60 protein-coding genes, 1 tRNA gene and 1 pseudogene (1 of these 62 running past the window's edge) are annotated in these 54,252 nt (G+C 69.9%); 27 read left to right on the top strand and 35 right to left on the bottom strand.

Going from position 1 to position 54,252, the window contains the following annotated elements; genetic code table 11:
• The 3 genes in view from ACFFR3_RS36645 to ACFFR3_RS36635 are tightly spaced (at most 28 nt apart) and all read right to left on the bottom strand, a layout consistent with a single transcriptional unit that may run on beyond the window.
• A protein-coding gene (locus tag ACFFR3_RS36645; protein WP_379484625.1) for a heavy metal translocating P-type ATPase crosses the window boundary here: on the bottom strand, positions 1-2,187 show its 5' portion. 39 nt of this gene lie to the left of the window's left edge; the window shows 2,187 of its 2,226 coding nt (coding positions 1-2,187); the start codon lies at positions 2,185-2,187; its stop codon lies off the left edge, out of view.
• A gap of 28 nt (positions 2,188-2,215) precedes the next feature.
• The gene (locus ACFFR3_RS36640; protein ID WP_379484624.1) at positions 2,216-3,232 is read right to left on the bottom strand and encodes a DUF8832 domain-containing protein; all 1,017 of its coding nucleotides are present in this window, start codon (positions 3,230-3,232) and stop codon (positions 2,216-2,218) included.
• Positions 3,229-3,441 (bottom strand): heavy-metal-associated domain-containing protein, encoded by a 213-nt coding sequence (locus ACFFR3_RS36635; RefSeq protein ID WP_345393238.1) that lies wholly within the window; start codon positions 3,439-3,441, stop codon positions 3,229-3,231. The genes ACFFR3_RS36640 and ACFFR3_RS36635 overlap by 4 nt, the downstream gene beginning before the upstream one ends.
• 495 nt (positions 3,442-3,936) lie before the next feature.
• Between ACFFR3_RS36635 and ACFFR3_RS36630 the strand changes: the two genes are divergently transcribed.
• The 3 genes from ACFFR3_RS36630 to ACFFR3_RS36620 all read left to right on the top strand — a co-directional run bounded on the left by ACFFR3_RS36630 (position 3,937) and on the right by ACFFR3_RS36620 (position 4,892).
• Positions 3,937-4,056, top strand: a complete 120-nt coding sequence (locus tag ACFFR3_RS36630; protein ID WP_020542320.1) for a DLW-39 family protein — start codon at positions 3,937-3,939, stop codon at positions 4,054-4,056.
• A gap of 15 nt (positions 4,057-4,071) precedes the next feature.
• On the top strand, positions 4,072-4,800 hold the full coding sequence (locus tag ACFFR3_RS36625) for an HAD-IA family hydrolase (RefSeq protein WP_345393242.1): 729 nt from the start codon (positions 4,072-4,074) through the stop codon (positions 4,798-4,800).
• A 16-nt stretch (positions 4,801-4,816) separates the two neighbouring features.
• Positions 4,817-4,892 (top strand) — tRNA-Ala (locus tag ACFFR3_RS36620).
• 56 nt (positions 4,893-4,948) lie between these two features.
• On the opposite strand, the gene ACFFR3_RS36615 is transcribed toward ACFFR3_RS36620, so the two are convergent.
• The 5 genes from ACFFR3_RS36615 to ACFFR3_RS36595 all read right to left on the bottom strand — a co-directional run bounded on the left by ACFFR3_RS36615 (position 4,949) and on the right by ACFFR3_RS36595 (position 7,940).
• On the bottom strand, positions 4,949-5,452 hold the full coding sequence (locus ACFFR3_RS36615; protein ID WP_364368940.1) for a tyrosine-type recombinase/integrase: 504 nt from the start codon (positions 5,450-5,452) through the stop codon (positions 4,949-4,951).
• 236 nt (positions 5,453-5,688) lie between these two features.
• Positions 5,689-6,342 (bottom strand): hypothetical protein, encoded by a 654-nt coding sequence (locus ACFFR3_RS36610; RefSeq protein ID WP_345393248.1) that lies wholly within the window; start codon positions 6,340-6,342, stop codon positions 5,689-5,691.
• 123 nt (positions 6,343-6,465) lie between these two features.
• On the bottom strand, positions 6,466-6,930 hold the full coding sequence (locus ACFFR3_RS36605; RefSeq protein ID WP_345393251.1) for a hypothetical protein: 465 nt from the start codon (positions 6,928-6,930) through the stop codon (positions 6,466-6,468).
• Positions 6,931-7,212: 282 nt separating this feature from the next.
• The gene (locus ACFFR3_RS36600; protein WP_364368636.1) at positions 7,213-7,623 is read right to left on the bottom strand and encodes a type II toxin-antitoxin system VapC family toxin; all 411 of its coding nucleotides are present in this window, start codon (positions 7,621-7,623) and stop codon (positions 7,213-7,215) included.
• A gap of 2 nt (positions 7,624-7,625) precedes the next feature.
• A complete protein-coding gene (locus ACFFR3_RS36595; RefSeq protein WP_364368633.1) occupies positions 7,626-7,940 on the bottom strand; it encodes a type II toxin-antitoxin system Phd/YefM family antitoxin in 315 nt (104 codons plus the stop codon).
• An 814-nt stretch (positions 7,941-8,754) separates the two neighbouring features.
• On the opposite strand from ACFFR3_RS36595, the gene ACFFR3_RS36590 reads away from it, so the two are divergent.
• Positions 8,755-10,260, top strand: coding sequence for an ATP-binding protein (locus ACFFR3_RS36590; RefSeq protein WP_379484623.1), 1,506 nt, complete (start codon positions 8,755-8,757; stop codon positions 10,258-10,260).
• Positions 10,261-10,807: 547 nt separating this feature from the next.
• On the opposite strand, the gene ACFFR3_RS36585 is transcribed toward ACFFR3_RS36590, so the two are convergent.
• Complete coding sequence (locus ACFFR3_RS36585; RefSeq protein WP_345393262.1) at positions 10,808-11,335, bottom strand: hypothetical protein; 528 nt, start codon at positions 11,333-11,335, stop codon at positions 10,808-10,810.
• Between ACFFR3_RS36585 and ACFFR3_RS36580 the strand changes: the two genes are divergently transcribed.
• Positions 11,334-12,296 carry a hypothetical protein gene (locus tag ACFFR3_RS36580; protein WP_345393265.1) on the top strand — a complete coding sequence of 321 codons (963 nt, stop codon included), beginning with the start codon at positions 11,334-11,336 and terminating at the stop codon, positions 12,294-12,296. The genes ACFFR3_RS36585 and ACFFR3_RS36580 overlap by 2 nt on opposite strands.
• A gap of 33 nt (positions 12,297-12,329) precedes the next feature.
• Here ACFFR3_RS36580 and ACFFR3_RS36575 read toward each other — a convergent pair whose 3' ends face one another.
• Positions 12,330-12,524 carry a hypothetical protein gene (locus ACFFR3_RS36575; protein ID WP_345393268.1) on the bottom strand — a complete coding sequence of 65 codons (195 nt, stop codon included), beginning with the start codon at positions 12,522-12,524 and terminating at the stop codon, positions 12,330-12,332.
• A 404-nt stretch (positions 12,525-12,928) separates the two neighbouring features.
• On the opposite strand from ACFFR3_RS36575, the gene ACFFR3_RS36570 reads away from it, so the two are divergent.
• From ACFFR3_RS36570 to ACFFR3_RS36540, 7 genes are all read left to right on the top strand, one after another.
• A complete protein-coding gene (locus tag ACFFR3_RS36570; RefSeq protein ID WP_364368625.1) occupies positions 12,929-13,156 on the top strand; it encodes a hypothetical protein in 228 nt (75 codons plus the stop codon).
• Between the two features lie 659 nt (positions 13,157-13,815).
• Positions 13,816-14,202 carry a peptidase inhibitor family I36 protein gene (locus tag ACFFR3_RS36565; RefSeq protein WP_345393274.1) on the top strand — a complete coding sequence of 129 codons (387 nt, stop codon included), beginning with the start codon at positions 13,816-13,818 and terminating at the stop codon, positions 14,200-14,202.
• A 13-nt stretch (positions 14,203-14,215) separates the two neighbouring features.
• Positions 14,216-14,341, top strand: a complete 126-nt coding sequence (locus tag ACFFR3_RS36560) for a hypothetical protein (RefSeq protein ID WP_379484622.1) — start codon at positions 14,216-14,218, stop codon at positions 14,339-14,341.
• A gap of 79 nt (positions 14,342-14,420) precedes the next feature.
• On the top strand, positions 14,421-14,804 hold the full coding sequence (locus ACFFR3_RS36555) for a hypothetical protein (protein ID WP_345393280.1): 384 nt from the start codon (positions 14,421-14,423) through the stop codon (positions 14,802-14,804).
• A 200-nt stretch (positions 14,805-15,004) separates the two neighbouring features.
• Positions 15,005-15,166, top strand: a complete 162-nt coding sequence (locus tag ACFFR3_RS36550; RefSeq protein WP_345393283.1) for a hypothetical protein — start codon at positions 15,005-15,007, stop codon at positions 15,164-15,166.
• A 98-nt stretch (positions 15,167-15,264) separates the two neighbouring features.
• On the top strand, positions 15,265-15,900 hold the full coding sequence (locus tag ACFFR3_RS36545; RefSeq protein ID WP_345393286.1) for an SRPBCC domain-containing protein: 636 nt from the start codon (positions 15,265-15,267) through the stop codon (positions 15,898-15,900).
• A gap of 65 nt (positions 15,901-15,965) precedes the next feature.
• Positions 15,966-16,466, top strand: coding sequence for an SRPBCC family protein (locus ACFFR3_RS36540; RefSeq protein ID WP_379484621.1), 501 nt, complete (start codon positions 15,966-15,968; stop codon positions 16,464-16,466).
• A 160-nt stretch (positions 16,467-16,626) separates the two neighbouring features.
• Here the strand turns inward: ACFFR3_RS36540 and ACFFR3_RS36535 are convergent, their stop codons facing one another.
• A complete protein-coding gene (locus ACFFR3_RS36535; RefSeq protein ID WP_345393295.1) occupies positions 16,627-17,433 on the bottom strand; it encodes an SDR family NAD(P)-dependent oxidoreductase in 807 nt (268 codons plus the stop codon).
• 108 nt (positions 17,434-17,541) lie between these two features.
• Between ACFFR3_RS36535 and ACFFR3_RS36530 the strand changes: the two genes are divergently transcribed.
• From ACFFR3_RS36530 to ACFFR3_RS36520, 3 genes are all read left to right on the top strand, one after another.
• The gene (locus ACFFR3_RS36530; RefSeq protein ID WP_345393298.1) at positions 17,542-18,441 is read left to right on the top strand and encodes a LysR family transcriptional regulator; all 900 of its coding nucleotides are present in this window, start codon (positions 17,542-17,544) and stop codon (positions 18,439-18,441) included.
• Between the two features lie 228 nt (positions 18,442-18,669).
• Complete coding sequence (locus ACFFR3_RS36525) at positions 18,670-19,095, top strand: MarR family transcriptional regulator (protein ID WP_345393302.1); 426 nt, start codon at positions 18,670-18,672, stop codon at positions 19,093-19,095.
• Between the two features lie 102 nt (positions 19,096-19,197).
• A complete protein-coding gene (locus ACFFR3_RS36520; protein ID WP_379484620.1) occupies positions 19,198-19,902 on the top strand; it encodes a VOC family protein in 705 nt (234 codons plus the stop codon).
• Positions 19,903-19,976: 74 nt separating this feature from the next.
• On the opposite strand, the gene ACFFR3_RS36515 is transcribed toward ACFFR3_RS36520, so the two are convergent.
• From ACFFR3_RS36515 to ACFFR3_RS36495, 5 genes are all read right to left on the bottom strand, one after another.
• Positions 19,977-20,402, bottom strand: coding sequence for a hypothetical protein (locus ACFFR3_RS36515; RefSeq protein ID WP_379484619.1), 426 nt, complete (start codon positions 20,400-20,402; stop codon positions 19,977-19,979).
• A 187-nt stretch (positions 20,403-20,589) separates the two neighbouring features.
• Positions 20,590-21,009 carry a hypothetical protein gene (locus ACFFR3_RS36510; RefSeq protein WP_345393308.1) on the bottom strand — a complete coding sequence of 140 codons (420 nt, stop codon included), beginning with the start codon at positions 21,007-21,009 and terminating at the stop codon, positions 20,590-20,592.
• A gap of 125 nt (positions 21,010-21,134) precedes the next feature.
• Positions 21,135-21,521: a hypothetical protein gene (locus ACFFR3_RS36505; protein WP_379484618.1), complete on the bottom strand. Its 387-nt coding sequence runs from the start codon at positions 21,519-21,521 to the stop codon at positions 21,135-21,137.
• A 336-nt stretch (positions 21,522-21,857) separates the two neighbouring features.
• Complete coding sequence (locus tag ACFFR3_RS36500) at positions 21,858-22,064, bottom strand: hypothetical protein (RefSeq protein ID WP_345393316.1); 207 nt, start codon at positions 22,062-22,064, stop codon at positions 21,858-21,860.
• A gap of 60 nt (positions 22,065-22,124) precedes the next feature.
• A complete protein-coding gene (locus tag ACFFR3_RS36495) occupies positions 22,125-22,508 on the bottom strand; it encodes a nuclear transport factor 2 family protein (protein ID WP_345393319.1) in 384 nt (127 codons plus the stop codon).
• Positions 22,509-22,756: 248 nt separating this feature from the next.
• On the opposite strand from ACFFR3_RS36495, the gene ACFFR3_RS36490 reads away from it, so the two are divergent.
• A complete protein-coding gene (locus ACFFR3_RS36490; protein ID WP_379484617.1) occupies positions 22,757-23,152 on the top strand; it encodes a hypothetical protein in 396 nt (131 codons plus the stop codon).
• A 4-nt stretch (positions 23,153-23,156) separates the two neighbouring features.
• Here the strand turns inward: ACFFR3_RS36490 and ACFFR3_RS36485 are convergent, their stop codons facing one another.
• Both ACFFR3_RS36485 and lgt read right to left on the bottom strand, forming a co-directional pair.
• Positions 23,157-23,798 carry a class I SAM-dependent DNA methyltransferase gene (locus tag ACFFR3_RS36485; RefSeq protein ID WP_345393322.1) on the bottom strand — a complete coding sequence of 214 codons (642 nt, stop codon included), beginning with the start codon at positions 23,796-23,798 and terminating at the stop codon, positions 23,157-23,159.
• Between the two features lie 19 nt (positions 23,799-23,817).
• Positions 23,818-24,657 carry a prolipoprotein diacylglyceryl transferase gene (lgt, locus tag ACFFR3_RS36480; RefSeq protein WP_379484616.1) on the bottom strand — a complete coding sequence of 280 codons (840 nt, stop codon included), beginning with the start codon at positions 24,655-24,657 and terminating at the stop codon, positions 23,818-23,820.
• Between the two features lie 486 nt (positions 24,658-25,143).
• Here lgt and ACFFR3_RS36475 point away from each other — a divergent pair, with 486 nt between their 5' ends.
• Together ACFFR3_RS36475 and ACFFR3_RS36470 are read left to right on the top strand one after the other, a co-directional pair.
• The gene (locus ACFFR3_RS36475; RefSeq protein ID WP_345393328.1) at positions 25,144-26,586 is read left to right on the top strand and encodes an MDR family MFS transporter; all 1,443 of its coding nucleotides are present in this window, start codon (positions 25,144-25,146) and stop codon (positions 26,584-26,586) included.
• A gap of 143 nt (positions 26,587-26,729) precedes the next feature.
• Positions 26,730-29,864, top strand: coding sequence for an AfsR/SARP family transcriptional regulator (locus tag ACFFR3_RS36470; protein WP_379484615.1), 3,135 nt, complete (start codon positions 26,730-26,732; stop codon positions 29,862-29,864).
• Here the strand turns inward: ACFFR3_RS36470 and ACFFR3_RS36465 are convergent.
• The 4 genes from ACFFR3_RS36465 to ACFFR3_RS36450 all read right to left on the bottom strand — a co-directional run bounded on the left by ACFFR3_RS36465 (position 29,851) and on the right by ACFFR3_RS36450 (position 33,788).
• On the bottom strand, positions 29,851-30,876 hold the full coding sequence (locus ACFFR3_RS36465) for a hypothetical protein (protein ID WP_345393335.1): 1,026 nt from the start codon (positions 30,874-30,876) through the stop codon (positions 29,851-29,853). The genes ACFFR3_RS36470 and ACFFR3_RS36465 overlap by 14 nt on opposite strands.
• Positions 30,873-32,252, bottom strand: a complete 1,380-nt coding sequence (locus tag ACFFR3_RS36460) for a phenylacetate--CoA ligase family protein (RefSeq protein WP_379484614.1) — start codon at positions 32,250-32,252, stop codon at positions 30,873-30,875. The genes ACFFR3_RS36465 and ACFFR3_RS36460 overlap by 4 nt, the downstream gene beginning before the upstream one ends.
• 466 nt (positions 32,253-32,718) lie before the next feature.
• Entirely contained in the window at positions 32,719-33,102 is a 384-nt protein-coding gene (locus ACFFR3_RS36455) for a TIGR03618 family F420-dependent PPOX class oxidoreductase (RefSeq protein ID WP_345393344.1), read from the bottom strand.
• An 80-nt stretch (positions 33,103-33,182) separates the two neighbouring features.
• On the bottom strand, positions 33,183-33,788 hold the full coding sequence (locus ACFFR3_RS36450; RefSeq protein WP_345393347.1) for a CGNR zinc finger domain-containing protein: 606 nt from the start codon (positions 33,786-33,788) through the stop codon (positions 33,183-33,185).
• 63 nt (positions 33,789-33,851) lie between these two features.
• Between ACFFR3_RS36450 and ACFFR3_RS36445 the strand changes: the two genes are divergently transcribed.
• Positions 33,852-34,688, top strand: a complete 837-nt coding sequence (locus tag ACFFR3_RS36445) for an SCO6745 family protein (protein ID WP_417629303.1) — start codon at positions 33,852-33,854, stop codon at positions 34,686-34,688.
• Between the two features lie 64 nt (positions 34,689-34,752).
• On the opposite strand, the gene katG is transcribed toward ACFFR3_RS36445, so the two are convergent.
• The 3 genes from katG to ACFFR3_RS36430 form a co-directional block, all read right to left on the bottom strand.
• Positions 34,753-36,981 carry a catalase/peroxidase HPI gene (gene katG, locus ACFFR3_RS36440; protein ID WP_379484612.1) on the bottom strand — a complete coding sequence of 743 codons (2,229 nt, stop codon included), beginning with the start codon at positions 36,979-36,981 and terminating at the stop codon, positions 34,753-34,755.
• 34 nt (positions 36,982-37,015) lie between these two features.
• Positions 37,016-37,456 carry a Fur family transcriptional regulator gene (locus ACFFR3_RS36435; protein ID WP_345393356.1) on the bottom strand — a complete coding sequence of 147 codons (441 nt, stop codon included), beginning with the start codon at positions 37,454-37,456 and terminating at the stop codon, positions 37,016-37,018.
• 93 nt (positions 37,457-37,549) lie between these two features.
• Positions 37,550-38,128: a TetR/AcrR family transcriptional regulator gene (locus ACFFR3_RS36430; protein ID WP_379484611.1), complete on the bottom strand. Its 579-nt coding sequence runs from the start codon at positions 38,126-38,128 to the stop codon at positions 37,550-37,552.
• A gap of 137 nt (positions 38,129-38,265) precedes the next feature.
• Here ACFFR3_RS36430 and ACFFR3_RS36425 point away from each other — a divergent pair, with 137 nt between their 5' ends.
• Entirely contained in the window at positions 38,266-39,036 is a 771-nt protein-coding gene (locus tag ACFFR3_RS36425; RefSeq protein WP_379484610.1) for an SGNH/GDSL hydrolase family protein, read from the top strand.
• 76 nt (positions 39,037-39,112) lie between these two features.
• Positions 39,113-39,559, top strand: coding sequence for a protein-tyrosine phosphatase family protein (locus ACFFR3_RS36420; protein WP_345393365.1), 447 nt, complete (start codon positions 39,113-39,115; stop codon positions 39,557-39,559).
• A 47-nt stretch (positions 39,560-39,606) separates the two neighbouring features.
• Here ACFFR3_RS36420 and ACFFR3_RS36415 read toward each other — a convergent pair whose 3' ends face one another.
• The 5 genes from ACFFR3_RS36415 to ACFFR3_RS36395 form a co-directional block, all read right to left on the bottom strand.
• Complete coding sequence (locus ACFFR3_RS36415; protein ID WP_345393368.1) at positions 39,607-39,873, bottom strand: hypothetical protein; 267 nt, start codon at positions 39,871-39,873, stop codon at positions 39,607-39,609.
• On the bottom strand, positions 39,874-40,206 hold the full coding sequence (locus ACFFR3_RS36410) for an ArsR/SmtB family transcription factor (RefSeq protein ID WP_345393371.1): 333 nt from the start codon (positions 40,204-40,206) through the stop codon (positions 39,874-39,876).
• Complete coding sequence (locus ACFFR3_RS36405; RefSeq protein ID WP_364368557.1) at positions 40,181-41,557, bottom strand: hypothetical protein; 1,377 nt, start codon at positions 41,555-41,557, stop codon at positions 40,181-40,183. The genes ACFFR3_RS36410 and ACFFR3_RS36405 overlap by 26 nt, the downstream gene beginning before the upstream one ends.
• A 69-nt stretch (positions 41,558-41,626) precedes the next feature.
• Entirely contained in the window at positions 41,627-42,868 is a 1,242-nt protein-coding gene (locus ACFFR3_RS36400; protein ID WP_345393380.1) for a hypothetical protein, read from the bottom strand.
• Entirely contained in the window at positions 42,865-43,959 is a 1,095-nt protein-coding gene (locus ACFFR3_RS36395; protein WP_345393383.1) for a TOMM precursor leader peptide-binding protein, read from the bottom strand. The genes ACFFR3_RS36400 and ACFFR3_RS36395 overlap by 4 nt, the downstream gene beginning before the upstream one ends.
• Before the next feature lie 387 nt (positions 43,960-44,346).
• Here ACFFR3_RS36395 and ACFFR3_RS36390 point away from each other — a divergent pair, with 387 nt between their 5' ends.
• From ACFFR3_RS36390 to ACFFR3_RS36375, 4 genes are read left to right on the top strand one after another with little or no spacing between them, the layout of a single operon-like run.
• Entirely contained in the window at positions 44,347-46,152 is a 1,806-nt protein-coding gene (locus ACFFR3_RS36390; protein ID WP_364368551.1) for a flavin-containing monooxygenase, read from the top strand.
• A gap of 47 nt (positions 46,153-46,199) precedes the next feature.
• A complete protein-coding gene (locus ACFFR3_RS36385) occupies positions 46,200-47,363 on the top strand; it encodes a sensor histidine kinase (protein WP_379484609.1) in 1,164 nt (387 codons plus the stop codon).
• A 16-nt stretch (positions 47,364-47,379) separates the two neighbouring features.
• The gene (locus tag ACFFR3_RS36380; protein WP_345393392.1) at positions 47,380-48,021 is read left to right on the top strand and encodes a response regulator; all 642 of its coding nucleotides are present in this window, start codon (positions 47,380-47,382) and stop codon (positions 48,019-48,021) included.
• 46 nt (positions 48,022-48,067) lie between these two features.
• On the top strand, positions 48,068-48,877 hold the full coding sequence (locus tag ACFFR3_RS36375; protein ID WP_345393395.1) for an MBL fold metallo-hydrolase: 810 nt from the start codon (positions 48,068-48,070) through the stop codon (positions 48,875-48,877).
• Here ACFFR3_RS36375 and ACFFR3_RS36370 read toward each other — a convergent pair.
• Positions 48,826-50,181, bottom strand: a complete 1,356-nt coding sequence (locus ACFFR3_RS36370) for a sensor histidine kinase (protein WP_345393398.1) — start codon at positions 50,179-50,181, stop codon at positions 48,826-48,828. The two genes, ACFFR3_RS36375 and ACFFR3_RS36370, sit on opposite strands and share 52 nt — an antisense overlap.
• Positions 50,178-50,849 carry a response regulator transcription factor gene (locus tag ACFFR3_RS36365; protein WP_345393401.1) on the bottom strand — a complete coding sequence of 224 codons (672 nt, stop codon included), beginning with the start codon at positions 50,847-50,849 and terminating at the stop codon, positions 50,178-50,180. The genes ACFFR3_RS36370 and ACFFR3_RS36365 overlap by 4 nt, the downstream gene beginning before the upstream one ends.
• 125 nt (positions 50,850-50,974) lie before the next feature.
• Here ACFFR3_RS36365 and ACFFR3_RS36360 point away from each other — a divergent pair, with 125 nt between their 5' ends.
• The gene (locus tag ACFFR3_RS36360) at positions 50,975-51,364 is read left to right on the top strand and encodes a hypothetical protein (protein WP_345393404.1); all 390 of its coding nucleotides are present in this window, start codon (positions 50,975-50,977) and stop codon (positions 51,362-51,364) included.
• 93 nt (positions 51,365-51,457) lie between these two features.
• Here ACFFR3_RS36360 and ACFFR3_RS36355 read toward each other — a convergent pair.
• The 3 genes and pseudogenes from ACFFR3_RS36355 to ACFFR3_RS36345 all read right to left on the bottom strand — a co-directional run.
• A pseudogene (locus ACFFR3_RS36355) lies at positions 51,458-51,798 on the bottom strand (RNA-guided endonuclease InsQ/TnpB family protein); the annotation flags it as partial.
• Between the two features lie 5 nt (positions 51,799-51,803).
• Complete coding sequence (locus ACFFR3_RS36350) at positions 51,804-52,880, bottom strand: Rv3169 family protein (protein WP_364368540.1); 1,077 nt, start codon at positions 52,878-52,880, stop codon at positions 51,804-51,806.
• Between the two features lie 102 nt (positions 52,881-52,982).
• The gene (locus tag ACFFR3_RS36345; RefSeq protein WP_345393413.1) at positions 52,983-53,477 is read right to left on the bottom strand and encodes a YtxH domain-containing protein; all 495 of its coding nucleotides are present in this window, start codon (positions 53,475-53,477) and stop codon (positions 52,983-52,985) included.
• Positions 53,478-53,635: 158 nt separating this feature from the next.
• Between ACFFR3_RS36345 and ACFFR3_RS36340 the strand changes: the two genes are divergently transcribed.
• A complete protein-coding gene (locus tag ACFFR3_RS36340; RefSeq protein ID WP_345393416.1) occupies positions 53,636-54,172 on the top strand; it encodes a peptidylprolyl isomerase in 537 nt (178 codons plus the stop codon).
• Positions 54,173-54,252: the final 80 nt, after the last annotated feature.

The raw sequence follows: 54,252 nt of genomic DNA, 5'->3' as shown, positions 1-54,252 counted from the left end.
GAAGACGCTGGAGAACGCCATGGCCGCACCCGCGATCATCGGGTTGAGCAGGCCCAGCGCGGCCAGCGGCAGGGCGGCCACGTTGTAGGCGAAGGCCCAGAACAGGTTGCCCTTGATCGTTGCTAGCGTCCGCCTGGCCAGCCTGATGGCGTCGGGCGCCACCCGCAGGTCGCCGCGTACGAGCGTCAGGTCACCGGCCTCGATCGCGGCGTCCGTGCCCGTGCCCATGGCCAGCCCCAGGTCGGCCTGGGCCAGCGCGGCGGCGTCGTTGACGCCGTCGCCCGCCATCGCCACGACCTTGCCCTCGGACTGCAGCCGCTTGACCACGTCCACCTTGCCCGCGGGCAGCACGCCGGCGATGACCTCGTCGATGCCCACCTCGTCCGCGACCGTGCGCGCCACGGCCTCGTTGTCGCCGGTCAGCAGCACCGGGGTCAGCCCCAGCGCCTTGAGCTGGGCGATGGCCTCCTTGCTCGTCGGCTTGATCACGTCGGCCACGACCAGCACAGCGCGGGCCTTGCCGTCCCAGCCGACCGCCACCGCCGTACGGCCCTTGGCCTGCTCGTCCTCCATGGCCTCGACCAGGCTCTCCGGCAGGTGCTGCGACCACTCCTCCAGCAGCCGCGGCCGGCCCACCAGCACGGCGTGCCCGTCCACGACACCCTGGACGCCGAGGCCCTCGACGTTCGTGAAGTCCTCGACCGTCGCCGTGGAGGCGGCCTCGCGGGCGATGGCCCGCGCGATCGGGTGCTCGGAGGCGTGCTCAAGCGCTCCCGCCAGCCGCAGGACTTCGTCGCGGTTCTCGCCCTCGGCCAGGTGGACCGCGGTCAGCGTCATCTTGCCCTCGGTGACCGTGCCGGTCTTGTCGAGGACGATCGTGTCAATCCCGCGCGTCGACTCCAGCACCTCGGGGCCCTTGATCAGGATGCCCAGCTGGGCGCCGCGGCCCGTACCGACCAGCAGCGCCGTCGGCGTGGCCAGCCCCAGCGCGCAGGGGCAGGCGATGATCAGCACCGCCACCGCCGCCGTGAACGCCGCCGCCGCGCCCTCACCCGTGCCCAGCCAGTAGCCGAGCGTGCCGACCGCGAGCGCGATCACCACCGGGACGAAGACGCCCGAGATGCGGTCGGCCAGCCGCTGCACCTGCGCCTTGCCGGTCTGCGCCTCCTCCACCAGCTTGGCCATCTGCGCGAGCTGCGTGTCCGCGCCCACCCGCGTGGCCCTGACGACCAGCCGGCCGCCCGCGTTGACCGTCGCCCCCGTCACCGGGTCGCCCGGCCTGACCTCGACCGGCACCGACTCGCCCGTCAGCATCGAGGCGTCCACGGCCGAGGTGCCCTCCTCGACCACGCCGTCCGTCGCGATCTTCTCCCCCGGCCTGACCACGAACGTGTCGCCGGCCTTCAGCTGCTCGACCGGCACGCGACGCCCGTCCACCAGCTCGACGTCCTTGGCACCCAGCTCCATCAACGCCCGCAGCGCGGCGCCCGCCCGCCGCTTCGAGCGCGCCTCGAAGAAGCGACCGGCCAGGATGAACGCGGTCACCGCCGCCGCCGTCTCCAGGTAGATGTTGCCCGAGCCGTCCGTACGGCCGATCGTCAGCTCGAACGGGTGCGTCATGCCGGGCACGCCCGCCGTGCCGAAGAACAGCGCCCACACCGACCAGCCCAGCGCCGCCAGCGTGCCGAGAGAGACCAGCGTGTCCATGGTGGCCGCGCCGTGGCGCAGGTTCGTCCAGGCGGCCTTGTGGAACGGCCAGCCCGCGTACACCACCACCGGCGCCGCCAGCGTCAGCGACAACCACTGCCAGTACTGGAACTGCAGCGCCGGGACCATCGCCATCGCGACCACCGGGACCGAGAGCACGATCGCCGTGACCAGCCGGTCGCGGAGCGGGTCGCGCTCCTTCTTCCCGGGCTTCTCCTCCTGCACCGGGCTGGGCGGGGGCGGCAGCTCGGCCGTGTAGCCCGCCTTCTCCACCTCGGCGATCAGCAGCTGCGGGTCCACGCCGGTGGGAAAGGTGACCTTCGCCTTCTCCGTCGCGTAGTTGACCGTCGCCGTCACGCCGTCCAGCTTGTTGAGCTTGCGCTCGATGCGGTTGGCGCAGGACGCGCACGTCATGCCACCGATCGTGAGCTCGACGGCCTTGCCTTCGGTGAGGGAAGAGCCTTCGGTGAGGGAAGACATCGTCGTCACCTCTCCTTCCTCGCGTCCGTCAGTGCGTGTGGTCGGCTGCGTGGGCGTCCGGGTCGGCCTGTGCCGTGAAGCTCGCCGTACGGACCTCGCCCTTGTGCTTGAAGTCCAGGAACAGACGGTAGTCGCCCCGGCTGGGAGCTTCGGCGTAGAACGTGATGCCGGGGCCCGCCGTGTCGCTCTCCTCCGGGTGCACGTGCAGGTAGGCGAGGTCGCCCGCGCGCAGCGCCACCAGATGACCGTACGCGCCCAGGTAGGGCTCCAGGTCGTCGACCGGCTTGCCGTCCTTGCTGACCGTCAGCGTGAGCTTGGTCGTCTTGCCCGGCGCCAAGTTGCCGTCCAGGCTGACCGTGTAGCCGTCGACCTCCGCCGTACGGCTCACCTCAGGCAGTGGGTCGGGGCGGTAGTCGCCGCCGGCCATCAGGTCCGCGCCCAGCGTCAGCTTCTCGCCGCCCGTGGGGACGAAGTCGGCGAACGCGCGGTACGGGCCCGGCTTCGGGGCCTTGAGGCGTACCGACCAGGTGCCGTCGGGGAACAGCTCGGGGTGGAGGTGCTGGAAGCTCGTCAGGTCGCGGGAGGCGACGATGAAGTGCAGCTTCTTGTCGTGCTCCACCTCATAGTCCTTGACGGGGGAGCCGTCGGGGCCGATGACCGTGAACGTGAAGTCCTCGGCGGACTCGGTGGAGACGGAGTCGATGAGGTTGAGTGTGTAGCCGTCCTGCGACACTTGGAGCCCCCCGGGGGTATCGGTGGCCGTCTGCTGCTGGGGGGTGGTGTGATCGTCGGCGTGCTCTTGCTCTTGCTCTTGGGCCGGCTGCTCGTCGCTTAACTGCTCAGGTCCGGTGGCCTTGTCGGACGCGTGCCCATGACCGGCGCTTTCGCCGCTCGTCCGGCCTTGGCCCGCGCTTCTTTGATCGTCGGCCGTTTTCGCGGCGGCCGACGTGGGGTCGGGGGCCGTCAGCTTGCCCGCGCCCAGGGCGCCGCCGAAGACGACGGCCAGCCCCAGCGCGTACGAGCCCAGCTTGGCTGCGGTGTTCATGAGCGATCGACCAGCTCGTAGCCGGCGTCCTTCACGGCGGAGGCGATCAGGTCACGCCCGACGGGCTCGTCGCTGGTGACCGTCAGCAGGCCCGTGGCCAGGTCGACCTCGACGCCGGCCACGCCCGGGACCTCGCCGACCTCCTCCTTGACGGAGCTCACGCAGTGGCCGCAGGTCATGCCGTTGACGGTGTAGGTGGCGGTGCTCATGGCGTGGTCTCCTTCGTATCGCATCGTGCTCTTCTTCGAGTCTAACACCGTACCCCCCTAGGGTATGCCCGAGAGGGCATTCGGGACGTGTTAGTGCGTCTCGGCCTGAAGGTAATGTACCCCCTGGGGGTATGTCAACTCTCCACTGGGCCGCGCACCTGGGCCGCCGATTTGGCATGATCGAGCTGTTGCCCGTTTGGGGGACGAACAGGGATGACTCCGGGGGATGAACAGGGATGACGACGACAGACGGGACGTATGGAGTGACGCTCCAGCGCCCCCGGTCACCGTCCCCGGCTACGCCCTCGGCGGATATGCCGTACACAGGAGGGCGGGTATAGCGGTCCCACCAGGGATTGAACGCCCGTCCTTCGCACAATCCACCCATCTGGTCCGTGCACAACACAGGGACCGCAGCCATAGCTTGCTAGGCTGCTTGTCAACCGTTGGGTCTCACCCCGGCAGGTGAGGCCGTCGAAGAAGTGGGGTCACACCGTGAAGAAGCTGCTCGTTCTGGCGCTGATCGCCCTTGGGGGGTTGCTGATCTGGCGTAAGGTGCAGGCCGACCGCGCAGAGCTCGATCTCTGGACCGAGGCGACCGGCAGCGAGAACTAACCGACCGGCGAGGCGATGAGTGACATCGTCCCCATCAAGCTGGTGTGCCTGGACCTTGCAGGCACCACAGTCGGTGACATCGCCATGGTCGAGCGCGCCTTCGCAGAGGCGATCGCGACTCAGGGCATAGTGCCCGGGACCGGTGCGTACGCGCGAGCCATGGTTCACGTACACCGGTCCCGGGGCTGCCCGAAGATCGACGTGTTCCGCGGCATCTTCCCCGGCAACGAGGCGCAGGCCCAGGCGGCGAACCTGACATTCGAACGCTCCTACGAGGGTGCGATCGAGCGGGCGGGTCTCGAACCCATGCCCGGAGTCCTCGAGGTCCTCGACAAGCTCCGCGGCAACGGCATCAAGCTCGCCCTCATCACCGGCTTCAGCCGCACCACGCTCGGCCGCATCCTCGGCATCCTGGGCTGGCACGACAAGATCGACCTCGCCATCTCCCCGGAAGACGCCGGCGGCCGCGGCCGCCCCTGGCCCGACATGGTCCTGCACGCGGTGCTCCGGCTGGGCGTCGACGACGTCCGCCAGGTCGCGGTCCTGGGCGACTCGGAGAGCGACATGCTCTGCGCCAAGCGCGCCGGCGCCTCGATCGTCGCCGGCGTGATGACCGGCGTCCACAGCCGCGAACGCCTCCTCAAGGGCGGCGCCACCCACATCCTCGACTCCATCCAGGACTTCCCCGGGTTGGTGCTGAGCGATGACCTCGGCACGACGCAGGTGGCTTCCTCGGCCCGGTAAGCTATCTTCGTCGTAAGGGGCCTTAGCTCAGTTGGCAGAGCGCCTGCTTTGCAAGCAGGAAGTCAGGAGTTCGAATCTCCTAGGCTCCACCAGCTAAGACACCCCGTCATTGATCATGGGACGGGGTGTTCGTGCCATTAACGTGCCATTAGCTTGCGGGCACCAGCGCTCCCGCCGCCCCGTCTTCGCTGTCATCCTTCTTCGCCTTCTTCCGCTCCGCCTCCACACGGGCGCTGAGCGCGTCGGCGATCTCCTGGTCGGCGTCGCGGGTCGCGTGCTGGTAGATGAGTGCGGCCCGGTCGCTGTCGTGCCCCATCCGCGCCTTCAGGTCGGCGAGGCTCGCGCCTGACTGTGCGGCGAGGGTGTTGCCGGTGTGCCTCAGGTCGTGAAAGTGCAGCCCTTGTACGCCCATCTCCTTGAGCGCGTCAGCCCACTTGGACTCACGGCGGAAGTTGCTTCCTCGAAGGAACGCCCCGCGCTTGCCGAGATACACGAAGGCGTCTTCGGCCTGGTCAACGTACGTCGCCAGGTGCTCGTCAAGCGGCGGCGCGGCGCGCCGCCGTACCCCCGGCCCTCCGCCCGCCCGCCGTCCGGGCGTGCGGCCTGGGGGCCGGTCCCGGACTGCGGCGGGACACCGGGCCGGGCACCGCACGCCGGCCCCGCCGTACCAACCGAACGCACCGACCGGGGTTGCAGCGCCGCCGCACACATGCAGCCCTACGATCGCCACTGCATGGCTGGACCCCGTACGTGCTTGGGGGCGATCGACGATCCAGGGTTCGTTCCTCACCCTGGCTCACCGAGCAGCGTGGTTGATCAGCGTTCATCGCTCTCGCCGACGCGATGATCTGCTGGCGACGCCTCGTCTCCTGCTCTTCCTTTATGACCTCACTCTGGGATGGGGCCCGAGAACACCAGATAGGGATGTTCCACATCCAGCCACTGGCGGTCGAGCCGCACCCCTGTGGCCAGCTCGATGGCCGTCAGGAAACCTGCCCTCCAGTCCCAGTTGTCGTCTCTCCCCATGAAGTCTTCGTCTACGTAGTCGAGGAAGAACTCGCTCATCGCCGTCAGTTCAGGCCACGACGACAGGTTCGGGTGATCCTCAGGACGTCCCGGGAACAGGCCGTTGATTGAGACAAGGACTTCACCGTTCACGGTGAGGGACAGGCAGTTGACGGAGTTGACGTTCCACCAGGCGCTGTAGACCCGGGCATTCGACGCCAGCCGCCGGAGCGCTCCGCTCGAGTACCCGAGATGGTCGAGCCCGTACAAGACGACCGCTGCACCGGATCGGTCCACGACCGCGCATGGGCCCTGGCGGCGCAAGGGGAGGTTGACGAAGTGTGGCTTCACCACTTCGCTCAGCTCATAGCTGGTTCCTCCGCCCAGCCGCGCGCTCACCTCAGGCAAGGGGAGAGAGCCCAGGCTGTCGTCGGGAACCACGACCGCCCAGCAGGCCGCCACATCCAACTCTGGCTCCGCGACCAGCCGTTGATAGTGTCCGAACACCTCGTCGGTCGAGGGGCGTCGGATATCCACGTGATGGTCCTCTCGATCATTGATGAGAGTGGATGATGATCCTTGCATGAGTGCGCGACCCTCGAGCACCGCAGCGGGCCATATGCTCATGTCCAACCGGGGATCCCTCATTGTGGCGGGATCTTAGGCCCAAAACTGGATCTTGAAGAGCTCGATCCGAGCGACTGCGTTGGGGAAGCCGGGCTCTTGATCGGTTCGTAGGATCTTGGTGGCCACCTGTATGGACCAGGTGTTACCGCCTTGGCCCAGGTCGAACTCCATGTGGTGCGGATAGCCAGCCGCCCAAGCTTCGACACCGATCAGTTCGGATCTCAGTGAGAGCTGGCCAGTCCACAGCTCTTCCCAGTCATCCACAGGTGGCGGCCCGTCCCACCGCTCGAACCGGTTGTGGACCGTATGCACATACCCGTCGGAGTATGCCGTCTGGATGATCAGCCCATCGTGGCCTGCTGCGATCCTGTCGTCCGGCGGATCCATCTCCCCATCGACCGCCGAGCCCACTAACTGACCGTCGACAACGCTAGCGACGGCGAAGAGTCGGTATTCGGGTCTTACCTCGTCAGTGAGTGAGCGAAGAAGGCCGCTCATAGTCTCTTCCTTCCCCAGTGCATGCCGTCGGAGCCAAGCCGATGGCCATGATCGTCGTGCCATTAGCGTGCCATTACGGGCGGCTACCAGCGGTCAATCACGGTCACGCGCGGATCATGCTCTGCGCAGGTCGAGACTGCTGTCCTCGAAGATCAGACCGATTTGCAAGCAGGAAGTCAGGAGTTCGAATCTCCTAGGCTCCACTGCACTTCGAAGGCCACCTCCCATGATCGGGAGGTGGCCTTTCCATCTTGCAGAGCTGCCACAAGGCCCCTGCGGAATTCACTGGGGGCGAGTGACCGGAACTACCGTAATCAGGTGGTCCAGACCCTTGAAATCCTTGGGGTTGCAGGTGTAGAGGGGGAGCCGGTTCGCGATCGCCACACAGGCAATCATCAGATCTGCAGTGCGGGGGCGTGGTTTGCGTCCTGAGGCGATGACGGCCGTCCACAACTGGCCGTACTCGCGGGCTGCGGTGTCGTCGAAAGGGAGGGGATCGAATTCGGCTTCGGCGGTCTGCAGGATTTTCATTCGCTGGGCGAGTTCCTGCGGCCCTGTCGCCACCAAGACTCCGACCGAGAGCTCTGCGGTGGTGATGGCACTGATCATCATCTCATCAGGGAGCTCGTCGGCATCGATGCCGGCGCGCAGGATGAGGATGTTGGTGTCGAGCAGCCCTAGGGAGTGGGTCATCCCTAGTCCTCTGCGGATTCGCGTCTGCCGTATGCGCGATCGTAAGGATCGTAGAGATCGTCGTTGACGTGGCGGTCCATGTCCTCGCGATATTTACGGTCGTCCAGTCGTGGCATGCCACGCGACACGGCGGCGAACTCGGCACGCGAAACGGCCCGGCGCCGGCGGCGGAGCGGGACCAGATCGCCGATGTGATGGCCATTACGGGTAACGGCGTATCGCTCCCCACGTTCCAGTCCATCCATGATCTCGGCTGACCGATTGCGCAGGTCGCGCTGAGAGATCTCATGGGAGCGGTCAGACGCAGGAGTGCTCACGTCTGAAGTCTACAGTGTTGTGCCATTCAGTGCTATCTAGTAGCACGCCTGGATAATCATCAAGCCTGAAGGGGCCGTGGCGGGTGGGAGAGACCGGGCGCGAGGGCGAGATCGCTTCCCGGGTTCACCCGGAGGTCTCTGTACAGCAGAGAAGTACAGCAACCGGGCCGCACTGCGGCTCACCCTGACATCCTCCAGCACATGCCTGAGTAGGACCGAAGCCTCTCCGCTGCGTGACCGGCTCCCGTTGGCAAGCAGCACGTCGGCGCTGACCTCAGGAAGTCTTCTGAGGCCATCTTGCGGACGTGGTGGACCAGAACATTGTCAAACGCCGCGGCAAGCTCCGGGCCCTCGTCACGGTCGCCCGCTCGCTGCTGGTCATCATCTGGCATCTCCTCGCGGGAACGTGCGACCTGCCACGACCTGGGATGGGACTACCACCTCAACCGGCTGAACACCGGCAAGAAGATCCGCAACCACGTCCGCCGGCTCGAAGCTCTCGGACTCACCGTCATCTTGACCCAAGCCGCTGACCATACCGATCGCACCAACCCCGACTCGCCGTCCTACGTCGGGGTCCGCTGCCCCGCGCTGGCTCAGGTGGCTATTTTCCGGTCAGAGCGCCGGAGATGCGATGACTTTTCTCAGCGCGACGTGCCGACCGGAAGCAGTGAACCCTTTCAGGCTCCTTGGCAATCGCCCTGGTCACAGCGTAAGTGCGATGTCGATGTTCGGTCCGGTGATATGGAGTGCGACGGTTTTCGTCAAAGTAAGCTTAGACATAATCTGTCGTGGTCGGCATGTGGGAGGTCGGATGAGGAAGAGCCCGCTCGGCAAGCCGGACGACGTGGTCGACCGGGGCCGGGAGTGGAGTCTGCTGGCGGACTTTCTTACCGATCCGGATCCCGCGATGCGGCTCGGCATCGTGTCGGGGCGTCGACGGCACGGGAAGTCCTACCTTTTGCAGGCGCTGTCCGAGCAGGTCGGCGGCTTGTATGTGACGGCGGTCCGGGAGGAGGGACGGCTGCCGGCGATCCGACGGTTCAGCGATGCGGTCGCCATCCATGCTGGTCTGCGCCCGGGGAGTCTGCGTCTGACCGACTGGCGTGATGTTCTATCCAACGCGCTTGATGTGACGGCTCGTTCGCCGCATCCGCTTCTGGTGATCGATGAGTTGCCGTATCTGCTTCAGCACTCGCCTGAGATCCCAGGGCTGCTTCAGCAGCTCTACGACGAGCGCCAACGCGGTGCACGGACGGACGCCGGCCCCGGACCGCGGCTGATCCTGTGCGGTTCCGCGATGAGCGTTATGCACGAACTGCTCTCGGGTACCAAGCCGCTGCGCGGCCGTGCCGTGGTCGATCTGCGTCTAGGGGCCTTCGACTACCGAGACAGCCGGGCTTTCTGGCAGATCGAGGACCTGTTGACCGCACTGAAGGTCCACGCGGTTCTCGGCGGGGCTCCCGGGTACCGGCCGGTGGCGGCCCGGCCGCACCCGGACGACGGCTTCGACATCTGGCTCACCCGCACCCTGCTTGACCCGGGCCGGGCAGTTTACTCGCGGACCGAGACCGAGTACCTGCTGCGTGAGGATCCGCGGATCACGCAGCACACCCTGTACTACGACATCCTCACCGCGATCGCCCAGGGTGCCACCACTCCCAGCAAGATCGGCGCGGCCCTCGAACGCCCGCGCAACGCCGTCGCCCACCCGCTGGGCGTCCTGGAGTCCACCGGCTACGTCCGGCGCGAGCAGGACGTCCTGCGCGTCCGGCACCCGGTCATCACGCTCGCTGACCCAGTCATCCGCTTCAACCAGCTGATCACCATGCCACAGGCCACCGCAGTGGAGCAGGGATTCGCCGAGCAGGTGTGGCAGCAGGCCTCCCCGACCTTCAACTCCAAGATCCTCGGTCCGCACTTCGAAGATCTCGCCCGTGACTTCACCCGCCGCTACGCCCACATTCTGCTTCCCGGCGGGCTCCTGGGTCCGGTCGGCACCACCGAGGTCGCCGACCCCGCAGCCCGTACGAAGCACGAGATCGATGTCATCGCCCTGGCTGCGGGCGAGCGCCCGCAGGCCCCACGGGCGAGGATTGCGCTCCTGGGTGAGGCCAAGGCAACCGTCGCCCGCCAGGGGACCGGCGACCTGGAGCGCCTGGAGCGAATCCGCGGCCTCCTCACCGATCAGGGGTACGACACCACGGGTACCACACTGGCCCTGTACTCCCTGCACGGCTTCTACCCCGACCTGACCGAGCAGGCCGCCCGCCGCGACGACCTTCTTCTGGTCGACCTGCCTACCCTCTACGGGAGCTGATGGGGGTCACCAAGGGCCGTCCGGGGGGGGCTATGTACAGCAACGCCGTCTCACATGAGCACATGTCATCAGCCTGCGCCTGCCGCCTGACCAGGTCAGGGGCCTTTCTACAGGGTGACCGTTTCCCGTTTGCAAGCAGGAAGTCAGGAGTTCGAATCTCCTAGGCTCCACCATCCAAGGCTTCGGGTAGGTGTGCCATCGCGCGCCCACCCGTTGCCAGACGTCATGGTTGCCTTCTGGGACCCCGCCCCGAGCGGTCCTCGCTCCGCTCGGGCTGCCTTGCTGGTGCGCGCCTCCGGCACGCAAGGTCATCGCGATTGGGCGCTTCGCGCACGGGGCTCAGCCGCTGCTTCCAGTCGAGCCAAGGCTCGATCCCTTGTCGGCCTTCGCTCCGCTCAGACGTCCTTCTTGAAAGGTGCAGGCTGCGCCTACGCCCTGGGTGGGCCGGTCGCAATGCGCGGAGCGGTGCGGTTCGGCTCTTGCGTGAGCTCATTGCTCGGAACCAGGGGTACAGAGGTCTCGCGCTGTCGTAGGTCTTGTCGCGTGGTCAGCGGCCACGGCTGTGGTCGGACCTGTGCGGCGCGCCGACGCATCTCCGGTCCGCCGCCCGTCCACCGTCCGGGCATTGGGCCGGGGGCCGGTCCCGGACAGCGGCGGGTACAGGCGATCGGGAAAGCGAGAGTGTGACCAGGGTGGCGTCGTCGTGGGTCTTGCCGCGCGGCCATCGGGATCCTGCGGGGTCGCTGTGTTCGGCTGCGCGTACACGGCTGATCAGGGCTTCCGGTCCTTCTCGGTCGAGCAGGTCGAGGGTCTGCCGCCAGGTGGCGAGGTGGAAGCGATCGACGAGACGGGATGCCCCGTCGCTGAGGAGGACCGCCGTGCGTACGGACTCCTGCGGGACGGTCCCGGTGAGGGCCTGGTCGGCGGCGAGGGGGTCGGTGGCGGCCACCCAGAAGCCGCCGTCGCGGTTGCGGTGGGCGCGCAGGGTCTCGACGTACTTGTGGTGGGCCTGCTGGTGTTCGGGGGTGCCGGAGTCGAGGGCGAGTAGCGCTCCATCCCGAGATGTGGTTGACATGAGCGCATCGCGAGCGATAGATGCATCGCTGGTGTCGTCGAAAATCTCCGTGCCTGCCTTATGCGCTCTGGCGATCCTGATGCCGTTGGCACCCGCGGTCATGGTGCCCAAGCCCGCGAACGTCGTCGTCGGTGCGGTCGTGGCCGCGCTGCTGGTGGTGCCCGTCGTGGTGCTGCGCCGCAGGCGGTGGGTGCTGCGGCTGGGCGCTGCGCTGTTGGCTCTGCTCGCCGTGGCCGCCGCTCTGCCGCCGTTCACCGGGTTCGGTGGGCCGAGCGAGGAGGAGATCCAGCAATATCTCACGACCCAGGCCGCTGTCGGCGGACCGGTCGACTTCAGGTCCGGTACCTATGGCGGCGCATTGCGGTTCCTGCCCTGGGACGCCAACGACCTGCTGCTCCTCGCCGTGGCCTGCTTCGCCACGGCCGTTCTGGTGACGGTGCTCGGCCGCGTCGTCCATCAGAAGGGACGGCGTGAGCTTCTTCCGCTGCGCTGGCGGTGGCCGTTGGTCTTGTGGGGCGCCGCCCTGGTGCTGGTGAGCATTCCGCAAGCGATGGTGTGGAGCTCACTCACCGATGGGTCAGCCGAGCACTCGATCATGATGATGGACGGCAGCTGCTTCGGCAGTATGGAGGAGATCTTGCTAGGGCCCGCGGCAGCCGTTCTGATTCTGATCCCGCAGCCGATCGTGCTGGGGCTGGGCCTCGGGCTCTGGGCGCTGCTGGCACTCACCGGGCACCGCCCGCTGGGCCGAGTGGTGGGCTGGCTGACGTTGGTGCCCCTGGTGGTTCGTGACCTGATGATGAACTGGATGCCCGTACTTGGGTGCGCACGGTCTGCGGACGAGGCGACCGATCCCGTCACGATCACATGGGTCCTGGTCACGCTCCTCCCCATCGTCCTGGTTCTGCTGGCGGTACGGGTGCGCCGAGCAGTAGTTTCGAAAGAGGAACAACCCGTATGAGGACGCGCACGCTTGCGGGCCCACTTCGAGGCGTTAGGCCGGAAAGTCGGCGTCCCAGGGGTAGGTGAACCGTTCGGGCGCTACACCCCGACCTCGGAGCAGGGCGAGGAGGTCAGCCTCGCCGGTGGCGACGATGCGGTTGATTTCGTTGCTTCCGATGTCGTAGTCCCAGCCGTCGAGGCGCTCGATGATGTATTCGCAGTGTGTCAGCCAGAATCTGCTGAACACCTCCGGTCAAGGGCGCGTGCGTCGTCGCTTTGCGATCAGCTTCGCTGATCCTTGACTCGGCGGGCCCGTCCTGGGACCGGCAGCTACAAGGAGGACGGGGGCGGACCAGGAGGTAGGCCGTCGGCACCGTCGCGTGCATGGTGGCCGGGCCATTAGCGTGCCATAAGGGCGGCGACGAGGGGTCGACCACGGTCACTCACGTCCGGCCTCAGCTCCAGGTCAACGCGTCTACGAGCCAAGATCCCTGCAGTTCCCAAGCTGACAGCGCGGGTTCGATTCCCGTCACCCGCTCCACGTGCGAAGGCCCAGGTCGGGATACTGATCCAGAGTCGCACCTTGGTCGTTTTGGAATTATGTCCATGTCCCGTCGCGAGCGTTCTAACAGGCCGCGCATACTGGTGGAGATGAAATCAACCAGCGGCGCGCCCCGTCGCCACCTGTCCACAAGTCCCTTCAAGCCCCCGCCCCCCGCCTCGCCTGTCGAGCAGTTCAGCATGAACGATCAAGTGACCCATGATCGGTATGGTCTCGGCGTCGTCATCGCTGTAGAAGACGAGATCGCTGTGTTCGTCGATTTCGGATCGCGGCAGGAACGAATCACTACACCGTTCAACAAGCTGTACAAACTCTGAGACCGCTATCACACGGGGAAAACACACAGCGCGAGCACATCAACGCCAGCGTCCAGCTCGGCCGAGCCGACGTCCACAGGACCGTGTGGAGACGTTCTTTCCTCGGCCCGGCCATACGAGCATAGGTATACCGCGAGGAAGCAGAAGCCATGCCGAACGTGCGGTGATCGTAGTGAGAGAGACCGACGGATCGGGGTTCCTCGCGGCATGCTGGAGGACGAACGTCTCCGGCCCGCATCGCCGGATGACAGTGAGCGCTGCGGCCCGATAAGGGAGGCAACCGCCATCCGGCGAAGACTTGACGTGGTGTTCCGCCACCAAGATTGACGACGTCCTGGCTGCTTATGGCATCTCATCCGAGAGCACTCAGCCGGCGCGCTTCAACGCTGATGACATCGACATGTTCATCGGGCGCCTCGGCAAGGGCGCCGTCATCATGGACAACCGCGTCGATACTGCCACCGAGGGACCCGATCTGTGGCGGGGGCGACGTCGGGTCTGACATCCGGCAACCCTGGGGAAGCGGTGGGAGCGGTGAGCGGTGCAAGGTGGGAGGAAGGAGGCTGGCTGGTAGTCGTCGTTCGGCTGAACTGTGGTGGGTTTTGGGATTTCCTGTCATGATCATGGCGAAATTTCCCCCAGCCGAAATGAGGTCGTCCATGAAGAGAACGACGGTGCGCAGGGTCGGAGCCGTGGCGCTGGCCCTGAGCAGCCTGATGGGAGTGGGCGCCACCGCGGCTCAGGCCGATGCTCAGCGGCTCGCCAGCTCCTGCCTGTCCAGCTTCTGCCTGTACGAGCATGACGACTACGCGGGCGCCGAGCAGGAGTTCCTCTTCACCTCCAACAACACCTGCGCCAACGTGACCTCGCTGAACAACAAGGCCAGCTCCATGAGGAACCCGTCGGCCGGCCGGATCCAGTTCTACGACAGCGCGAACTGCTCGGGTTCGTACGGCTACGCGGCCGCCCCGGGGTCGTCCGACAGCGACCTGACGAACAACGGCTTCGACAACCGGACGAGCTCCGTGAAGCGGGTCAGCCCGTAGCGTGCTCGGGCAGGTGCCCGCGGGCGTGGTCCTGCTCGTCACGGTGGCGGCCTGTTCGGGGGCGGGAGCTTCGGCGCCCGTCCCGGTGCCGGAGCACGGGGTGGAGGCGCGCGAGCTGTCCGTGCCCTTCGACCGGTAGAACCTCTCCCCGGCGGACCTCTCGGTCCTCGCCACCGCCGGGGACCTCCTCGTCCGCGACTGCATGCGGGGCGGGGAGCTTGACCTGGGAGACGTTGCCGCCAGTGGTGGAAGGCGACCCGGAACCGCCCTATCGCCGTCGTTACGGTGTCGCCGAGCCGGAGATAGCGCGTCTGTACGGGTACCACGTCGCTCCCGACCGTCCCTCCGTTGCCCGGCGAGCCGCGGCGGGTCACGCCCGCGCCGCACGCCTGTCGGACGAGGAGCGGCAGGCCGCGTACGACGAGACCGGCGGCTGTCTGCGGCAGGCGCGGGAGCGCATCGAGCAGGGAGCGCCGCAGGTCGACGCGACGCTGTTCAACAAGCTCGTTTCGCAGACCTTCGGTGAGGCGCAGCGGGATGCGAAGGTCGTCGAGGTCTTCAAGGACTGGAGTGCGTGCATGCGGGCTGAGGGGCTGCGTTAAGCCGACCCGCTCGCCGCCATCTTGCCCGCGCGATCATCGCCGGAGCCCGGTGACTACCCCGGTGCGACGCTTCCCTGCTGGAACGAGTGCGCTTCAGCCCGTTCGCATGCCGAACGCGGTGAAGGCGGTGAACGCGGTGAACGCGACATCAAGACAACAGATCTGGCTTATATAAGCGGGAGCTGATACGCTTCCGGCTCGTGCACGCGTTCGACGTCCTGGGTGATCCTCGACAGCGGCGCATTCCGGAGGTGCTCGCCGACGCCGAGCAGACCGCTGGCGCGATCACGGACGCGGTCCGGGCCGAGCTCGGGCCCTCGCAGGCCGCCGCGTCACAGCGGGTTCGTGTCGGTACGGGCTGAGGGCGCTCGCGCGGTTCTACACCGTCGACCCAGCGCGGCTGGGCCGGTTGTGGGACAACGCCTCGATGCTCTGGAAACCTCAGCGAAGGAAGCCTGACGTGAAAGACGTACTGGATGAACTGGCCGCCGCGCAGCGGGCGATGGGCAAGGGCAGCGTGCCCGCCGGTGACGCGTACACCATCGAGCTGCGGCGTCGGTACGATGCGCCGATCGACGACGTCTGGGATGCTCTGACCAACCCCGAGCGGCTGCAGCGCTGGTTGCAGCCGGTCACTGGAGACCTGCGGCTCGGCGGGACGTTCGAGCTGGACGGTGGTGAGCACGGCGAGATCCTCCGATGCGAGCCGCCGCGTCTGCTGAAGGTGTCCTGGCTCTACGGGCCCGACGCCGACGCCTGGCCCGGCACGAGCGAGGTGCAGGTGCGCCTGGCGTCGGGTTCGGCCGGCGACACCGAGTTCGAGCTGATCCACGCAGCGGTCCTGGAGGAGCCGCTCTTTCCGATCTACGGCCCCGGTGCCGGCGGCGTCGGCTGGGACCTGCGCCTCCTCGCTCTGGCCCGGCTGCTGGCCGGTGGTGAGAGCGTCGATCACGAGGCGGTCGAGAAGTCGCCCGAGTTCGTCCGGCGCAGCGCCGCGGCCTGGGGCGAGGCCCACTTGGCGGCTGGGGGCGAACCTGAGCACGTCGCGGCCGCAGTCGAGGCCACCACCCAGTTCTACGCACCCGACCCGACCTGACCTTCCCGCTGCGGCACGCCCTGCACCGCGGGCGTGAAACGGATGTCGGCCCACACCTGGAAGGAATGCGCGTCGTGAAGTACACCAACTCGATCGAGATCGCCCTGCCGCGGGAGCGGGTGGCCCAGCTGCTCGCCGACCCGGCACATGCGCCGAAATGGCTGCGGGGACTGGTGCTGCACGAGCCGTTGAACGGGGTGCACGGGCAGCTCGGCACCAAGTCGCGGGTGGTGATGCAGTCGGGGCAGCGGCAGATGGAATGCGTCGAAACGATCACTCGTCGGGAGCCGGCGGACCTCCACGAGATCCCTGAAGGGATCGTCGTTCACTTCGACCGCGAGATCGTCGGCGGGGGCATGTGGAGCGTGGTGCGCGATCGGCTGACCGAAGCCGGTCCGGAGACGACGCTGTGGGAGAGCGAGAGCGAATACCGGTTCAGCGGGCTGCTGATGCGGCTGATGGGGCTGGTCATGCCAGGCGCCTTCCACAAGCAGTCGCAACAGCACATGCAGGACTTCAAGGAGTTCGCCGAACAGGGGAAGGACGTCCGCGACGGTAAGGATTGATCTGCGCCATCAGCAACGACGACCATCGACGGATCGGCCGCTGCTCGGCGCGCGTGTGCCTCAACCGCCACGACACCTCGGGCGTCTGGGGAGTACACACGACTAACAGGATGAGCAGCACCCAAGCCAAGCGCATACCGGCCGATCCTGAGGGCGCGCCTCAGCCGAACGCGGCCTCCGTGACCGGCGCCCATTCCCGCCACTCGCGCAGCCGCTCGGCGTAGATGGCCTCGATCTCGGGGAGCGTGTTGCCGAGGACGAGCCGCCGGGGCGGCTTCTCGGCGTCGGCGAGCAGGAGGATCGCGTCCGCGGTCGCCGCCGGGTCGCCGAGCACCCATTCTTTGGCGGTCGCCTCGTGGACGGCGGCGTAGTCGGGGTGGCGGTCGGTGGTGCGCATGCTGGTGGTGCCGGCGAAGTCCGTGGCGTACGGGCCGGGCTCGACCGCGGTCACGTACACGCCGAACGCGGCGACCTCCTGGGCGAGCGCCTCTGACAGGCCCTCGACCGCCCACTTGGAGGCGTGGTAGGCGCCGATGCCGGGGTACGCGCGTACGCCGCCCTCGCTCGTGACCTGCAGGATCCGGCCGGACCGCTGGGCTCGCAGCACGGGCAGGACCGCTTGGGTGACCCAGACCGTACCGAAGAAGTTCGTCTCCATCTGGGCGCGCAGCTCGGCCTCGGTGAGCTCCTCGACCATGCCGAAGAGCCCGTAACCTGCGTTGTTGACGACGACGTCGAGCCGCCCGAACCGCTCCACGGCCCGCTCGACGGCCTCGAACACCGCCTTCCTGTCGGTGACGTCGAGGGGCAGCGGCAGGACGGCGTCGCCGAAGCGGCGTACGAGCGGGTCGAGCGCGCTGACGTCGCGGGCCGTCGCGACGACCCGGTCGCCGCGCCGCAGCGCGGCTTCCGTCCAGAGGCGGCCGAAGCCGCGCGAGGCGCCGGTGATGAACCAGATCTTGGACATGATTTCCTCCAGGTCTTCCTCCTTCCAGCATCCGGACGTACGAGTCATTCCACAAGCGAGGCTTTCGCACAGGAGACATGCGGAGTGCGCATGGCTTAGGTTGAGCGCATGGCGGAATTCACCGTTCCCGCGCTGCGGGTCGTGCACGCGGTCGTCGGCACCGGATCGTTCACGGCGGCCGCTGAGCTGCTCGGATACACGCAGTCGGCGATCTCCCGGCAGGTCGCGGCCGCGGAGTCGGCGGCGGGGACGCCGCTGTTCGTCCGCAAGGCCCGTGGGGTGGAGGCGACCCGAGCAGGCGAGGCGGTCGCGCGCCGGGCGGCCGCCGTGCTGGCCGAGCTCGACGCGCTGGGCCGCGAGCTGGCCGCGCTCGCCGACCCGCTCGCCGAGCAGGTCACGCTCGGCGCCTTCCCGACCGCGACCTGGTCGCTCATCCCCAAAGCCATGGCGGCGCTCAGCGCCGAGCACCCCGCGCTGGCCGTCGAGCTGCACGAGGCGTCCAGCCCCGCGCTCCTGCGCCAAATGCGGGCCGGCGGCGTCGACGTCGCCGTGATCGCCGTCGGTCAGGGCCTGCCCGACTACGACCTCCACGACCTGCACACCGAACGCCTGACGACCGGCGGCATGGGCATCGTCGCCGTGCCGAAGAACCACCGCCTCGCCGGACGGTCGCGCGTCTCGGTCGAGGATCTGTCCGGCGAGCCCTGGATCGTCGGTACGGGCCCGCGCGGCGACCCGCAATTCGGCGCCTGGCCGACGCTGCGGGAGCCGCGCATCGTCCACCGCATCCGCGACTGGAACGCCAGGCTCGGCTTCGTGGCCGCCGGGCTCGGCATCGCGACCGTCCCCCGGATCGCCGTCTCCGGCCTGCCCGCCGAGATCGCCGCCGTTGAGGTGGACGATCCCGCCTATTCGGGGCGCATCACCCTGACCGTGACCAGGTCAGAGCCGTCTCCAGGGCAGCGCGTCGTCGTCGCGGCCCTGCGCGCCGCGGCCGCGTCGGTATGACGCCGGGTAAGCCTCCGGCCGGTTCTCACCAGGTACTGGGTGTAGACCGACCCGCACACGGTCGCCGACGAAGTGGCAGAGCGGCCGGGGCGCGCTCGCCGGCGGCGGGTACGAAACGGCATTTGGACAACCCGCCGCCCGCTCCTCGATACTGGGTGCCCGAGCAGCCACGAAGGGGATCACTCGATGCCAGCGGACGGGCCGACCGTCGACCAAGGTGTACGAGAGATGATCCTGCTGATGCCGCGGCTCATCGCGCGAGCCAAGCGCACCCCCGTGCCCGGGCAGCTGCGGGACTTCGCGCTCACGCCGCGCCACCTGTCGCTGCTCGCCCTGCTGCTGCACGACGGCCCCGCCACGGTGAAGACGCTGGCCGGACGCCTCCAGGTCGCCTCCACGACGGTCAGCCTCATGGTGAACGACCTGAGCCGCAAGGGCATCCTGGCCCGCCACGAGGACGAACGCGACCGTCGGCGCACCATCGTCAGCATCGCCGACGAGCACCGTGAGGCGATCGAGGGCTGGCTGGCCGCGGGTGCGGACGCCTGGCGTACCGCGCTGGAGCCCTTGGAGCCCGCGCAGCGGCAGCTCGTCATCGACGCGCTGCTCACCTATGAGCGCGAGACGATGAAGCTCACCCGCCAGTCCGACTGAGCCCGGTTTCACGCCCCGTCGTTGACACCCCGCTGCCCGCAAATTAGGTTTGCAATCAAATCTGATTTGCTGATGAGTCCATCGGATGTCCGGAGGTTCAGGGTGCCTGTCTACGACCTCGACCACGTCACGCTCGGCGTACGTCACCTCTACGAGAGCGCGGAACGGCTGCGCCGCGAGACCGGGCTGCGCAGCCACGAAGGCGGCTGGCTGGAGGTCATGCCCACCGCGCACCGCGTCATCCCGCTGCCCGGCGGCGCCTTCGTCAACGTCGAGTCGGTCATCGACCACTACGCCGAGCTGCCCCCGGGATTGGGCGCGTTCCGTGACTGGTTCGAGCGGACCACCCGGCGGGGCGACCACTGGATGACGTGGAACCTGCGGGCGCGCAGCCGCGCCGACCTCCAGGACGTCGCCCGCCGGCTCGGCGGGGAGGTCATCGAGGCCCGGGGCGCCCTGCACCCCGACGGGACGTCCACGACGACGATCATGGCGCCCGGCGACGCACGGAAGACGTGGGCGCGCGGGCTGCCGAACTGGTACTACCACGAGGACATGAGCCGCCACCCCGCCCGCACGACGCCCATGACGCACGAACGTCCGCTGGCCGCGGTCGCCTGGCTGGAGCTCGGCAACGATCCGGCCGAGGTCGAGGAGCACATCGGCAAGGAGACGTTCGACGACCTGCCCCTGCGGTTCGTCTCCGGCGGGCCCGGCCTGCACGGGGTGGGCCTGCGCACCGAGGACGGCGACGAGATCGCCCTCCGCGCCCCCTCAGGAGTCTCCGGCCTCGCCGCCCTCACGTGAGGCGGCGGGCGTGTTCCTTTCGCCGCCCAGGTGAAAGGCCACATCGCCTTGATGGAGATGTGGCCTTCGGGAAATCAGGACCGGACGTGCTTCTCGTACCAGCTGTAATCGATGTACGTGCTGCCGGGGCCGGTCAGTGTGCCGTAGACCTGCCAGAAGCTGTCCGGCTCCAGCGAATAGCGGAAGATTTTGTCGCCGGGCCGGTCGTCCACGAACGCGGTCTGCTGCCCGTTGTTCCAGATCCGTACTTCGATGGTGAACGTCTCGCCGTCCGGGATGTCGAGGCAGATTTCATAGTCGTACGCGAACGAGCCACCGATGTTGTACTGGCGGCCGTCGATCGCGGGGCGTTGGAGATTGGAGGGGACGTAGCTGTTCACGACCCGGGTGTAGTCCCCGGCGGCGCAGTCGATGTCCGAGGTGGCGGCGGATGCGGGACTGGTGACGGTGAGCGTGGCGCCGAGGACCCCGGCGGCGAGCAGGGAGATGGTGCGCTTCATGCCTCTCCTCATCCGTGCAGTGAGTCTCCAACCGGGTAGTTGAAGGATGAACTGATTCTGGCGTGCGTGCACACTCCCGGACAAGGGCGGGCAAAAAATCCTGCGATCTTAAGTCAAGTGATGTGATGGTTATAAGGCCACACCCCGTGGCCGGGATGTGGCCTTGGCGGTCACCCTGCGTTCGGCATCAGGCCGGGGTGCGCTTCTCGTGCCAGGTGTAATAGAGGAAAGTGCTGCCGGGGCTGGTCAACGTGCCGTGCACCTGCCAGGCGAAGTTGGCGGGAATGGTGTAACGGAGGATTTTGTCGCCAGGTCGGTCATCGGTGAAGAAGGTCTTCAAGCCGTCGTTGAGATTCTTCAGCTTGATGGTGAACGTCTCGCCGTCGGGGATGTCGAGGCAGATCTCGTACGTGTGTGGCTGCGGCCCGTTGATGTTGTAGAGCGCGTTGTCGACCCCGGAGCGCTCGACGTTGGTGGGCACGTAGGTATTCACGACCCGGGTGTATTCGCCGGTGGTGCAGTCAACGGAGGAAGCGGACGCGGGAGTCGTGCCGGCGAGCGTGGCGCCGAGGGCGCCGGCGGCGAGAACGGAGATGGTGCGCTTCATGCCTCTCCTATCCATGGGGTGACGCTCCAACTGAGAAGTTGAAGTCTGAACTGATTCTGTCGCGATCCCCCATATATGGACAAGATCGGGCAAGGCTCCGTGCATCCCGCAGTAAGCCGTGACGCTCAGCCGGGCGCCGGGACGCGCCAGGACGAGGTGGAGAACCAGGCCTTCGCCGACGGCAGCAGGAGCAGAGTGACGATGAGTGCGGTGCAGGGCGCGCTGACGACCCAGGTGACAGTGCCGTCGATCAGGAACTCGATGACGTCGAGCACGGGGATGACGAGCTGGACGGCGACGGTGACGAGGCGTAACCGAGGCCGGCGGGTGTGCCACTTGTTGGCCAACAGGCCCGTGATCAGTGCTGGGAGGTGGATGGGGGCGTAGAGCAGGTCTTGGACGGCGCTCCGCGAGTCGGTGAACAGAGCCAGAAACAGCAGGATGAGGCTGAGCAGGGCGAGCGTCGCCTGGATCCAGATCAGGTTCCTGGCGACCTTCACGGGCATAGGCATGTCGAGAAGCCACCTTCGGGTTGGGGGGTACGGCAGAGCCCTTCCTGCACGGCTCCGCGGCTCTGATCTTTCCACCCCTTCTGCGCTGCTGGGCCCACACCCAAGAGGCGCCGCGCAGGGTCAGCAATGCGCGATGAGAGCATCGGCTTCGGGGAATTCTGGACGTACTCGTCCAGGCATACAGGGCCGCAGAGGAACCCCTGAAGACCGGCGCCGCAAACTAGGAAGGCGAGTCTTCGCTGCGGTGCTTCAGACAAACCTCCATGCCGCCATGATCTGCCAGGCCGCCCAAAAACCGGCCTTCTTTTTACTGCACCGTGCTTTTCCAGGGGAGAATCACACGTCAAAGGCCGTGAGCGCCGACCACACAATGCCTGCCTGTATGAGACCGACCAGGTCAACAGCGATGATCCAGGCGATTCCGCTCAAGCGGGTCCGGGAGACGAGATAACTCAGGGGCAGGGTCAGCACCCCTTGTGCCATGGCGAAGGCATCCGGAACGCCCCTCTTCGAGGTGAACCATCCCAAGGTACCCAGAAGCACGACAAGCGCCGCGTAACCACCCGCTATCCAACCGGCCACTGCCCCGCCCGCCTTCGGCGGTCAGTAGCGCTCTACGAGGTGGGTGCGGCCCGCTGGAGGGTCGTAGGGTTCGGGCCAGTAGTCGGTGATCTTGGTGATCAGGCCCTCGGGTGAGAGGTCGAACCAGATGCAGGCGTCCTGGTGTTCGTCGCCGACTCGGGCGTCTATCCAGGCGGCGGCGTGGAGGCCGTCGGCGAGGATGCGGCGGGGCTCCATGTGCCAGTCGCCGGGGTAGTCCATGTTGAACTGGAGGAATGCTTTCCTGCCGCGGATGCGTTCGCGGGTTTGGGGCATCTCGTACACCACGTCGTCGGCCAGCAGGGTGCTGAAGGTGTCCCAGTCGCGGCGTTCGGCGCTGTCTACATACGCGTGTGCGGCCTGGCGGCTTCTGGCGGTGTCGTCCACTCGAAGGACGTTACACAGTGGCACCGACAGCTTCGCCGGGGGATATTCGGGTGAGTTCCGGGGTGGTGCGGGCTAGCGTTTCCTGGGTGCGGCGGTGCGTCTCGTGTAAGCGGTGGGAGCCTGCTGGGGCGCCTGGGTGCCGGGCCTGTGCCGCCGTTGTCGACGAGGTCGTCGAGGCGGGGTGGCGGGCGTTCGTTGCGCGGGAGTTCGGCGGGCTCGGCCCTCAGGAGGAGCGGGACGTCGCCTCCATGGTGGTTGATGAGCCGGACAGGCATCTCTGGCGAGTCGTGGATGCCGCCTACGATCGGCTCACCTGCGGGGAGTGCGGGGGCCGGTTGAGCCGGGGGCCGGTGGGGTGTGCGGCTTGTGATCTGGCCAACGGGTTTCGGTACGTCGCCATCGAGGTCGATCGGCCCGGTGTTCCGCCGGGGAACGAGCATGGACTGCGGGTCAATGTGGCGGTGGTGCGCAGGCCGTACGGGATCTCTGAGCGTGAGCTGGTGGCGCGGCGGTTGCTGCTGCCTTTTCTGCTTGACGGGCGGCTGCCGACGATCGCTCAGGCTCAGGAGATTCGGGCCTTTCTCAATCGAGGGGGGACGGAGGATCAACTCGCTCAGCGGCTCGAATCGATCTGGGAGCCCTAGTGGGTCACACCGCGCGCATCAGGAGGTGGCCGCGGCGGAAGCGTTCTCCCTCCAGCGGTTCGCGGAGCATGCGGGCGACCTCCGTGAAGCCCTCCTTGCGGAGCAGGTCGGCCATCTCGTCGATGGGCCAGCGGTAGGCCGCGGTGACCCTGTGGTCGAACTCCGTCACCGGCTCGCCCTCCGACTCGAAGAAGCCGATCAGGAGGTGGCCGCCGGGGGCCAGGACGCGGCGGAACTCCGTCAGGTAGGGCGGCAGCTCCTGCGGCGGAGTGTGGATGATCGAGTACCAGGACAGCAGGCCGCCCAGCGACCCGTCCCGTACGTCGAGCGCGCCCATCGAGCCGAGCTCGAAGCGCAGGCCGGGGTGGTCGCGGCGGGCGATCTCGATGAACGCGGGCGAGAGGTCGACGCCGGAGGCTTCGAGGCCGAGGTCACGCAGGTGGGCGGTCATGTGGCCGGGGCCGCAGCCGGCCTCGACGACCGGGCGGGGGCCGTCCGCGCGTACGAGGTCGGCGAAGGCGGCGACGATCGCGCGGTCCAGGGGCAGGCCGTCGAGCGAGTCGCGGACCAGGTCGGTGTAGAGGTCGGCGACGGCGTCGTACGCGGTGGCGGTGGCGGTCAGGTAGGGGGAGGGTTCGTCGGCCATGGCGGACGACTGTAGCCGATCAGGACCTGGCCGGTACGACGATCTCCTCGGCGTCCTTACGGCGGGTCAGCCAGAAGGACACGAGCGCCCCCACGAACAGCACGATCGACGTCCACTGGTTGATCCGCAGGGACAGGAACGTCACCGCGTGATCCACCCCGCCCACCGCGTCGATCCGCAGCCCCTCGATCCAGAAGCGGCCCAGCGTGTACCCGGCGACGTAGACGGCGAACAACCGCCCGTGCCGGAGGTCGAAGCGGCGGCCGATGCCGATCAGGGCGAGGCCGAGCGCGAGGTCCCACAGCGACTCGTACAGGAAGGTCGGGTGATAGAGGGCACCGGGCTCGCCGCCGTGCGCCTGGTCGATCTCCAGGCCCCAGGGGAGCGTGGTGGGGCTGCCGTACAGCTCCTGGTTGAACCAGTTGCCCCACCGCGCGATGGCCTGTCCGATGGCGATGCCGGGCGCGACCGTGTCGGCGACGGCCCCGAGCGACAGGCCGCGGCGGCGGCAGGCGAGCCACACCCCGACGCTGCCCAGCGCGACCGCGCCCCAGATGCTCATCCCGCCTTCCCAGATGAACAGCGCCTGGTACGGCTCCTTGATGGCGCGCGGGCCGAAGTAGATCTGCCAGTCGGTGATGACGTGGTAGAGGCGGGCGCCGATCAGGCCGAAGACGACGCCGGGGACGGCGATGTCGCTGATCGTGCCCGGTTCGCCGCCTCGGGCGCGCCAGCGGCGGTCGCTGATCCAGATGCCGACGGCGATGGCCACGATGAAGCACAGCGCGTAGGCCCGGATCGGGATGAACCCGAGATGCCAGACCCCCTCCGGAGGGCTGGGAATCAGGGCGAGGGGCATGGTGGTGACGCTAACGGATGCGGCCCCGGATGGGCAGGTACGTGACCTGATCGGACCTTCCGGAATGGTCACGCACGCGCGGGAAGCAGATTCGATCACGAAATATCCGCATAAATCGGGAATGAGGAGCGCCCGGCTCGGCGCTTAGGGAGGGTGCGCCAACGACGGTAAGACCCCTGTAGAGACCCTCCGGTAGAGACCTTCCGGTAGAGAACCCCCGTAGAACCGCCCCCCGCGAAACCGCCCCGCGCGGACTGTCCCGCAGAGAGCTTCCGCAGAGCCGCGTCGCGCGGACTGCCTGCGGAGAATCCTGCAGGGCCGCCCGCAGAGAGCAGCTCCGGAGAGACCAGCCCGCACGGAACCGCCCGTGCAGACCGCCGATGAGTTCTGTCGGTGGCGGCGGTCAGTATGTGCATGACGACGATGACCGTCCCAGAGAACACCCCTTCTGATCCCCTGTTGACGGGCGACCGAGATCGAGGCTCCGTGATCACTTCAACGCACGACGCAGCACCACCGAAGGCCGAGGAGGCCGCCGGGTCACGGCGCACGCCGCCGGTGATCCGGCTGCTGGTGCTGGCCACGTTCGTGGTCATCCTCAATGAGACGATCATGATCAACGCGATCCCGCGCCTCATGACGGCCCTGAGCATCGGCGAGCAGACCGCGCAGTGGCTCTCGACCGCGTTCATGCTGACGATGGCCGCGGTGATCCCGATCACGGGGTGGTTCCTGCAGCGGGTGACCACGCGCGGCGCGTACGCCACCGCGATGGGTTTGTTCCTGCTGGGCACCGCGCTGGCCACGGTGGCGCCGTCGTTCGAGGTGCTGCTCGGGGCCCGCATCGTGCAGGCGTCGGGCACGGCCGTGATGATGCCGCTGCTGATGACGACGTTGATGCACGTCGTGCCGGAGCACAACCGGGGCAGGGTGATGGGCAGCGTCAGCCTGGCGATCTCGGTGGCGCCCGCCATGGGGCCGACGATCTCCGGGCTGATCCTGAGCTTCGGGTCGTGGCGGCTGTTGTTCGCGGTGGTGCTGCCGATCGCGGCGCTGGTCACGTGGCGTGGCCTCGCGCAGTTGCAGAACGTCGGGGAGCCGCGGGTCGGCACGATCGACTGGTTCAGCGTGGTGACGGCGGCGGCCGGGTTCGGCGGGCTGGTCTACGGGCTGAGCCGGTTCGAGGGCGGCGACGCCGGGATGGCGGTGGCCATCGTGGTGGCCGGGCTGGTGACGATCGCGGTGTTCGTCGTCCGGCAGCTCGTGCTGCAGCGGCGCGGGGTGCCGCTGGTCGACCTGCGGACGCTGCGCAACCGCACGTACACCGTCGCGCTGATCATGATGGCGGTGGCCTTCATGGCGATGCTGGGCTCGATGGTGCTGCTGCCGCTCTACCTGCAGAACGTCAGGGCGTTCAGCCCGCTGGAGACCGGGCTGCTGGTCATGCCGGGCGGTCTGGCGATGGGGCTGCTGGGGCCGGCCGTGGGGCGGTTGTTCGACAAGTTCGGCGGGCGGGTGCTGGTGGTGCCGGGCGCGGTGGCGATCATGCTGTCGCTCACCGGGTTCACCCAGATCACGATGACGACGCCCTACTGGCAGCTCCTGGCGCTCCACGCGCTGCTGTCGATCGGCCTGGCGGCCACGTTCACCCCGGTCTTCACGCTCGGGCTCGGCGCGGTCCCGCCCGCGCTCTACTCGCACGGCAGCTCGATCCTCAGCACGTTGCAGCAGGTCGCGGCGGCCATCGGCACGGCGATGGTGATCACCGTGATGAGCGCGCGCAGCGCGTCGCTGCGGGAGTCAGGGGTCAGCGACGTGCTCGCCGACCTCGGCGGCATGCAGCTGGCCTTCGTCATCGGCGCGGTGCTGTCGGTGGCCGTGGTGGTCACCGCCCTGCTCCTTCCGGCCAGGGCCGACGCCTCGAAGTAGGCGTCTTGCGCGGTCGCGGCGGCCGGTGTACAACTCGTCATCGTCTACGAGGAAGGTCGCCTGTGACCGCGTTTCGCATTCTCGGTGCTGTTCAGGCCCTTTCCGCGGACGGGCCGGTACACGTCCCGGGAAAGCAGCGGTCGATGCTGGGCGTCCTGCTGCTCTACCCCAACACGCCGGTCTCGCTCGAGCGGCTGATCGACTGCCTGTGGGAAGATCCGCCCGCCTCGGCGGTGTCCAACATCCACAGCTACGTCACCCGCCTGCGCCGTACGGTCGCCCCCAGCCTCGTCACCCAGGACCACCACTATCTCCTCGCCCTCGACCGCGACCAGCTCGACCTGTTCCTCTTCGAGGACACGCTGAGCGAGGCCCGCCACCACGCCGAGGCAGGCGACTTGGCGAAGGCCCATGAGGCGTACCGGTCGGCGCTGGCGCTGTGGCGCGGCAGGCCGGCCGAGGACGCGCAGCTCACCGCGAGCGTGCTGCCGCGCGTCGCCGACCTGGAGGAGCTGGCGCTGTCCGCCCGCTGCGACTGGACGGACCTCCGCCTGCGTCTGGGCCTGCACGAGGAGCTGATCGGCGAGCTGCGCGCGCTGGCCGAGGCCAATTCGATCAACGAGCGCGTCTGGCGGCAGCTCATCCTCGCGCTGCACCGGTCGGGCCGGCGGGCGGAGGCGCTGGAGATGTACGGCCGGGTCCGCGCCGTCCTCGGGGCGGAGCTGGGCGTCGAGCCAGGCCACGAGCTGCAGGACCTGCACGCCGCGATCCTGGGCAACGACGAGACCCTCACCCCGCCCGTACGCGAGAGCGCCCGCCGCATCGTCCCCCGCCAGCTCCCGCCAGCGCTGGGCCGCCTGGTGGGCCGGCGGGCGGAGCTGGCCAGGCTGGACGAGACGCCGCACGCGATGCTGACCCTGCTGGTCGGGGGCGCGGGAGTGGGCAAGACCACGCTGGCCGTCCACTGGGCCCACCGCGTCGCCGAGCGCTTCCCCGACGGCCAGCTCTTCCTCGACGCCCGCGGCTTCGACCGGGCGCCGCCGATGAGCGCGGCCGAGGCGCTGCCCCGGCTGATCCAGGCGCTCGGCTGGCCGGCGAAGGACATCCCCGTCGATCTGGAGGCACAGATCGGCCTCTACCGGTCGATCCTGGCCGAGCAGCGCGTCCTCGTGGTGCTGGACAACGCCGCCGACCCCGACCTGATCAGAGCGCTGATCCCGCCGGGCAGCGGCTCCCGGATGCTCGTCACCAGCCGCGACCGGCTGAGCGGCCTGGTGGCGCTGGAGTCGGCGGCGTCGGTCACGCTGGACGTGCTCGACCAGGACGCGGCGCTCGACCTGCTCGCCGACGCCGTGGGGAAGGACCGCATCGAGCGGGAGCCGCAGGTCGCGGCCCGGCTGGCCGAGCTGTGCGCGCGGCTGCCGCTGGCGCTGCGGGTGGCGGGCGCGAAGGTGGCGGCGAGCCCGCACCGCGCGCTCGCCGACTACGTGGCCGAGCTGGACGAGCGGAACCTGCTGTCCAAGCTGGAGGTGCCGGGCGACCAGCGTACGGCGGTGCGCGGCGCGGTCGGCCGCTCCCACGAGACGCTGACCCCGGCGGGCCGGCGGCTGTTCCGGCTGGTCGGCCTGCTGCCCAACACCGGCGTCACGGTGCCCGGCGCGGCCGCGCTGTCCTGCCTCCCGGCGGGCGAGACGGCCGGGCTGCTCGACGACCTCGCGCGGGTCCACCTGATGAACGCCGGGCCAGGCCGCTACACCTGCCACGACCTGCTGGTCACGTACGCGGCGGAGCAGGCGCTCGCGGACGACCCGCCCGAGGAGCGCGAGCTGGCGGTCACCCGCTACTTCGACTTCTATCTGCGCACGATCGTCGCGGCCGGCGAGCACGTGGACGTCCGCGTGGTCGGGCCGGCGCCGGGCGGCCCTGACACGGGGGTGACGCCGCTGACGTTCGCCGACCGGGCGGAGGCGGAGAGCTGGCTGGAGCGGGAGTGGGACATCGTGGCCGCGCTGGTCGCCCGCGCCGCCGAGCGCGGCCCGTACGCGATGGCCTGGCGGCTGGCCGACGCGCTGCGCGACGTGCTGCCCTGGCGGCGGCCGGTCGCCGAGTGCCTGCGCATCGCCGAGCTGGGGCTGAAGGCCGCCCGCGCCGACCACGACGACCTCGGGCAGGGCGCGATGCTGATGTCGATCGGCTACGTGCGCTGGCGCATCACCGACCTCGACGCCGCCATCGACGCCTACCGCCAGGCGCTGCCCCTCCTGCGCCGGGCCGGCTGGCTCGCGGGCGAGGCGGCCGTGCTGCGGGCCGGCGGGGTGGCGCTCGCGCAGGCGGGCGACGCGGAGCAGGCCGCCGATCAGTTCCGCCGGGCCCTCGCGATCGACCGCGAGCTGGGCAACCGGGCGGGCGAGACGTCCAGCCTCGGCAACCTGGCCTCGCTCACCCTCGACCTGGGCCTCCTGCGCGAGGCGGAGCAGCGCAACCTGGAGGCGCTGGCCGCGGCCGCCGAGGTCGGCAAGCGCCAGCTCGAAGCCGTCCTGCTGACCAACCTGGGCGTGGTGCGGCGGGAGCTGGGCCGGCTGGCGGACGCCCAGGCCACGCTCGACCAGGCGCTGGCGGCCGGGCGCGAGATCGGGTCACCGTACGTCGAGGCCATGGCGCTGGAGTCGATCGGCTGCGTCCACCGCGACGCCGGCCGTTACGACGACGCGCTGCGGGCCCACGAGCAGGCCGCGGCCGTGGCGAGGAGCGCTGAGAACACCGAGGTCGAGGTACGCGCGCTGGTCGGGCACGCGCTCGTGCACCTGCGCCGCGGCGACCTCACCGAGGCAGGCGAGCGCCTCGCCGCCGCCGAGTCGTCGGCCGGGCGCACCGGCCACCGGTCGAACCAGGTGGAGCTGCTGCTGATCCGCTCGGAGCTGGCCCGCGCCCAGGGGCGGCCCGCCGAGGCGCTGGCCCGCGCAGAGCAGGCACGCCAGCTGGCGGAGCGTGGCTATGGCCTGGCGCTGGGCAGGGCGCTCGCCGCCGTCGCCGCCGCCCAGCTCGACCTGGGCGAGCCGGCCGCCTGCGAGGAGAGCTGCGGCGCGGCGCTCGACGTCTTCCGCAGGACCGGGCAGCGGCTCGCCCGTGCCAGGACGCTGATCCTGCTGGGCCACGCCAGGCAGGCCATGGGGCAGGCGGATGCGGCCAGGAAGACGTGGCGGCGGGCGCACGCGGTCGTCAGCGCGGCGGGGGCGCAGGAGCGCGTGCTGACCGCCGCGCTGGTCACATCTGCTTGACGAACGGTGTGCCCTCGTAACCGGCGCGGCGGGCGGCACGCAGCGCCGTACCCGGTGTCGGGCCGTGCGCGATCACCGCGTCGCCGTCGACGGCCACCCAGGTGCCGGACGGCGTCTCGGCCGTCTGCGCGGCGCGCAGCGCGCCGGTCAGCCGCTCGACGCGGCCGGAGGTGTCCAGCCCCGAGGCGGGGACGCCGAGCCACGCGTACGTACGCCGCTCGGCCCCGCGAAGCAGGCGCCACAGCACGTACTGGATGAGGATCGCGGGACCGAGCACGGTCAGGAACGCCATCCCCGAGCGCAGCACCCCGGTCGCGAACCCGATCTCGACCAGCACGATCAGGCCGATGCCCGCGACCGCGCCGATCCAGGCGGCCACCCTGCCGTACGCCTTCGCCGCCACCATCGGCCACAGCGCGAGCATCAGGCAGTCGCCGAGGCCCGCCGCCACCGGCGCCGTCCCGCCCGTCACCGCCAGGAGCGGCGCGAACGGCTGGCCCACCACCTGGGCGAGGAACCGGTCGGTCAGGTCGCCGAGCCCGGTCGCGAACAGGTCGTACACCGCCAGCACGGTCGCGAACGCCGCCACGTGACCCGCCGACATGCCGGTCTGCGCCCACAGGCTGGTCACACCGATCACGGAGATCGCGATGAGCAGCGCGTTGAACGCCAGCACCATGCCGTCGAGCCCGGCGACCGCGGCCGCCACCGTGACGGCGACCAGCAGCAGCGAGGCGAGCGTGGCCCGCCGGCCGCCGATCACCGGCGCCAGCGTCATCTGGACGCTGGCCAGGAAGAGCACGCCGAACACGGCGGAGACCGCGGGGCCGGGCAGCGCCAGGTAACCGACGGGCATCACCACCACCAGGCAGCTCATGATGAGCACGTCGGAGGTGGTCGAGTAGCCGATCGGCGGGCGCGGCAGCGAGTAGCGCCGCACGTAGCCGAGTGCGCCCAGCACGATCGCGGCGATGACGACGTCGAGCAGGGCGAGGTTCGGCAAGGTGATCATCGGGGGTCTCCGGAGGGCGATGACTCGAAGCTGTGCTCGTACAGGTCGGCGCGCACCCGGCATGGCTCGGGCAGCTCGTCGGCGGTGTCCACGAGCACGATCTCGGCGACGGGGAGCGCGCGTTCCGTCGCCAGCTCCTCGATGCGGCCCAGCGTGCCGCCCCGGCGTGGGGCGACGACATGCAGGTCGGGCTTCTTCGGGTCGCCGGTCAGCGCGTACCTGGTCGGCAGCGGGACCTCGCGCACCGCCTGCAGCACCTCCAGGATGTCGCGGTCGGTCGGGCCGCCGCCGTAGTGGGAGGCCCGCCCGACGATCCTGGACGTGGCGGGGAGCGCGGCCAGCTCGCAGCCGTACGGCTCGTCGGGCAGGCGGCGTACGAGGTCGCCCGTCCGGTAGCGGACCAGCAGCGTCGTCTCGCGGTAAGGGGTGTACGGGGTGGCGACCAGCTCGCCGACCTCGCCGGCGGCGACCGGGGTGTCGGCGTCCACGTCGAGTATCTCGAAGTGGGCCTGCTCGACGGCCAGATGCAGGTGCTGCTTGGAGCACACCATGCCGGTGGTGGGGACCAGCTCCGTCATGCCGTACACGTCGGACACCGGCACGCCGAACGTCTCGCGTACGCGCTCGCGCAGCGCGTCGGTGAGGATCTCCGCGCCGGTCATCACCCGGCGCAGCCCGAAGTCCTTCGCCTGCCAGCCGTCCCGCTCGGCCCGCTGCACGAGCGCACCCAGGTAGGAGGGGACGGTGTAGAGGTCGCTGACGTACGGCAGCTTGCCCGGCAGGTGCAGCGGCGCGGCCAGCCGGTCGAGCGCGATGCCCGGATCGACCAGCCCCTGCGCGATGAAGCCGGCGCCCACCATGGTCAGCGCCCGCTGCGCCGTGACCAGCCCGACGGTCGCGCGCGAGCTGATGCACGACAGCCCGACGTGGTGCTCGCGCGTGTCGCCCACCATCAGGTACGAGATCGCCGACAGCACCGCCGCCAGCTCCAGCTCGTAGCGCGAGAACCAGACGATGGCCGGCGTGCCCGTGGTGCCGGTGGTCTGCGCCATCAGGACCGGCTCGCTCACGTCCGACACGAACGCGGGGCCGGCGCCGCGCAGGGCCGACTTGGGGGTGGTGGCCACCTGGGAGAGCTGGTCGAGCCCGATCCCGGCCGGATCGAGGCCGTGCTGCTCGAACCAGAGCCGGTAGTACGCGGTGTGCCCGGCCGCCCGCCTGATCGCCTGCCGCAGCCGGCGGTCCGCCATCGAGCGCCTGATCTCCGGATCGTCGACGCCGCCGCCGGGCAGCAGGTCGTTCGGGCCCTCACCAGGCTCGCCCAGCTCGGCCAGCATCCCGCGGAGGTCGGTCACCAGCTTCCCCAGGGCGTCCACGTCGAATTTCCCGCCGCGGAGCACGGTGGCGGCGTGACGAAGCTGTCGAGCGGCTGTGGCGAGCAAGGACACCTCACTTCATCGGAACGGAGCGACCCCGGCCGGCCGGCCCCCCGGAGGGACCGGCCGGCTCAGTTCCCTCAGGTGGCGGGGATCTGGAACAGCGCGGTCGTCAGGGTGCTGAGCGCGTACCTGGCGTAGCGCATGCTCATCTTGACCACAGGGTTCTCCCTTCGGATGCCTGCCGCGGAAGCCCGCGGCGAGGCGCGTGAGTGATCTCCTCACCGCAACGATCGCCCCCGCCTCCACAAACCCTGCACATGATCACCACACGATCACGGTGGTGTGCGCACGAGGCAGGGCGCGATCATGCTCGGCTTCGTGTCCGGGTGCGCCGTGATCGTGCTGGGCGGCGCGCTCGTGCTGGTGCGGTGGGCCGGTTGCGACCCGGGCTCGGCCGTGTGGGTCAGGCGCGCCCGACGATCTGGTGGTCGGGGCTGACGAGGGCGACCACGCGGTCCTCGTCGCGTGAGTACGGCTGCCCGATGTACTTCTGGGCGATCCCGTCGATGATGTCCCAGGCCGCGTCGCCGTCGAGCCACTCGACGACCCTGCCGCGCACGATGACCGGCTCGAACGGGTTGTCGGCCGGCGTCATGGACACCGCCACCCGGGGGTCGTCCCGCAGGTTGCGGGCCTTGCGCGACCGCGGCCCGGTGAGGAAGGCGACGTGGTCGCCGTGGGTGCCGATCCAGATCGGGACGTTGTGGGGCGAGCCGTCGGGCAGGACGGTGGCGAGGTGGGCGATCGGGGTGCCGTCGAGGACGCGGCGTACGGCGGGGCTCAGCATGGTCCGCTCCTGCGTTTTGGGTTCCTTGAAGAGACTCCACGACCATAACACCGTGAGTCTCTTGAGGGAACCCCAAAGGGTCAGGCGCGTCTTCTCGCGCGGTAGGCGCTGGCCTTGGCGCGGTTCTGGCAGGACAGGTCGCAGAAGCGGCGGGAGGCGTTCCTCGTGGTGTCGTAGAAGACCAGGGAGCATCGTTCCGCCTGGCAGGCGCCGAGGCGGGCGGACTGGCCGACGCCGATCACCATGGCGAGGGCGGTGCCCATGTCGGCCGCCCAGGCGTCCACGGGGTCGGCGTCGGGGCGGTGGAAGGACAGGCCGAGCGGGTTCGCGGGGCTGCCGTGCAGGTTGGGGACGGCGTGGTGGCGTACGAGGAGGTCGTTGAGGCCGGCCGCCGCGTCCAGGAGGTGGTCGCCGGCGGCGAACAGCGGGCGCAGGCGGGCGGCGATCCCGGCCAGGCGGTCGGCGTCGGCCGGGGTGAGGACGCTCGCGGGCGGGTGGACCGTCAGGCGCTCCTGTGCGGCGACGACCGCCGCGAGGCGGTCGGCTCCCGGCGGAGGTGGCGTGACGCCGCGGCCGTGCGCGTGCGGCGTGGCCAGGGAGTTGATCAGCTGGACGGCCAGCTCGACCCTGCTCCCGACATAACTGTCTATTTCGGCTTGACCAGTGATTCGCCACGCTTCTACCATCACTGGCATAGCTTATCTAGACAGTGAGGATCCTTCGTGACCTTCGACCAGCTCGCCCGGCAGATGTGGCACCAGATCGAGCCGGTGCACGCGCCGCTCTACTTCAGCAAGGAAGCGTTCGAGGAGGCCGCCGCCCTCGGTTACGCCGTCGAGCCGCGCTGGCCGAGCTACTTCGCCTGGCGTACGGCGGTGCTCGGCGCCGCGGGGCGTGGCCTGGTCGCGGCCACCTACTACAGCTTCAGCCCGGCCATGATCGCCGAATACGTCCCGGCGATCTGGGAGACGGCCTCCCCCGAGCAGGTGCTAGAAGCCCGGCTGCGGGCCGTGGACCGGACCATCCGGGCCCTCGTGGACGACGTGAAGCCGCTGGCGGAGGCGGCGGAGCTGGCGGTCAGGGCGGCGGAGAGCGCCGACGTCGCGCACCGGCCGCTGGCCGCCGCCAACCTGGCGCTGCCCTGGCCCGACGAGCCGCACGTGCGGTTGTGGCAGGCGTACACGGTGCTGCGCGAGCACCGCGGCGACGGGCATCTGACGGCGTTGCAGGCCGCGGGGCTCGACGGGTGCGAGGCGCTGGTGTCGTTCGCCGCCGTCGGGGCCGCGCCGGTCGCCAACTTCGCCGGACGCGGGTGGAGCGAGGAGGAGTGGGGCGCCGCCCGTGAGCGGCTGGCCGCCAGGGGGCTCGTGGACGCCGACGGCATGGCCACCCCGGAGGGCCGCGCCCTGCGCAACCGGGTCGAACGCCACACCGACCAGCTCGCCGCCGGGCCCTGGAAGGCGCTCGGTGAGGAGCGTGCCGCGCTGCTCGCGCAGCTGAACCTGCCGCTGCTCGGCGCGGTGTTCGAGTCGGGCATCCTGCCCTCCCAGACCACGCTCGGCATCGGCAAGATCACCGTCACCTGACGTACCACGTACAAAAAAGGCGGGCCCGCCACCTGGAAGGTGGCGGGCCCGTGAGACCTGGCGATCAGGACAGGTCGAACCGGTCGAGGTTCATGACCTTGTCCCACGCGGCCACGAAGTCCTTGACGAACTTCTCCTTGGCGTCGTCGCAGGCGTACACCTCGGCGACCGCCCGCAGCTCCGAGTTGGAGCCGAAGACCAGGTCGGCGCGGGTGCCGGTCCACTTGACCTCGCCGGTGGCGGCGTCGCGGCCCTCGAAGGTGCTGCTGTCGCCGGACGTCGCCGTCCAGGTGGTGCCCAGGTCGAGCAGGTTGACGAAGAAGTCGTTCGTCAGCGTGCCGGGCGTCGTGGTCAGGACGCCGTGCTGGGACTGCTGGTGGTTGGCGCCGAGCACGCGCAGGCCGCCGACCAGGACGGTCATCTCGGGCGCGCTGAGCGTCAGCAGGTTGGCGCGGTCGATGAGCAGGTATTCGGCCGGCAGCCGGTTGCCCTTGCCCAGGTAGTTGCGGAAGCCGTCGGCCGTCGGCTCGAGCGCGGCGAACGACTCGACGTCCGTCTGCTCCTGCGTGGCGTCCACACGACCGGCACGGAACGGCACCTCGATCTCGAAGCCCGCGTCCTTGGCGGCCTTCTCGACGCCGACGTTGCCGGCCAGCACGATCAGGTCGGCGAGCGAGACCTGCTTGCCGCCGGTCTGCGCGCCGTTGAACGCCTTCTGGACGCCCTCAAGCGCGCCGAGCACGGTCGCGAGCCTGTCGGGGTCGTTGACCTCCCACCCGGCCTGCGGCTGCAGGCGGATGCGGGCGCCGTTGGCGCCGCCGCGCTTGTCGCTGCCACGGAAGGACGAGGCCGACGCCCACGCGGTGGAGACCAGCTCGGAGACCGACAGGCCGCAGGCCAGGATCTGGCTCTTGAGGGTGGCGACGTCACCGGCGTCGATCAGCTCGTACGTCCGCTCGGGCAGCGGGTCCTGCCAGATCAGCGTCTCGCTGGGCACCTCGGGGCCGAGGTAGCGCACGACCGGGCCCATGTCGCGGTGGGTCAGCTTGAACCAGGCCCGCGCGAACGCGTCGGCGAACTCGTCGGGGTGGTCGAGCCAGCGCCGGGTGATCTGCTCGTAGATCGGGTCGACCCGCAGCGACAGGTCGGTGGTGAGCATCGTCGGGGCCACCCGCTTGTTCGGGTCGTGGGCGTCGGGGACGGTGCCCTCGCCGGCGCCGTCCTTCGGCCGCCACTGCCAGGCGCCCGCGGGGCTCTTGAACAGCTCCCACTCGTAGCCGTACAGGGTCTCGAGGAAGCTGTTGTCCCACTGGGTCGGGGTGGGGGTCCAGATGCCCTCGAGGCCGCTGGTGATGGCGTCGCCGCCCTTGCCGGTGCCGAAGGAGTTGCGCCAGCCGAGACCCTGCTCCTCCAGCGGCGCGGCCTCGGGGTCGGGGCCGACGTGCTCGGCGGGGCCGGCGCCGTGGGTCTTGCCGAACGTGTGACCGCCGGCGATCAGCGCGGCCGTCTCCTCGTCGTTCATCGCCATGCGGCGGAACGTCTCGCGGATGTCGCGGGCGGCGGCCAGCGGGTCGGGGTTGCCGTTGGGGCCCTCGGGGTTGACGTAGATGAGGCCCATCTGGACGGCGCCGAGCGGGTTCTCCAGCTCGCGGTCACCGGTGTAGCGCGCGTCGCCGAGCCACGTGGTCTCGGGGCCCCAGTAGACGTCCTCCTCCGGCTCCCACACGTCCTCGCGGCCGCCGGCGAAGCCGAACGTCTTGAAGCCCATCGACTCCAGCGCCACGTTGCCGGCCAGGATCAGCAGGTCGGCCCAGGACAGCTTCTTGCCGTACTTCTTCTTGACCGGCCACAGCAGGCGGCGGGCCTTGTCGAGGTTGCCGTTGTCGGGCCAGCTGTTGAGCGGGGCGAAGCGCTGCTGTCCCGCGCCGGCGCCACCGCGGCCGTCACTGATGCGGTAGGTGCCCGCGCTGTGCCAGGCCATCCGGATGATGAGCGGCCCGTAGTGCCCGAAGTCGGCCGGCCACCAGTCCTGGGAGGTGGTCAGCACCTCGGCGATGTCGCGCTTGACGGCCGGCAGGTCGAGGCTCTTGAACGCCTCGGCGTAGTCGAAGTCCTCGCCCATGGGGTTGGCCACGGCCGGGTTCTTCGCCAGGATCTTCAGGTTGAGCCGCTCAGGCCACCACTGACGGTTGCCGCCGCCCTGGGTGGGGTGGAGCGCGCGGTGGGCTACCGGGCAGCCGCCTCCATCCTCTGTCTTCGGGTCTGTGACGATCGCGTCGTGGTTCTCAGACAATGGGAATCCCTCCGGACTATGTGACTCAGGGTGCTCAAGAGCTGCTGGTGGCGGTGGAACAGTCGGGGCACAGGCCCCAGTAGATGACCTCGGCCTCGTCGATGGTGAAGCCGTGGTCGTCGGACGCGTGCAGGCACGGCGCGTGTCCGACGGCGCAGTCGACGTCGGCCACGGCGCCGCAGACGCGGCAGACGACGTGGTGGTGGTTGTCGCCGACCCGGCCCTCGTATCTCGCCGGGCTGCCCGCCGGCTCGATGCGGCGGACGAGGCCCGCGGCCGTGAGGGCGTTGAGCGCCTCGTACACGGCTTGGAGCGAGATGTGGCCGACGCGGTCGCGCACCCCGGAGGCGATGGCCTCGACGTCGAGGTGGTCACCGTCGCGGACGGTCTCGAGCAGCGCGACCCGGGCGGCGGTCACCCGCAGCCCGACACTGCGTAGCTCCTCGGCGCCGGTCGGCGTCTGGGGTGCGGTCATAGCGCCCAACCTAATCACCTAAACGCGAACGATACAAGATAACGAATGATGCAATCTTAGTGTCGTCTCAAGGAACTTTGACCGCTCCTTGGATCAGGGGGTCAGCGAGTCGAGCAGGGCGCGGACGAAACCCGCCGCCGCCGCCGCGTCGTCGTCGCGTTCGGCCGGTGGCGACATGTGCTCTAGGAAGGCGTGCTGGAAGCAGGCGCCCAGCAGCAGGCCCGCCGCCGCCCGTACGTCGGCGCCGGCGCGCACCCGGCCGGCCTCCTGCTCGCGGCGCAGGTACGCGGCCACGGCCTCGTTCGCCTTGTGCGGGCCCGCGCCCTGCCGGTGCAGCTCCTCCTTGTGTGCGGACAGCGTGCCGGGGTCGGCGAAGATCGAGGCGAGCATCGGGAACCCGGCCCGGTAGAACGCGATCGCCGCTCCCGCCACGGCGGTCAGGTCCTTCTCCAGGCCGGCTCCGCCCCGCAGCGCCGCCGCCAGCGCGCCGAAACCGGGGGAGCGCTCGCGCAGGACGGCCACCAGCAGGTCGGCCTTGCCGGCGAAGTGCTTGTAGAGGGCGGCCTCGGTGAAGCCGGCCTTGCGCGCGATCTGCCTGGTCGTCACGTTGGCCAGACCGTGCTCGGCCATCACCGCGGCGGCGGCGTCCAGGATCACGTCCCTCGTTCCCATGTCCCATCCGGTTCCCTCGGCGGCGCTTGACGTGGTTAGTAAACGCTCACTAGCATCGCCGAACAAGTTAGTGAGCGTTTACTCACCCTAGGAGCTTTTCACGTGGATCTCTTCTCGGGAGTGCCGTCGTGCGCCCGGTGACCATCACGTTGAGCACACTGCTCGTCTTCGTGCTCGGGACCGCCGGCGTGGTCGGCTGGCTGACCTTCCTGCGGGCGCCCGACAACGCGCCGTCCGCCGCCTGCGGCGCCGAGCCCACCCGGCCCCGCCTGGTGGCGGCCGGGGCCAGCATGACGCAGGGCTCGCTGGGCGCCGACTGGGTGGGGGCGGTGCGGGCGCGGCATCCCGCGTACGAGGTGGTCAACGCGGGCGTCAACGGCAACAAGGTCGCCGACCTGCTCGCCCGCGTCGAGACCGACGTCGTCGCCTGCCGCCCGGCCGCCGTCACGCTGCTCATCGGCACCAACGACGTACGCGACGACGTCCCGCCCGATCGTTACCGCGCCGACCTGCGCACCGTCGTCGAGCGCGTCAAGACCACCGGCGCCCGCGTCGCCCTCATGTCGCTGCCCCCGCTCGGCGAGGACCTCGACGCCGGGCCCAACCTCCGGCTGCCCGCCTACAACGCCGCCGTCAAGGAGGTCGCCGCCGTGACGGGCGCCGCCTACCTCCCCCTGTACGAGCGCATGGCCGGCACCCTGCGCCAGGCCGGCCCCCGCACGCCCTACGCCTTCAGCTTCCCCCTCGCACTCACGGTCGCGGCCCAGCACCACCTGCTACGCCGCACCTGGGACGAGATCGCGGCGTCAGGCGGCCGCATGCTGCTGGTGGACCACATCCACCTGACCGACCGCGCCGCATCGATGGTCACCGACCTCACCTCAGCCTGGCTCACGGGCAAGCCCTGACCGCCGCATGTCCGCCCAGCGCGGAAAGGGCGTTGTGTCGCTGCCGTCGGCGGGTGGGGCGGGTTACGCTCCCGCCATGACGTGGGATCTTGAGGCGCCAGGGGTGCTGCGCCTGCCGTCCGGGCGGCTGGTGCGCGGCAGGGGCCTGCGGCATCCGCTCCCGCCAGGCCCCGAGCCCGCCTTCGCCCTCTACCTGCTGGGCAAGGCCCCGCCGCCCGTCGGCTGGGAGCACCGGTGGGTGCGCTGGCCCGACTTCTGGCTGCCGTCCGACCGCCGGAAGGCAGCCGCCGACCTGCGCGAGGCGTGGGAGCGCGCGGCGTCGGAGCGCGTCGAGGTGGCCTGCGGAGGCGGCCGCGGCCGCACCGGCACCGCCCTCGCCTGCCTCGCCGTCCTCGACGGCGTCCCACCCGCCGAGGCGGTCGCCTACGTCCGCACCCACTACGACCGCCACGCCGTGGAGACCCCCTGGCAGCGCCGCTACGTGGCCCGCTTCAACCCCGAGCCGTCACTCGACCGGCCATGAGGCCGGCCCGGGCGCCGAGCCGCGACCGCTCGCCGCGGCAGCAGGCGTCACTCGACCGTCCGTAAGATCTGTTCGATCGAGGCCGCGCGGGAGCGGAGCTCGGCGAGGTCGGCGGCGGTGCGTTGCTGGGCGTCCATGGTCTTCTCGGCGAGCTGCTCATACCGCTGCACCAGCCGGCGCAGCTCCTCCGCCTGGTCGGCCTGGTGCCGGGACTTGCGGGCGTCGAACGTGCCCACGACGACCGTACTGATCAAGAACGTGACCAGAAGGAGCACGCCCAGGTAGAAGATCACCTCGGGCCACGACAGTGTCATCTAGGAGCCCTCCTCGGGGTCCGGCCTGGTGAGTGTCCTGGCCGCCTCGGCCAGCGCCGGCGCGGTCAGGTGCAGGTCGAAGTCGGTGACCTCGTAATACTTCATCGCCTTGCCGTCGTCGGACAGCTCGAGGCTGCCGGTGATCAGCCCGGCGGCCTCCAGCCGGCGCAGGTGCATGTGCAGCAGCGGCCGGCTGACGCCGATGACGCGGGCCAGGTGGCTGACGTAGTCGCGCCCGGCGCTCAGCTCGGCGATGATGCGCAGGCGCAGCGGGTTGGCCAGCGCCGCCAGCATCTCCACCAGGGCGTCACCCGTCGGCCCTGCCTCCGTCATAGCTTCCCATCGCGTGTGTACGGCCTTCCACCGGGACCGTAGCACCCCGGCGTCCGGCCAAGAACGACGTCGGGGGCCCGAAGGTGAGCCCCACGGCCAGGCAGATCAGCGGAATGGCGGGGATCACGTACCGGACGTCGAAGGCGGCGAGGAACGGCGGCGAGGCGACCAGCGCGAGCGCGGCGAGCCCTGGCAGCAGCGCGTCCCACCGCCGCCGCAGCGGCGCGGCCACCAGCACGCCGGCCAGGACGAGCGTGAGCAGCGGGAACGGCACGTATCCGAACCGCTGGTACGCCCGCAGCCACCCGGCGAACGGCTCGACCACGCGGGTGGCGGCCGGCCCGGCCTCGTACGCCTCGGCCACTCCCCGCACCGACGAGCTGATGGGCCGCTCGGAGGAGGGCAGTTTGTACGGCGTCTTCTCGTCGACGGAGGTCCGCTCCCAGCGGAACAGCTGCCCGAGGTCGGTCACCACGGCACCGAGGTACTCGCCCGGCTGGGCGAGGATGGCCGCCCGCGCGAACTCCCCGGCGAGCTTGTTGCGGTTGGCCGTGCCCGGCACCTTCGGCAGCGGCGAGAAGTCCTCCCACAGCCAGTGGGGCGGGTACGGCCGCTCCTCGACCGGCATGTTGGGGCACAGCACCGCCAGCCGCTCGGGCGGCCTGATCACCCCGCAGTCGGCGAAGCTCATGGTGCGCGACCACAGGAAGTTCCCGTCGGCCTCGGTCAGCGCGTACGTCCCCTTCTCGGCCTTCATCCAGACCGCGTACGCACCCAGCGGAAGCGCCCCGGCGACCAGCAGCGCCACCAACGGACGCCACCCGTAGCGGCGGATCAGCAGGTAGGCGGCGGTCAGGATGAGCAGCGGCAGCCCCACGGTCCTGGTGATGCCGGCCAGGCCGAGCAGCAGCCCGCCGACGGCCGCGGTCGTGGGGGTGACCCGCCAGGTGATCAGCGCGACGGCGCCGGCGACGAGCACGATGAAGACCGCGTCCGCCATGATCATGTGCTCCAGGAGCAGCATGAACTCGTCGTAGAGCAGTGGGGTGACCAGCAGCGTCGCGCCCCAGCCGGGCAGGCCGCGGCGGCGCAGCAGGGCGTACAGGCCGACGGCGAGGCCCAGCACGAGCAGGTGCTGCAGGACCGTGACGAGCGTCAGGCTGTGGGCCGGCCGCAGCAGCGCGAGCAGCAGGGAGTAGCCGGAGGGCCGCGTCGTGCCGGGGGTCAGCTCCTCGCGCAGGAAGGCGAAGGAGTCGCCGTAGAACAGGATGGCCGGCGGGAAGCCCAGGACGGCGAGCGCGCGCAGCCCGATCGCCGGCAACAGGGCGATGACCAGTGCGCGATGGGCCAAGACGGATCCGCTTCCTCGTGAGTCCCGCGACCACACAATAGTGGACATCCCGGTCAGCGCTGGTGGTCGTTATGACCGGCGGAGCCATGGGCGGCGCGTCCGGAAGAACGTCACCAGGAACATCACCTGGATGCCGCCCTCGACCAGGATGAGCAGCGCGGCGTCGATCGCCGCGGTCGCGGGCCCGCCGTGCAGGCCGGCCCAGACGGCGGCCAGCGCGTGGACCAGCCCGTTGATGATGATCGGGCCGCCGTAGAAGGCGAAGACCGTCAGCGTGACGGAACCGCCCACGGCGAGGGCGACGGCGTAGATCCGCACGGCCCGCCGCTCGTGCGGGGCCAGCTCGCCGGTGGGGTCGGCGGCCGGCGACGCGGGCTTCCTGAACGGGGCGACCGCGCGGGCGAGCAGGTACCGGACGTAGCGGAGCCCGTCCCCGAACAGGTCCTTGCACCGGAGCACGTCGCGCAGCACGAAGTAGAGGTCGGTGCGCATGTAGATCTGGGCCTGGAGGGGCAGGGACAGCAGCGCGGTCAGGATGAAGGCGCGCAGCAGCGCATCGGCGAAGCCCGGCAGCGGCAGGTACGCCACGGCCAGCAGCATCGTGGCGATGAGGAGGAGGTCGGAGGCCATCCCGGCCAGGTACACGCGGTAGCGGTGCCTGCGGGGCACTCCCCAGATGGCGGTGACGTCGGTCTGTACGACGAGGTAGTGCAGCCGGGTGCCGAACGCGATGCGTGCGGGAGCGCCGAGCGAACGCGCCGCCAGCAGGTGCATCATCTCGTGCACGCTCGCGAGTACGGAGAAGAAGGCCGTGTTGACCAGCACGGAGAGCCCGGTGTACTCGCTCCAGAAGAAGTCACGGTGGTGAGGGAACAGCTCCGGCCGCACGACGACGGTCAGCGCCGCGGCCGCGACGACGGCGAGCCAGACCAGCCTGACGGGCCTGGCGAAGAGCCACCGTACGTGCCGCTCGGTGACGCCGGGGAAGTGGGCGGCCTTCGGCGCGGTCCCCGGCAGCGGCAGCCCGTCGATCTCGGCCACGAACTCGAGGTCGGCGAGCGACTCCACGAAGTCGGCCACGTCCAGCTCGACGTCGTGCTCGTCGGCGATGACGGCTTCGACGTCGGCGACGGGACGCCCCTCGCCGAGCAGCCGGATCACCTCGCCGCACACCGCGGGCAGCTCGACGAACTCGCCGAGGTCCGGGCGGCCGGCCACGATCATCTCCGGGTCGTCGTCGTCGGGACGGACGACGAGCGGGTGCAGGCGTACGACGCTGCCCGCGCCGACCTCGGCCGCCGGGACGCTCACCCGGCCCCCGGCCCGCACATCGGGCAGTCGTCGTCGCGCGGGACGTCGATGAAGTACTGGTGGTCCCAGACGGCCATGTTCCAGTGGAAGACCCGGCCGCGGGTCTGTGCCGGCAGGCCGCCGAGCTGGTACAGCACCTCCAGCGCGCAGAGGTGGCCGCTGATGTTGGCGCTGGCCGCGACCACCGCGTTCGGCCGTGACTCGGGCAGCAGCCGCCCCAGCTCCTTCTCCTTGCGGGCCTCCTCCTGCCGGTCCAGGCAGGCCCAGCAGCCGGTCTCGCCGGGCACGAACGAGCCCACGACGACCATCGGCCCGGTGTAGAGGCTCATGAACCACGGGGTGCCGGTCCGCAGGGCGGCCTCGTTGGTCCACGCGACGATCTCGGGGTGGGGCTCGTCGGCGCACAGGACGAACAGGTCGTGGCCGCTCATCAGCTCCACGACGTCGTCGGGGCCGGTCACCTTGGTGTCGCTGCCGGTCACCGCGACCGCGCCGTTCATCGCCCGCAGCCGGGCGACGGCCTGGTCGACCTTGGGCTTGGTCACGTCTGACTCGGCGTACAGGAGCTGGCGGGTCAGGTTCGACTCTTCGACGCGGTCGAAGTCGGCGATTCGCAGCGCGCCGATGCCGCTCGCGACCAGTCCCGCCGCCACGGCCGATCCGGTGCCGCCCACGCCGAGCAGGCTCACCCGGGCTGTCTTGATCCTGGACTGGATCTCGTGCGGTGACGTCCGTGGCGTGGTGTCGATCCAGCTGAAGAAGTGGCGCGCCGATTCGTACCGGGCGAGGTCGCGTTCGGTGAGGTTCGCCGGTACGGGCGCTCCGGCGTCCTCGATGAAGCCGCCCTCGATCAGGCCGTCGATGACCTCGCGCACGCTGTCGTCGTCCACGTCGGGACGGGTTGCGGTGAAGTCGGCGCAGATCTGGTCGACCGTACGGGTGCCGTCCATGAGGGTCACGATCGCGGCGATGCTGCCCTCGTCGTCGTCCTCGATCTCGGAGGCCACCCCGAACTGGGACAGCCCGATGACGATGCGGTTGCCCGGCAGCAGGAACGGCTGGTGCACGTGTTTGACCCTGGGCAGGCGCACGTCGTCACCTTCTCCTTCCAGTCCCTGAAAAGCGGAACCGGCCGGACGAACGCCGACCGGTTCCGGTATGTCAGTAGATCAACCGCTCTGTCCACCGCGGTTGATGGTGGTCTCGATCTTCTCGAGCTTCCTGATCTTGACCTCGAGCTTCTTCTTCTTCATCGACATCTCCTCGCTCTCGATTCCAAGCCGGGGAGACTCCCCGAACGACGACGGGCGAGGGACACGCACACCAACCTGAGTCCCACTCGCCACTCTTGGTGGGCAAGATCTTGACACTTGCGTGATATGGCCGTCAATGCCGTAATTTTTCGTGCTTGTGGTAGCTATTTCCGAATGCCATTCTGAAAATAGGTTCGGAGAGCCGCACGCCGCCGGAGGGGATGCATGACCGTCGCCGACCGTCCCGCCCTCGACAAGGACGCACTCCGCCGCAGATATCGCGAAGAGCGCGACAAACGGCTCAGGCCCGACGGCAACGACCAGTACATCCGCCTGACCGGCCGCTTCGCCCACTACCTCAAAGACCCCTACACCCCCGTCACCGAGCGCCCGCCGAAAACCGACCACGTGACGGTCGCGTTCATCGGCGGCGGCTTCGCCGGGCTGCTCACCGGCGCCCGGCTCAAGGAGGCCGGCGTCACCGACGTGCGCATCGTGGAGAAGGGCGGCGACTTCGGCGGCACGTGGTACTGGAACCGCTACCCGGGCGCGCAGTGCGACACGGCGTCGTACGTCTACATGCCGCTGCTCGAAGAGACCGGCCACATGCCGACCGAGAAGTACGCGCACGCCCCCGAGATCCTGGAGCACTGCCGCCGCATCGGCAAGCACTTCGGCCTGTACGACAACGCCCTCTTCCACACCGAGGTCCTGGACCTGGAGTGGGACGAGGCCCGCTCCCGCTGGCTCATCCGCACCGACCGCGGCGACGCGTTCACCGCCCAGTTCGTCGCCATGGGCATCGGCCCGCTGCACGTCCCCAAGCTGCCCGGCATCCCCGGCATCGACGACTTCGCCGGACATTCCTTCCACACCAGCCGCTGGGACTACGCCTACACCGGCGGCGACCCCTCGGGCGCGCCCCTGGACCGGCTGGGCGACAAGCGGGTGGCGCTCATCGGCACGGGCGCGACGGCCGTCCAGTGCGTGCCGCACCTGGCCAGGTCCTGCCGCGAGCTGTACGTCTTCCAGCGCACGCCCTCCTCCGTCGACGTCCGCGACAACCGGCCCACCGACCCCGACTGGTTCGCCTCGATCGCGACGCCCGGCTGGCAGCAGCGCTGGCTGGAGAACTTCACCGCCAACCAGACCGGCGGCCCGGCCGACGAGGACCTGGTGATGGACGGCTGGACCGACATCGCCCGCCGCTTCCGCGCGAAGATCAGCGCGCTGCCGCCCGGCCAGGTGACGCAGGAGAGCGTGCTGGCCGCGTTCGAGGACGCCGACTTCGAGAAGATGGAGGAGATCAGGGCCCGGGTGGACGCCGTCGTCCGCGACCCGGAGACCGCGCGGCGGCTCAAGGCGTGGTACCGCCAGCTCTGCAAGCGCCCCTGCTTCCACGACGAATACCTCCAGGCGTTCAACCTGCCGGGCACCCACCTGGTCGACACCGACGGCAGGGGCGTCGAGCGGATCACCGAGCGCGGCGTCGTGGCGGCCGGCCGCGAGTACGAGGTGGACTGCGTCATCTACGCCTCCGGCTTCGAGGTCGGCACCGACTACACCCGCCGCGCCGGCTACGACATCAAAGGCCGCGACGGCGTGCGGCTGTCGGAGCGCTGGGCCGACGGCATGCGCACGCTGCACGGCATGCACGTGCACGGCTTCCCCAACGTCTTCATCGTCCAGCCGGCCCAGGGCGCCAACCTCATCTCCAACATCCCGCACAACTTCACCGAGGCGGGCAGGACGATCGCCGCGATCGTCAGGCACGCCGTCGAGCACGGCCACACGCAGGTCGAGGCCACGCGGGAGGCCGAGGACGACTGGATCGAGCTGCTGCTCTCGGGCACGGGACGGCTCATGGGCTCACCCGACTGCACGCCCGGCTACTACAACAACGAGGGCCGCGACCTCGGCCTGAAGTCGTGGCTGAACGTCGGGCACCCGCAGGGCGCGATGGCGTACTTCGCCTACATCGACCGCTGGCGTACCTCTGGTGAGTTCGCCGGCCTGACGTTCAGAAGCTAGACCCTGCACTACTGACCCCACCCCTCACCAGCGGTTACGGTCGCAGCATGCTCAACAGGACCGCGCTGGAAGCCCTCACGCGACGGCCGCTGCCGTTCCTGGCCTCCGCCTGGCCGTGGCGCGGCGCCGCGTACCTGCTGGCCAGCGTGGTGCCCGGGCTCGCGGCGGGGGCCACGGTGGGGGCGACCACGCTCAGCGCCGGCGTGACGCCCTACCTGGCCTTCGTGGCCGGGCCGGCCGCGCTGGCGCTGTGCGTCCTGCCCATCGCCGCCTTCGAACGCCTCCGCCTGCGCCTGGTCGATCGGGTCGAGGTGCCCAAACCGCCCGACCGGCGGAAACGGGAGGTGGGGCTCGCGGTCATGACCGTGCTGGCGCTGTGGTGGATCGACCTCGTCATGCTCGCCTTCACCCTCGGCGGGCCCGTGCTGGTCATCCTCACACCGGTCGTGCAGTCCGACGTCAACGCCGTGGCGGGCACGGCGGGGTCCGTGATGGGGGTGCTGCTGCTGCCGGTGGCCGCGTACACGATCACGGCCTGGAGCGGGGCGCGGGGCGCGATGGTGCGTGCGGTGCTGGCGCCGCAGGACTCCGAGCTGAGCGAGGTGCTGCGGTCGCGGGCCCGGCTGGTGGACGCGTTCGAGATGGAACGCCGCAGGATCGAGCGTGACCTGCACGACGGCGCCCAGCAGCGGCTGGTGGCCCTCTCCATGACGCTGGGCGTGGCCAAGCTGGACCTCGCGGCCGACTCCGAGCTCGGCCGGCTCATCGCGCAGGCCCACGACGAGGCCAAGCGGGCGCTCGCCGAGCTGCGCGAGCTGATCAGGGGCGTGCACTCCCAGGTGCTCACCGACCGGGGGCTCGCGGCGGCGGTGCACGACGTGGCGGGCCGCTCGCCGGTGCCCGTCGCGGTGGACCTCGACCTGCCAGGACGCCTGCCCGCCCCGGTCGAGGTGACCGCCTACTACGTGGTCAGCGAGGCGCTGGCCAACCTCGCCAGGCACAGCGGCGCCACCCGCGGCGCGGTCACCGGCCGGGTGGAGCGCGGCACGCTGGTCGTCGAGGTGTGCGACGACGGCGCGGGCGGCGCCGACCCGGCCAAGGGCACGGGGCTGACCGGCCTGGCCGACCGGCTGGCCGTGGTGGACGGCAGACTGTCGCTGTCGAGCCCGCCGGGCGGCCCGACGCTCGTCCGGACGGAGATCCCGTGCTGATCATCGAGGAGGACCTGTGCGCGTGGTGATCGCCGAGGACGCCGTGCTGCTGCGCGAGGGCATCGCCGGGCTGCTCGACCGGTTCGGCCACACCGTGGCGGCCGCGGTCGGCGACGCGCCCGCCCTGGTCGAGGCCGTGGCCGAGCATCGTCCCGACGCCGTGGTGACCGACGTGCGGATGCCGCCGGGCTTCTCCGACGAGGGCCTGCGGGCGGCCCTGGAGCTGCGCGGCCGCTTCCCCGAGCTGACGGTGCTGGTGCTCAGCCAGTACGTCGAGCAGACGTACGCGGCCGAGCTGCTGGAGTCGGGCGGCGGCGCCGGCATCGGCTACCTGCTCAAGGACCGCATCGGCGACGTACGCGAGTTCGTGGACGCCCTCGACAGGGTGGCCGCCGGCGGCACGGTCGTGGACCCCGAGGTGGTGCGCCAGCTGCTGCGCCGGCGGCGCGACCCGCTGTCCCGGCTCACCCCGCGCGAGCTGGAGGTGCTCGGCCTGATCGCCGAGGGCCGCGCGAACGCCTCGATCGCCGTCGAGCTGCACGTCACGGAGGCGGCCGTGGCCAAGCACATCGCGAACATCTTCGCCAAGCTCGACCTGCCGCCCGCCTCCGACGGGCATCGGCGGGTGCTGGCGGTGCTGGCGTACCTGCGGGGCTGATCGTTCCCCTGGAGGCCCATGTCGTGACTAAGTAGGGTTTGGTGCCATGAACGAGCAGTGGCAGGAGATCGGCGACCGGGTCTACGTACGACGCCACCGGTCGTACGACCTGAACACGGGGCTGATCGTCGGCGACGGGCACTGCCTGGTGCTCGACACCCGCGGCTCCCACCGCGAGGGCGCCGACCTGGCCGAAGCCGTCCGGCGCGTCACCCCCTACCCCTGGACGATCGTCAACACCCACTCCCACTTCGACCACTTCTTCGGCAACGCGATGTTCGGCCCCGCCGCCGAGATCTGGGGCCACACCCGGTGCGCCGAGGAGATCGAGCTCTACGGCGAGCGGCAGCGCGAGGGCATGATCAGGAGCAGGCCCGAGCAGCGCGAGGAGTGGGAAGAGGTCACGATCGTGCCGCCCGACCACACGTTCAGCAGCGCCGCCAGCCTCGACATCGGCGGTCGCATCGTGCACCTGCGGCACTTCGGGCTCGGTCACAGCAGCAACGACATCGTGGCGCAGGTGCCCGACGCCGGCGTGCTGTTCGCCGGTGACCTGGTGGAGGAGGGGGCGCCGCCGGCGTTCAGCGACTCCTACCCGCTCGACTGGCCGGTCACGCTGGCCGCGATGCTGGCCGAGATGCCCGAGCCGGTGATCGTGCCGGGCCACGGCGCCGTCGTGGACCGGGCGTACGCGCAGGCGCAGCAGGAGGAGCTGGCGCTGGTCGCCGAGCTGGCCGAGAAGGCCCACGTGGAGGGGCTGCGCGACTCGATCAGGCTCTTCCCCTACCCCGAGGAGATCTCCCGTCAGGCGGTCGAGCGGGCGTTCATGCAGCTCGACGCCTTCTCAGACGCCTGACCAGCCTTCTGATCAGCGGGGAAGCGCGCCACGAAGCCCGCGTCGTCGTAGACGAGCGTGCCGCCGTGCAGGTGCGCGATGTCCCTGGCGATGGGCAGGCCCAGCCCCGCGCCGCCCGCGTCCCTGGCCCGCGCCGCGTCCAGCCGGGTGAACCGGCCGAACACCGCCTCCCGCTGATCCTCCGGGATGCCGGGCCCGTCGTCGCTCACGACCAGCACCGCGTCACCGTCCTCGGCGGCCACCCGCACCCGTACGGTCGCGCTCGCGTGCCGTACGGCGTTGTCCACCAAGTTCGTCACCAGGCGATCGAGGTGCCCGCTCGACCCCGGCAACACCACGTCAGGCGCGACGTCCAGCTCCACCCGCACGTCGGGCCGCCGCCTGGCCCGCAGCGCCGCCTCGGCCGCCACCTGACCCAGGTCGATCTCGCCGCTGCGCAGCGGCTCGCCCGCGTCCAGCCTGGCCAGCATGAGCAGGTCGGCGGCCAGCGACTGGAGGCGTTCGACGTCGGCCAGCGCCTCGGCGGTCAGCTCGCTCGGCTCGGCCAGCTCCAGCCGGGCCCGCAGGGTCGCGATCGGGCTGCGCAGCTCGTGCGCGGCGTCGGCCACGAACCGCTTGTGCTGCTCCACGGCCGTCTCCAGCCGGTCGAGCGTGCCGTTCACGGTGGTCGCCAGCGCCGCGATCTCGTCCTTCGAACGCGGCACCGGCACCCGCCTGTGCAGGTCGCGGGCCGTGATGTCGGCCACCTTCGCCCTGATCGCGGCCACCGGGCCGAGCGCGCGGCCCACCGACAGCCAGGTCACCCCGGCCACCACGGCCAGCAGGGCAGGCACACCGGGCAGCAGCGCGCCGTAGACCGTGCGCAGCGCCTGCTCGACGCCCTCCAGCGAGACCCGCGACAGCAGCGTGGCGGGGCCGTCGGCGGTGGCCACCTCGACGGCGGCGACGGCGTACTCGCTCGGCCTGGCCCACTCCGTGGCCGCCGTCCGCCGGGTCAGCAGCATGTCGGGGTCGGCCACCCGCAGCGCCACACCCTCCTGCGGGGCGCTCGCCGGGGCGTCCGCGCGCACGCTCGTCCTGATCGGCTCGATGGGCGTGAACTCCAGCGTCTCCGCGTACGGGGCCGCCGCCGTCGCCTTCCTCGCCGCCTCCGCGTCGGCGCTGCTCACCAGCGTGCCGCGCAGCGACACCACCAGCACCAGGGCCGCCGCGCCCAGGGCGACCGCCACGACGAGCGTGGCCGCCGCCGTCGCCCGTACCCGCACCGAGGAAAATCCAGGCGAGATCCGCCGCCACAGCCTCATGCCGCCTCCAGCCGGTATCCGGCGCCGCGCACGGTCATCAACGTCGTCTTCCCGAACGGCAGGTCGATCTTTCGGCGCAGCGCGCTGATGTAGACCTCCACGATGTTCGGGTCGCCGTCGTAGCTGAAGTCCCACGCCTGGGCCAGCAGCTCGCTCTTGGAGACCACCTCGCCGGCCCGCCGGGCGAGCGCGTGCAGCACGGCGAACTCCTTGGGCGTCAGCGCGATCTCCGCCTCGCCCCTGCGGCAGCGCAGCCCGGCCGGGTCGATGACGAGGTCGCCGACGGTGAGGGAGACCGGCCGCTCCCGCCCGCCCCGCCGCACCAGCGCGCGCAGCCGGGCCAGGAGCACCACGTACGAGAAGGGCTTGGCCAGGTAGTCGTCGGCCCCGTTGTCCAGCGCCTCGGCCTCGTCGTAGACGCCGTCCTTGGCGGTGAGCATCATGATCGGCGTCCAGTCGCCGGCCTCGCGCAGCCGGGAGCACACGGCGTAGCCGTTCATCCTGGGCAGCATCACGTCGAGGACGATCACGTCGTACGCGTTCTCGGTGGCCAGCCACAGCCCGTCGCGCCCGTCGTGGGCGACGTCGACCGCGAAGCCCTCGCCGGACAGCCCGCCCTTGATCAGGTCGGCCAGCCGCTCCTCGTCCTCCACCAATAAGACTCGCACGCCACCCAGCCTGCCTCAGCGCACCTAAAGCGAAGCTGAAGATCGTTTCGGCTGCCTTCAGGATCACTTCAGGTGCGCGGGGCCAGTCTCGGAGCCGTCCGACCGATTCCGATCAAGGAGATTCCATGTTCAAGCGACGTCTCGCGGTGCTGGGCGCGGCGGCCGTGCTGGCCGTCACCGGCCTGGGCGGCTCCGCGCTGGCCGACGGCGCCGACCCGGCCGACGCGGTCCGCTCGTCCGCGCCAGGCGTGAAGGTGACCTGCACGACCGCGGACGGCAAGGTCGTCGAGCTGGCCAGGGCGATGCCGGCCAGTGAGATCGGCAGCCACGAGGCTGCGGAGGCGCCGCCGTTCGGGCGGACCGAGGCGCTCAAGGAAGGGGTCCCCGCCGAGGTCGCCGATACGGTGGAGTTCCTGCCCGTACGGGTCGCGGCGCTCGCGGAAGGCTCCGCGGAGGCCCCCGCCGGGACTCCGGCCGAGGCCATCACGATCACCTGTAAGCGCGCCGACCGTTGACGCGCTCCCCGGCCTGAAGAAGGCCGGGGATTCAGCCCGTGCCGCGTGTGCGGCACCTCTGTGGCTTCCTGTTTCACCGGGTCCTGCCCTCCGCTAGGCGGCGGGTCCTACGGTCCCTCCGCAGGCGTTCAGCCTCTCCGCCCGTCCGGCGGCGAGGATGTTCTCGGCGGCGTTGACGTCCCGGTCGTGAACCGCCCCGCACGGGCAGGCCCACGACCGGACGTTCAGCGGCATCGACCCGGCGACCCCTCGCATGCCGAGCAGAGTTTCGAGCTGGGGAACCAGCGGTCGATCTTCACCAGGGTCCGGCCGTACCGGGCGGCCTTGTACTCCAGCATGGTCACGAACGCCGACCATCCGGCGTCGTGCACGGACTTGGCCAGCCGGGTGCGGGCCAGGCCCTTCACCGGCAGGTCCTCCACCATCACCGCTTTCCGGCTCACCCGGTGAACGACGGGTGCGGCCCCAGCGCCCAATACTCGAACAGGCCGTGGCCCACCAGCCCGTCGTACTCGAAGCGCCCGACGGCGTCGACCATCCCCCACATCTTGGGGGCGTCGTCGGGCAGCCGGTACGTCACCCCCTGCACGACCGGCCCTGGCCCCTGGTACATGCCGTGCCGCCAGTCCTGCTCCAGCCCGTAACCGGTGCCGACCATGAGGTGCACCGGCAGCAGCGGCGTGCAGCGCACGTCGAACGGCTTGCCCCCGGGCGGCGCGAACGTGATCACGGCCTCGACGACGTCGCGGGTGCCGGGGGCGTAGACCGGGCGGTACTCCGGCCTGCCGAGGTATTCCTCCTCGCGGCCGTCGGACCACACGCGTACGGCCTCCTCCAGCACCCGGCGGCCCCGCTCGTCCTCCTGCACGATGCAGAGCACGGCGTGGTCGTCGAACTGCATCGGCGCGTAGAGCCAGTAGAACGTCCCGGGTCCGGTGGCCTGGATGCCGGGCGGTTCCGGCTCGCCGACGGGCCTGACGCCCCAGCTGCGGTCCCTGGTGCCCGTCCAGCGGTCGGGGGTGACCTCGATCTCCCGCTCGCCGACCGTGATGCTTCCCGTCCACCGGCCGGTCTGCGCCATGCGCATCGAGTCGAAGACCACCCGCTCCTGGCGGCGCAGGAAGTGGCGGGGTTCGAGGGTGGCCGGGATCGTCCCCTCCCAGTGCAGGTCGAAGGAGAGGCCGTGCTCGTTCGGCTCCAGCACCACCCTGAGCCGCTTGAGCCCCTCGACGACCTCCACCCGGAAGGGGCCGATCCGCGTGTCCATCCGGTCGGCGCCCAGCTCGCGCGAGGCCCGCACGACGCGGTGCAGGTCCTGGGTGCGGACGCAGGCGAAGGCGTCGGTGACGCCGAGGTTGGGGTACTGGCCGAGGCCGACGATCAGCATGAGCTCGTCGGAGGCGGCGTGGCAGTTGAAGTAGTAGCGGTCGTAGAAGTTGCGGTCGCCGGTGGTCACGTGCCGCATGACCTGGGCCGCCTGGTGGACGGGGTGGTCGTCGAGGGGTGACAGCGTCATGCCGGGGTTGTAACAAGCGCTTGGTCGTACGTCAACCAGCCCCCCGCACGCGAAGCGCGCCCCCGTCACGTGACGGAGGCGCGCTTCTCAGGACGGGCGAACTCACGACATCTTGTGCTCGTCCGACTTGCTGGACACCTTGGCCGCCATCTGGTCAGCGGACTCCGCAGTCCTGTCCGCCTTCTCATTGACCCAACGTGAGGCATCGGAGGCGGAGTCCTTCATGTGCTCGGTCCACTGCTGTGCGTTGCGGCGGTAGAACATGTAGCCGATCGTCCCCACCGCGAGGCCGGTCAGCAGCACGAGCGTCGGCCAGCGCCGCGATCGTGTCGGTTTGGGATCGATTCGCCGGGCTGCCGCGGTCAGCATCGAGCTGACCTTGGGAGCGACCTGCTCCTCGAACCCGTGCGCCGCGGACTCCAGCCGCGGCGCCGCCCAGTAGCGGGCGTCTTCGATACGTTGCGCCGCGACCACCTTGGCCTGGTCGGCCATGGGTGCGAGACGCTGGCCGGTCTGAGCGGCCCGGGTCTTCACTTGACCCATCCACGTGGCGGGCACTTCTATGACCACGCGGCGTTTCTTCAGTGTCAGGGACACGACAACCTCCCCTGTCGTTGGGGCCCCGAGCCTGACCTTCCCTGGACAAGGCGGCTCAATCATGGCCGTCCGTGGGAGGATGGCTCGGTAGGCCGAAAGGCCATAGTCCTCAAAACACCACAATTCCAACCCTGTGCATAGAGGGGGGCAGCTGTCTCGTGGCTGAGAAGCTGATCGCTAACCTGCAGACCAATCACGGCAATATCAAGGTGGAACTCTTCCCCACCAAGGCGCCGAAAACCGTACGCAACTTCGTGGAACTGGCCGAAGGCGCCCGTCCCTGGACCCACCCGGGCACCGGCGAGAAGAGCACCGCGCGCTACTACGACGGCACCATCTTCCACCGGGTGATCTCCGGCTTCATGATCCAGGGCGGCGACCCGCTCGGCCAGGGCATCGGCGGCCCCGGCTACGAGTTCGACGACGAGATCCACCCCGAGCTGCGCTTCGACCGCCCCTACCTGCTGGCCATGGCCAACGCCGGCATCCGCATGGGCAAGGGCACCAACGGCTCGCAGTTCTTCATCACGGTCGGGCCGACCCCGCACCTCAACGGCAAGCACACCATCTTCGGTGAGGTCGTCGAGGGCCAGGAGGTCGTCGACGCGATCTCCAAGACCCGCACCGACGGCCGCGACCGCCCGGTCGAGGACGTCGTCGTGCAGTCGGTCACCATCGACCGCGTCCAGGCCTGACGCGATCCGCCCGTCCCCAGCCTCCGGGCGGGGAAGGCAGCTTGCGAGCCTGCGCAGCCGGAGTGCCGTTCCCACGGTCG

Origin of the sequence: Nonomuraea salmonea, assembly GCF_042428605.1 — a bacterium.
In the GTDB taxonomy this organism is placed as follows: Bacteria; Actinomycetota; Actinomycetes; order Streptosporangiales; family Streptosporangiaceae; genus Nonomuraea; species Nonomuraea salmonea.
Note: the sequence above shows the minus strand (reverse complement) of the source record. Positions and strands in the feature narration are given on the sequence as shown.

Bases quoted from the DNA above. Each gene is read 5' to 3' on its own strand.
- ACFFR3_RS36410 (WP_345393371.1), bottom strand. From the start codon at position 40,206: ATGACGGAGGCAGGGCCGACGGGTGACGCCCTGGTGGAGATGCTGGCG.
- ACFFR3_RS36465 (WP_345393335.1), bottom strand. From the start codon at position 30,876: ATGATCACCTTGCCGAACCTCGCCCTGCTCGACGTCGTCATCGCCGCG.
- ACFFR3_RS36515 (WP_379484619.1), bottom strand. From the start codon at position 20,402: ATGAAGCGCACCATCTCCCTGCTCGCCGCCGGGGTCCTCGGCGCCACG.
- ACFFR3_RS36625 (WP_345393242.1), top strand. From the start codon at position 4,072: ATGAGTGACATCGTCCCCATCAAGCTGGTGTGCCTGGACCTTGCAGGC.
- ACFFR3_RS36600 (WP_364368636.1), bottom strand. From the start codon at position 7,623: ATGACCCACTCCCTAGGGCTGCTCGACACCAACATCCTCATCCTGCGC.
- ACFFR3_RS36350 (WP_364368540.1), bottom strand. From the start codon at position 52,880: ATGACGCTGTCACCCCTCGACGACCACCCCGTCCACCAGGCGGCCCAG.
- ACFFR3_RS36360 (WP_345393404.1), top strand. From the start codon at position 50,975: ATGTTCAAGCGACGTCTCGCGGTGCTGGGCGCGGCGGCCGTGCTGGCC.
- ACFFR3_RS36420 (WP_345393365.1), top strand. From the start codon at position 39,113: ATGACGTGGGATCTTGAGGCGCCAGGGGTGCTGCGCCTGCCGTCCGGG.
- ACFFR3_RS36390 (WP_364368551.1), top strand. From the start codon at position 44,347: ATGACCGTCGCCGACCGTCCCGCCCTCGACAAGGACGCACTCCGCCGC.
- ACFFR3_RS36435 (WP_345393356.1), bottom strand. From the start codon at position 37,456: ATGACCGCACCCCAGACGCCGACCGGCGCCGAGGAGCTACGCAGTGTC.
- ACFFR3_RS36455 (WP_345393344.1), bottom strand. From the start codon at position 33,102: ATGCTGAGCCCCGCCGTACGCCGCGTCCTCGACGGCACCCCGATCGCC.
- ACFFR3_RS36640 (WP_379484624.1), bottom strand. From the start codon at position 3,232: ATGAACACCGCAGCCAAGCTGGGCTCGTACGCGCTGGGGCTGGCCGTC.
- ACFFR3_RS36505 (WP_379484618.1), bottom strand. From the start codon at position 21,521: ATGCCTATGCCCGTGAAGGTCGCCAGGAACCTGATCTGGATCCAGGCG.
- ACFFR3_RS36445 (WP_417629303.1), top strand. From the start codon at position 33,852: ATGTGGCACCAGATCGAGCCGGTGCACGCGCCGCTCTACTTCAGCAAG.
- ACFFR3_RS36525 (WP_345393302.1), top strand. From the start codon at position 18,670: ATGATCCTGCTGATGCCGCGGCTCATCGCGCGAGCCAAGCGCACCCCC.
- ACFFR3_RS36385 (WP_379484609.1), top strand. From the start codon at position 46,200: ATGCTCAACAGGACCGCGCTGGAAGCCCTCACGCGACGGCCGCTGCCG.
- ACFFR3_RS36490 (WP_379484617.1), top strand. From the start codon at position 22,757: ATGGTGGTTGATGAGCCGGACAGGCATCTCTGGCGAGTCGTGGATGCC.
- ACFFR3_RS36605 (WP_345393251.1), bottom strand. From the start codon at position 6,930: ATGAGCGGCCTTCTTCGCTCACTCACTGACGAGGTAAGACCCGAATAC.
- ACFFR3_RS36510 (WP_345393308.1), bottom strand. From the start codon at position 21,009: ATGAAGCGCACCATCTCCGTTCTCGCCGCCGGCGCCCTCGGCGCCACG.
- ACFFR3_RS36375 (WP_345393395.1), top strand. From the start codon at position 48,068: ATGAACGAGCAGTGGCAGGAGATCGGCGACCGGGTCTACGTACGACGC.
- ACFFR3_RS36565 (WP_345393274.1), top strand. From the start codon at position 13,816: ATGAAGAGAACGACGGTGCGCAGGGTCGGAGCCGTGGCGCTGGCCCTG.
- ACFFR3_RS36370 (WP_345393398.1), bottom strand. From the start codon at position 50,181: ATGAGGCTGTGGCGGCGGATCTCGCCTGGATTTTCCTCGGTGCGGGTA.
- lgt (WP_379484616.1), bottom strand. From the start codon at position 24,657: ATGCCCCTCGCCCTGATTCCCAGCCCTCCGGAGGGGGTCTGGCATCTC.
- ACFFR3_RS36485 (WP_345393322.1), bottom strand. From the start codon at position 23,798: ATGGCCGACGAACCCTCCCCCTACCTGACCGCCACCGCCACCGCGTAC.
- ACFFR3_RS36570 (WP_364368625.1), top strand. From the start codon at position 12,929: ATGAAATCAACCAGCGGCGCGCCCCGTCGCCACCTGTCCACAAGTCCC.
- ACFFR3_RS36540 (WP_379484621.1), top strand. From the start codon at position 15,966: ATGCGCGTCGTGAAGTACACCAACTCGATCGAGATCGCCCTGCCGCGG.
- ACFFR3_RS36635 (WP_345393238.1), bottom strand. From the start codon at position 3,441: ATGAGCACCGCCACCTACACCGTCAACGGCATGACCTGCGGCCACTGC.
- ACFFR3_RS36530 (WP_345393298.1), top strand. From the start codon at position 17,542: ATGGCGGAATTCACCGTTCCCGCGCTGCGGGTCGTGCACGCGGTCGTC.
- ACFFR3_RS36585 (WP_345393262.1), bottom strand. From the start codon at position 11,335: ATGTCAACCACATCTCGGGATGGAGCGCTACTCGCCCTCGACTCCGGC.
- ACFFR3_RS36470 (WP_379484615.1), top strand. From the start codon at position 26,730: ATGCTGGGCGTCCTGCTGCTCTACCCCAACACGCCGGTCTCGCTCGAG.
- ACFFR3_RS36590 (WP_379484623.1), top strand. From the start codon at position 8,755: ATGAGGAAGAGCCCGCTCGGCAAGCCGGACGACGTGGTCGACCGGGGC.
- ACFFR3_RS36580 (WP_345393265.1), top strand. From the start codon at position 11,334: ATGAGCGCATCGCGAGCGATAGATGCATCGCTGGTGTCGTCGAAAATC.
- ACFFR3_RS36415 (WP_345393368.1), bottom strand. From the start codon at position 39,873: ATGACACTGTCGTGGCCCGAGGTGATCTTCTACCTGGGCGTGCTCCTT.
- ACFFR3_RS36450 (WP_345393347.1), bottom strand. From the start codon at position 33,788: ATGGTAGAAGCGTGGCGAATCACTGGTCAAGCCGAAATAGACAGTTAT.
- ACFFR3_RS36430 (WP_379484611.1), bottom strand. From the start codon at position 38,128: ATGGGAACGAGGGACGTGATCCTGGACGCCGCCGCCGCGGTGATGGCC.
- ACFFR3_RS36535 (WP_345393295.1), bottom strand. From the start codon at position 17,433: ATGTCCAAGATCTGGTTCATCACCGGCGCCTCGCGCGGCTTCGGCCGC.